This is a genomic window from Pantoea sp. MBLJ3 (genome assembly GCF_000816655.1).
Taxonomy (GTDB): Bacteria; Pseudomonadota; Gammaproteobacteria; order Enterobacterales; family Enterobacteriaceae; genus Pantoea; species Pantoea eucalypti.
In genome coordinates, this window is the sequence record NZ_JSUT01000029.1 from 402,002 (window position 1) to 459,672 (window position 57,671).

Annotated in this window: 49 protein-coding genes and 1 pseudogene (1 of these 50 cut by a window edge); 19 read left to right on the plus strand and 31 right to left on the minus strand. The window is 50.0% G+C overall.

The genetic code is table 11. The features are described 5' to 3' along the window. The first annotated feature begins 656 nt into the window (after positions 1-656). Positions 657-995 (plus strand): GNAT family N-acetyltransferase, encoded by a 339-nt coding sequence (locus tag NP77_RS21085; RefSeq protein ID WP_052250686.1) that lies wholly within the window; start codon positions 657-659, stop codon positions 993-995. 571 nt (positions 996-1,566) lie between these two features. Here NP77_RS21085 and NP77_RS21090 read toward each other — a convergent pair. Further along, positions 1,567-2,841 (minus strand): hypothetical protein, encoded by a 1,275-nt coding sequence (locus NP77_RS21090; RefSeq protein ID WP_052250687.1) that lies wholly within the window; start codon positions 2,839-2,841, stop codon positions 1,567-1,569. Between the two features lie 208 nt (positions 2,842-3,049). On the opposite strand from NP77_RS21090, the gene NP77_RS21095 reads away from it, so the two are divergent. Together NP77_RS21095 and NP77_RS23155 are read left to right on the plus strand one after the other, a co-directional pair. Continuing rightward, positions 3,050-4,204, plus strand: a complete 1,155-nt coding sequence (locus tag NP77_RS21095) for a DNA cytosine methyltransferase (RefSeq protein ID WP_039661585.1) — start codon at positions 3,050-3,052, stop codon at positions 4,202-4,204. After that, positions 4,182-5,186, plus strand: a complete 1,005-nt coding sequence (locus NP77_RS23155; protein WP_039661586.1) for a DUF4928 family protein — start codon at positions 4,182-4,184, stop codon at positions 5,184-5,186. The genes NP77_RS21095 and NP77_RS23155 overlap by 23 nt, the downstream gene beginning before the upstream one ends. Positions 5,187-5,934: 748 nt before the next feature. On the opposite strand, the gene NP77_RS21105 is transcribed toward NP77_RS23155, so the two are convergent. The 5 genes from NP77_RS21105 to NP77_RS21120 all read right to left on the minus strand — a co-directional run bounded on the left by NP77_RS21105 (position 5,935) and on the right by NP77_RS21120 (position 12,150). Continuing rightward, entirely contained in the window at positions 5,935-6,849 is a 915-nt protein-coding gene (locus NP77_RS21105; RefSeq protein WP_039661588.1) for a hypothetical protein, read from the minus strand. Between the two features lie 9 nt (positions 6,850-6,858). Beyond that, positions 6,859-7,929: a DUF3696 domain-containing protein gene (locus NP77_RS21110; protein WP_039661591.1), complete on the minus strand. Its 1,071-nt coding sequence runs from the start codon at positions 7,927-7,929 to the stop codon at positions 6,859-6,861. Continuing rightward, positions 7,926-9,089: a DUF262 domain-containing protein gene (locus NP77_RS21115; RefSeq protein ID WP_039661593.1), complete on the minus strand. Its 1,164-nt coding sequence runs from the start codon at positions 9,087-9,089 to the stop codon at positions 7,926-7,928. The genes NP77_RS21110 and NP77_RS21115 overlap by 4 nt, the downstream gene beginning before the upstream one ends. A gap of 1,267 nt (positions 9,090-10,356) precedes the next feature. Next, a complete protein-coding gene (locus NP77_RS24090; RefSeq protein WP_072040384.1) occupies positions 10,357-10,617 on the minus strand; it encodes a replication protein P in 261 nt (86 codons plus the stop codon). Positions 10,618-11,043: 426 nt separating this feature from the next. After that, on the minus strand, positions 11,044-12,150 hold the full coding sequence (locus tag NP77_RS21120; protein ID WP_039661595.1) for an ImmA/IrrE family metallo-endopeptidase: 1,107 nt from the start codon (positions 12,148-12,150) through the stop codon (positions 11,044-11,046). Positions 12,151-12,330: 180 nt separating this feature from the next. Here NP77_RS21120 and NP77_RS21130 point away from each other — a divergent pair, with 180 nt between their 5' ends. The 3 genes from NP77_RS21130 (at position 12,331) to NP77_RS21140 (ending at position 15,308) form a co-directional block, all read left to right on the plus strand. Then, positions 12,331-14,247, plus strand: a complete 1,917-nt coding sequence (locus NP77_RS21130; protein WP_369700131.1) for a fimbria/pilus outer membrane usher protein — start codon at positions 12,331-12,333, stop codon at positions 14,245-14,247. 12 nt (positions 14,248-14,259) lie between these two features. Then, positions 14,260-14,739, plus strand: a complete 480-nt coding sequence (afaD, locus tag NP77_RS21135) for an AfaD family invasin (RefSeq protein WP_039661600.1) — start codon at positions 14,260-14,262, stop codon at positions 14,737-14,739. Between the two features lie 77 nt (positions 14,740-14,816). After that, positions 14,817-15,308 (plus strand): hypothetical protein, encoded by a 492-nt coding sequence (locus NP77_RS21140; protein ID WP_039661602.1) that lies wholly within the window; start codon positions 14,817-14,819, stop codon positions 15,306-15,308. Positions 15,309-16,085: 777 nt separating this feature from the next. On the opposite strand, the gene NP77_RS21145 is transcribed toward NP77_RS21140, so the two are convergent. Continuing rightward, a complete protein-coding gene (locus tag NP77_RS21145) occupies positions 16,086-17,324 on the minus strand; it encodes a site-specific integrase (protein WP_039661605.1) in 1,239 nt (412 codons plus the stop codon). A 213-nt stretch (positions 17,325-17,537) separates the two neighbouring features. On the opposite strand from NP77_RS21145, the gene NP77_RS21150 reads away from it, so the two are divergent. Beyond that, on the plus strand, positions 17,538-17,753 hold the full coding sequence (locus NP77_RS21150; RefSeq protein ID WP_003848189.1) for a YdgH/BhsA/McbA-like domain containing protein: 216 nt from the start codon (positions 17,538-17,540) through the stop codon (positions 17,751-17,753). A gap of 63 nt (positions 17,754-17,816) precedes the next feature. Here NP77_RS21150 and NP77_RS21155 read toward each other — a convergent pair whose 3' ends face one another. The 4 genes and pseudogenes from NP77_RS21155 to NP77_RS21170 form a co-directional block, all read right to left on the minus strand. Beyond that, positions 17,817-19,019, minus strand: coding sequence for an MFS transporter (locus NP77_RS21155; RefSeq protein WP_003848188.1), 1,203 nt, complete (start codon positions 19,017-19,019; stop codon positions 17,817-17,819). Positions 19,020-19,182: 163 nt separating this feature from the next. Further along, positions 19,183-19,923: a nitroreductase family protein gene (locus tag NP77_RS21160; protein WP_008924582.1), complete on the minus strand. Its 741-nt coding sequence runs from the start codon at positions 19,921-19,923 to the stop codon at positions 19,183-19,185. A gap of 379 nt (positions 19,924-20,302) precedes the next feature. Next, positions 20,303-20,554: pseudogene (locus NP77_RS21165) on the minus strand (DUF4113 domain-containing protein); the annotation flags it as partial. Beyond that, positions 20,520-20,717 (minus strand): hypothetical protein, encoded by a 198-nt coding sequence (locus NP77_RS21170; RefSeq protein WP_039661606.1) that lies wholly within the window; start codon positions 20,715-20,717, stop codon positions 20,520-20,522. The pseudogene NP77_RS21165 and the gene NP77_RS21170, both read right to left, overlap by 35 nt. A gap of 1,211 nt (positions 20,718-21,928) precedes the next feature. On the opposite strand from NP77_RS21170, the gene NP77_RS21175 reads away from it, so the two are divergent. Then, a complete protein-coding gene (locus NP77_RS21175) occupies positions 21,929-22,273 on the plus strand; it encodes a hypothetical protein (RefSeq protein WP_039661607.1) in 345 nt (114 codons plus the stop codon). A gap of 47 nt (positions 22,274-22,320) precedes the next feature. Here NP77_RS21175 and NP77_RS23170 read toward each other — a convergent pair whose 3' ends face one another. Then, the gene (locus NP77_RS23170) at positions 22,321-22,737 is read right to left on the minus strand and encodes a hypothetical protein (protein WP_072040386.1); all 417 of its coding nucleotides are present in this window, start codon (positions 22,735-22,737) and stop codon (positions 22,321-22,323) included. A gap of 29 nt (positions 22,738-22,766) precedes the next feature. Beyond that, on the minus strand, positions 22,767-24,428 hold the full coding sequence (locus NP77_RS21180; protein WP_039661608.1) for a hypothetical protein: 1,662 nt from the start codon (positions 24,426-24,428) through the stop codon (positions 22,767-22,769). Between the two features lie 932 nt (positions 24,429-25,360). On the opposite strand from NP77_RS21180, the gene NP77_RS21190 reads away from it, so the two are divergent. The 5 genes from NP77_RS21190 (at position 25,361) to NP77_RS21205 (ending at position 27,493) form a co-directional block, all read left to right on the plus strand. Then, positions 25,361-25,624 (plus strand): hypothetical protein, encoded by a 264-nt coding sequence (locus tag NP77_RS21190; RefSeq protein WP_152333553.1) that lies wholly within the window; start codon positions 25,361-25,363, stop codon positions 25,622-25,624. A 73-nt stretch (positions 25,625-25,697) separates the two neighbouring features. Then, positions 25,698-25,889 carry a hypothetical protein gene (locus NP77_RS21195; protein ID WP_033761272.1) on the plus strand — a complete coding sequence of 64 codons (192 nt, stop codon included), beginning with the start codon at positions 25,698-25,700 and terminating at the stop codon, positions 25,887-25,889. 35 nt (positions 25,890-25,924) lie between these two features. Further along, positions 25,925-26,218: a hypothetical protein gene (locus NP77_RS23585; RefSeq protein ID WP_110411916.1), complete on the plus strand. Its 294-nt coding sequence runs from the start codon at positions 25,925-25,927 to the stop codon at positions 26,216-26,218. 442 nt (positions 26,219-26,660) lie between these two features. Further along, entirely contained in the window at positions 26,661-27,041 is a 381-nt protein-coding gene (locus tag NP77_RS21200) for a hypothetical protein (RefSeq protein ID WP_008924575.1), read from the plus strand. Between the two features lie 134 nt (positions 27,042-27,175). Beyond that, positions 27,176-27,493, plus strand: a complete 318-nt coding sequence (locus NP77_RS21205; RefSeq protein ID WP_100228827.1) for a hypothetical protein — start codon at positions 27,176-27,178, stop codon at positions 27,491-27,493. A gap of 1,024 nt (positions 27,494-28,517) precedes the next feature. On the opposite strand, the gene NP77_RS21215 is transcribed toward NP77_RS21205, so the two are convergent. Both NP77_RS21215 and NP77_RS21220 read right to left on the minus strand, forming a co-directional pair. Further along, the gene (locus NP77_RS21215) at positions 28,518-29,894 is read right to left on the minus strand and encodes a glycoside hydrolase family 10 protein (RefSeq protein ID WP_003848170.1); all 1,377 of its coding nucleotides are present in this window, start codon (positions 29,892-29,894) and stop codon (positions 28,518-28,520) included. 94 nt (positions 29,895-29,988) lie between these two features. Then, on the minus strand, positions 29,989-31,479 hold the full coding sequence (locus NP77_RS21220; protein WP_181162234.1) for a PLP-dependent aminotransferase family protein: 1,491 nt from the start codon (positions 31,477-31,479) through the stop codon (positions 29,989-29,991). A 110-nt stretch (positions 31,480-31,589) separates the two neighbouring features. Between NP77_RS21220 and gabT the strand changes: the two genes are divergently transcribed. Then, positions 31,590-32,876: a 4-aminobutyrate--2-oxoglutarate transaminase gene (gene gabT, locus NP77_RS21225; protein WP_003848168.1), complete on the plus strand. Its 1,287-nt coding sequence runs from the start codon at positions 31,590-31,592 to the stop codon at positions 32,874-32,876. Between the two features lie 76 nt (positions 32,877-32,952). After that, entirely contained in the window at positions 32,953-34,368 is a 1,416-nt protein-coding gene (gene gabP, locus NP77_RS21230) for a GABA permease (protein WP_003848167.1), read from the plus strand. A gap of 91 nt (positions 34,369-34,459) precedes the next feature. Here gabP and NP77_RS21235 read toward each other — a convergent pair whose 3' ends face one another. Further along, a complete protein-coding gene (locus NP77_RS21235) occupies positions 34,460-34,879 on the minus strand; it encodes a VOC family protein (protein WP_008924571.1) in 420 nt (139 codons plus the stop codon). 21 nt (positions 34,880-34,900) lie between these two features. Then, the gene (locus tag NP77_RS21240) at positions 34,901-35,797 is read right to left on the minus strand and encodes a LysR family transcriptional regulator (protein ID WP_008924570.1); all 897 of its coding nucleotides are present in this window, start codon (positions 35,795-35,797) and stop codon (positions 34,901-34,903) included. 146 nt (positions 35,798-35,943) lie between these two features. On the opposite strand from NP77_RS21240, the gene NP77_RS21245 reads away from it, so the two are divergent. Beyond that, positions 35,944-36,795 carry a Vmh family MBL fold metallo-hydrolase gene (locus tag NP77_RS21245; RefSeq protein WP_008924569.1) on the plus strand — a complete coding sequence of 284 codons (852 nt, stop codon included), beginning with the start codon at positions 35,944-35,946 and terminating at the stop codon, positions 36,793-36,795. Positions 36,796-36,876: 81 nt separating this feature from the next. Here NP77_RS21245 and NP77_RS21250 read toward each other — a convergent pair whose 3' ends face one another. Together NP77_RS21250 and NP77_RS21255 are read right to left on the minus strand one after the other, a co-directional pair. Further along, complete coding sequence (locus NP77_RS21250; RefSeq protein ID WP_008924568.1) at positions 36,877-37,548, minus strand: hypothetical protein; 672 nt, start codon at positions 37,546-37,548, stop codon at positions 36,877-36,879. A gap of 225 nt (positions 37,549-37,773) precedes the next feature. Continuing rightward, positions 37,774-38,676 (minus strand): LysR family transcriptional regulator, encoded by a 903-nt coding sequence (locus NP77_RS21255; protein WP_039661611.1) that lies wholly within the window; start codon positions 38,674-38,676, stop codon positions 37,774-37,776. Positions 38,677-38,773: 97 nt separating this feature from the next. On the opposite strand from NP77_RS21255, the gene NP77_RS21260 reads away from it, so the two are divergent. Further along, complete coding sequence (locus tag NP77_RS21260) at positions 38,774-39,832, plus strand: SDR family oxidoreductase (RefSeq protein ID WP_003848155.1); 1,059 nt, start codon at positions 38,774-38,776, stop codon at positions 39,830-39,832. A gap of 53 nt (positions 39,833-39,885) precedes the next feature. Here the strand turns inward: NP77_RS21260 and rluF are convergent, their stop codons facing one another. From rluF to NP77_RS21280, 4 genes are all read right to left on the minus strand, one after another. Beyond that, the gene (rluF, locus tag NP77_RS21265; RefSeq protein ID WP_039661613.1) at positions 39,886-40,764 is read right to left on the minus strand and encodes a 23S rRNA pseudouridine(2604) synthase RluF; all 879 of its coding nucleotides are present in this window, start codon (positions 40,762-40,764) and stop codon (positions 39,886-39,888) included. A gap of 103 nt (positions 40,765-40,867) precedes the next feature. Then, complete coding sequence (locus tag NP77_RS21270; RefSeq protein ID WP_003848151.1) at positions 40,868-41,338, minus strand: GNAT family N-acetyltransferase; 471 nt, start codon at positions 41,336-41,338, stop codon at positions 40,868-40,870. Between the two features lie 137 nt (positions 41,339-41,475). Beyond that, on the minus strand, positions 41,476-43,449 hold the full coding sequence (locus NP77_RS21275) for an autotransporter domain-containing esterase (protein WP_008924565.1): 1,974 nt from the start codon (positions 43,447-43,449) through the stop codon (positions 41,476-41,478). A gap of 206 nt (positions 43,450-43,655) precedes the next feature. Continuing rightward, positions 43,656-44,546: a MurR/RpiR family transcriptional regulator gene (locus NP77_RS21280; protein ID WP_008924564.1), complete on the minus strand. Its 891-nt coding sequence runs from the start codon at positions 44,544-44,546 to the stop codon at positions 43,656-43,658. Between the two features lie 471 nt (positions 44,547-45,017). Here NP77_RS21280 and NP77_RS21285 point away from each other — a divergent pair, with 471 nt between their 5' ends. Both NP77_RS21285 and NP77_RS21290 read left to right on the plus strand, forming a co-directional pair. Beyond that, complete coding sequence (locus NP77_RS21285; RefSeq protein WP_008924563.1) at positions 45,018-47,138, plus strand: TonB-dependent siderophore receptor; 2,121 nt, start codon at positions 45,018-45,020, stop codon at positions 47,136-47,138. A 34-nt stretch (positions 47,139-47,172) separates the two neighbouring features. Beyond that, positions 47,173-48,267, plus strand: a complete 1,095-nt coding sequence (locus tag NP77_RS21290; protein WP_164913101.1) for an ABC transporter substrate-binding protein — start codon at positions 47,173-47,175, stop codon at positions 48,265-48,267. On the opposite strand, the gene NP77_RS21295 is transcribed toward NP77_RS21290, so the two are convergent. The 8 genes from NP77_RS21295 to NP77_RS21330 all read right to left on the minus strand — a co-directional run. Beyond that, positions 48,256-49,239 carry an XdhC family protein gene (locus tag NP77_RS21295; RefSeq protein ID WP_003848140.1) on the minus strand — a complete coding sequence of 328 codons (984 nt, stop codon included), beginning with the start codon at positions 49,237-49,239 and terminating at the stop codon, positions 48,256-48,258. The two genes, NP77_RS21290 and NP77_RS21295, sit on opposite strands and share 12 nt — an antisense overlap. Continuing rightward, complete coding sequence (locus NP77_RS21300; RefSeq protein ID WP_039661619.1) at positions 49,236-49,802, minus strand: NTP transferase domain-containing protein; 567 nt, start codon at positions 49,800-49,802, stop codon at positions 49,236-49,238. The genes NP77_RS21295 and NP77_RS21300 overlap by 4 nt, the downstream gene beginning before the upstream one ends. A 95-nt stretch (positions 49,803-49,897) precedes the next feature. After that, positions 49,898-52,207 carry a xanthine dehydrogenase family protein molybdopterin-binding subunit gene (locus tag NP77_RS21305; RefSeq protein WP_052250690.1) on the minus strand — a complete coding sequence of 770 codons (2,310 nt, stop codon included), beginning with the start codon at positions 52,205-52,207 and terminating at the stop codon, positions 49,898-49,900. After that, positions 52,204-53,196: a xanthine dehydrogenase family protein subunit M gene (locus NP77_RS21310; RefSeq protein ID WP_003848134.1), complete on the minus strand. Its 993-nt coding sequence runs from the start codon at positions 53,194-53,196 to the stop codon at positions 52,204-52,206. Before NP77_RS21310 ends, NP77_RS21305 begins: the two co-directional genes overlap by 4 nt. Continuing rightward, positions 53,193-53,681, minus strand: coding sequence for a (2Fe-2S)-binding protein (locus NP77_RS21315; protein WP_008924558.1), 489 nt, complete (start codon positions 53,679-53,681; stop codon positions 53,193-53,195). The genes NP77_RS21310 and NP77_RS21315 overlap by 4 nt, the downstream gene beginning before the upstream one ends. Before the next feature lie 674 nt (positions 53,682-54,355). Continuing rightward, entirely contained in the window at positions 54,356-54,919 is a 564-nt protein-coding gene (locus NP77_RS21320) for a hypothetical protein (protein WP_039661620.1), read from the minus strand. Positions 54,920-55,167: 248 nt separating this feature from the next. Next, positions 55,168-56,106 (minus strand): omptin family outer membrane protease, encoded by a 939-nt coding sequence (locus tag NP77_RS21325; RefSeq protein ID WP_003848125.1) that lies wholly within the window; start codon positions 56,104-56,106, stop codon positions 55,168-55,170. Positions 56,107-56,644: 538 nt separating this feature from the next. Then, positions 56,645-57,671, minus strand: the 3' portion of a protein-coding gene (locus NP77_RS21330) for an MFS transporter (protein ID WP_039661621.1). Its footprint extends 224 nt past the window's final position; only the last 1,027 of its 1,251 coding nucleotides appear in the window; its start codon lies beyond the right edge, outside the window; the stop codon is at positions 56,645-56,647.

The following is a 57,671-nucleotide window of genomic DNA, read 5'->3' on the forward strand; positions in this document are numbered from 1 at the left end:
CATTTACCTCGTGCATGACCTTTTAGATTCCTGCCACGCCCCAGATTTACCATCCGGTAAAGTGCATATCGGCACGGTGGGAAATATTATTAGTTAATAAAACTAAACAGACAGATAGATTTTTTAGGCAGAAATACCCCATTATCGGTGGTGTGTGAAGGTTGATTTGAGGTGAGCGGGGTGCTGTTTTTACTCTTTGCCTTTCTGTATATAAGAAATAAAAAACGTTTTACTTGTCAGAGATAACTGTGACCGAGGTCCCGGTGCTTTATGCGCTGGAATCAGCGCTGATGAATTAAAATCAAAGTGATGGCGCTTCTGGAACACCTGCAATCGGCTATTGCCCATTTAGCTGTAAACAGTAAGGAAGAAGCATGATTGGTTAAGCAATCCAGTATCCAGGACCAGTCATAAGAAATGCCGGCAAAACGTTTTAAATACGAAATTTTTTCGTATAGTTGCATTAAAAACATCTCGATTTAAGTGTGCCGTCAGAACGTCCGCTTCTTGCTCATAGCGGACATTGGCCTGACGCCAGTCCGCTTCGAGCAATAAGTGAGTATTAATGCCGAAGGCATTTCTAAAAACATGGTGCAAAACTCATGTTAAGCTGATCTGAGTGGAAGTGAAAAATTTACGACCGGAGAGAGCCTTAAGTGAAAGCATTTACGGTGCGTCGCATTAATGAGAGCGATCTGGACGATTTCAGAAGAGTAAGGCTGGAAGCGTTGCTCCTTCATCCGGACGCTTTTGGCGCGTCTTACGAAGACTGGAGCCAGAAGCCAGCAATATTCTTTGCTGAAAAATTGCGAACCAATCATATTTTCGGCGGATTCGACCTTCACAACACCTTACAGGGCTTGATTGGTTTGAGCTTCAGTACCTCACCAAAGCTGAGTCATGTCGCGACTATCTGGGGAATGTATGTCCATACCGGGATGAGAGGGTCGGGACTATCATCAGGGCTCATGGAGGCTGCGCTGCAAGCTCAGTAAGAACTATAAAGCTTTCCGTCGTCACAACGAATCATGCTGCATATGCACTCTATCGGTCGTACGGTTTCACTAACTGGGCCACTGATACTGCTGCGCTTTACGCTAATGGTATTTTTCATGACGAATATCTTATGAGACGAGACTCGGAAAACGATTCATAAAAAAGCCATGATGATAAATAATTGCTTATCGTGGCGACATAATCGTTCGAGGTTCAAAGGCTACGTCCGCTCCTCGCTCTTAGCGGACATTGATCTTCACAGCAGCACGTTTTCTCTGAGCATCTATCAAACCTGTAAAACTCCCCTCACCCACCTCTGAACACCATAGGATTTGCATTATCTATATCTAAAATCAGAGCTCAGACCTGCCGTGAAACCCGTTGCTTAAGGTGCTCTTTGTCGCTATTTTCACTGGGACGGATCAGTTATAGATAGCGGCAGAAGTGCCGCATTGGTTGATGCCTGTCGTGATAGCCAGGGCATAGGCGTAGTAGACACAAACCTGCCCTTTAGGTTAAACGCGCGAAGCAACATCGTTGTATCTGTCCGCATAATAAACTTCGCGTGATTTATTTTAATCGCTCTTCCGGCGTTCGCCATTTCAGAAGACGTTGCAGTGCAGTTTCACCCTGCATAAATTCTCTGGCAGCTCTGAGGCGTTCTTTCAGTTGCTCCTGAAGTGCAGCCTCACAAACCTCAATGTCTTTTTCAGCATCCCTGAAAAATTGCTCGATACGTATATCTTCTGCCCATTTAGTCATGATGACCTGCAGTTCATTCACACTGGTTTTATATGCCTCTTCCTGCTTACGGATTACCTCACGTTTTTTAGATTCTAATATTTGCTGCTCCATGCGCAGACGATTGGCCTCAGCGCGTTCCTTTATTGTCTGGATTTCCCTTTTCAGAACAGGCAGAGCGTTTTGGGTAGCTTTAATGATTTTCGGTATCTGACTTATCAGGCTGCAGGTTTTAGTTTGAGAGAAAAACTGATGCCAGCCTTCGGACTCATAAGGTGAGTAAAGCTGCAGCCTGAATCGGCCACTCGGTATGTGTCGCCGACTGTAATATCCTAGCTGGGCTGAGTTTTTACCGCGGGACCAGTTAATCATTCTTTCATCCCGCACATAACGCCCTTTCACCTCCTTCACCGGCACCTCTTCCGTCATTTCAACCAGTGAGAAGCCTAAGCTTACGCCTTCTGCACTGATGATGCTGGGACCTGAGGGCCTCCACAGCGCTGGGTAAAGATAATTGCAGGTCCCATGTTCAGCGAAAGTGATATCTCTTCTTCGAAAGCAATCTCCCCGTTCAGCCAGCCTTACCATGAATCCCCGACTCTCAGCTGCTGCAAAAAATTTCAGCATGAAAGCTTCAGCAAAATTAAGGCCCGTATCCGATGTATTCATGTCAAGAAGCTTGCGCTTAGTGGGTTTGTAGTATCCCAGCTCAGTGATAGATGATTTCAGCAAAATCTCTTTGCTGACAAAAAACAGCTTCGCGCCCTGAGCTGGATGTGATGATGACTTCGCCCTGCGCTTTAGAGCGGGTTTATAACTAGCGGATGCCGGCTGCTCGTTCACAACAGGTAATTGCAGCGTCACTTCTTCCTTGCCGTCGAAACTGTCGCGTGTGTGTGCTTTTAGAGAAGGTAAAGGTGGAATGGCTGGCGCGTTACCTTTGGCGACCGCGCGCCAGTATCCGTCTAAGGGACGCGGGATCTGGAGCTCGATACATCTGGCAATGAGATGGGACTCGCTCATTTTGAGATCTGCAGCGATAAACTTCGCTGGTTTTGACCAAACCAACTCATAAAGAAACTGTCTATCGCCTAGGAGCGACATGGCACTACTCCTCATTCTTATCGGTTAACTTAGCCCAAAGTAAAAGCGATTTTCCGCATAGACGTTATGTGTTTGTACCTGCGCTATTGGTTGTCAGGCAATAAAAACGTCCCACTTTTTCGAACAAAAGCACTCAGTAGCACCTGTTTACCAGTGCCTGACAGAGCAGTTTATGGGATGATTGCAGGATGAATATGGGAGAGATTACGTGAACATAATACCTATCCGTCGTGAGTCTGAATGGACCGCTTTGGAATTTTTTGCTGGTATAGGTCTGGCCAGAGCCGGTATGGAGTTGGCGGGGATTAAAACGGTTTGGGCAAATGATTATGATTTGAACAAAAAGGCGATGTATGAAGGTCACTGGGGAGCCGGCGATCTCATATTGGCTGATATTCATTCCCTTAAAAGTGAAGAGTTGCCTACTGCAGATGTAGCCTGGGCATCTTCTCCCTGCACAGATTTGAGCCTGGCTGGTAAACGTGTCGGTTTACGTGGTGGACGTGAGTCGTCCGCTTTCTTCGGTTTTACCGATTTAATTGCAAATATGCATGAGCACAAGCCAGAAGTTATCGTACTGGAGAACGTCACCGGACTCGCTTCTTCTCACAACAGGGAAGATTTAAGAGCTGCAGTAAAAGAATTTAACTCGCTGGGCTATGCAGTGGATGCGATTACTTTAGATGCACGCCGCTTTGTACCTCAATCGCGCCCCCGACTTTTTATCATTGGCGTCAAGCATCCTATTGATGGCGGTGAGCAGGATACATGCCTGAGGCCTGACTGGCTTTCATGGCTACATAAAGATCCTGAGCTTCGCACGTTCATGATGCCATTACCTAAAGCACCAGCCTTGCTTGCTCAGGGATTCACAGAAGAAGTTGAAATGGTGCCAGACGGTGATAGCAGATGGTGGAATGCTGAAAAGGTAGCGTTATTCAGAAATTCTATGGCCCCCGTTCAGCGTGAAAGACTGGAGCAATTTGTCTGCCTTCCTGAGATCACCGCTCGTACAGCGTACAGGCGGACACGCAACGGCATCCCAGTATGGGAAATGAGGCCGGAAGATATCTCAGGATGCCTGCGCACCCCTCGCGGCGGTTCTTCAAAGCAGGCTGTAGTGATTATGGGTAATGGATCACTTAAAATTCGCTGGATGACTGGGCTTGAATATGCTCGTCTGATGGGGGCCGGGTGGTATACTTTGAATAATCTACGAGACTCACATATTCAGTACGGTTTTGGAGATGCAGTTGTTGTTCCAGCTGTAGGCTGGGTATCTAAGCATATGATACTGCCTCACCTGGAAGAAGTAGCTAAATCACACGGAAAAAAAGTGAATGAACATGCACAACTCTTCTGAAGCATTTTTGAAAGCCGCAAAGGACTGGTATGAAAGTCAGCGAGCCGAGAATGGTGCAATGAATACTAATGTGATGAATGCGGGACTTATTGTTTCCCGTATGATGGCTGATGGTTTGCCCATCACAGACGACCAATTGTACAGCAATGGTAAAAGTCAGGTGCGTGGTTTGAGTGGACCAGCTATTGCTAAAATCCTTGAGCAACATGGCGAAACGCGCATATTCACGCGTGAAGGCGGCCGCACATCAAGAGGAACCGTATTTCTTGCTGCAGCTATTAGAGACATTTTAAACGAGACTCAGGTCTTGGAAACTGAGCCCGTTGATGTTGTTGATGCTTCTTCCCAACTTGAAGCATTTTTTACGCAATGTGTGCGGCTCGATTACTTCGACAAGCAAAGAATATCGGTCGATATTGATTATACCAAACCCCTCTCTTCTGTCGTCAGCGACATCCTTAAAGCAGCTGCAGAACGCTCTGATAAGCCTACAGGTGCCGTACTTCAACATCTCGTTGGAGCCAAGCTACAGTTACGCTTTCCGGAAGAAAAGATAGGCTCAGACAGGGCTAACGCTGCTGATATGCATACGGACCGGGAGGGTGATTTTCAGGTTGGCACAACTGCATTTCATGTCACTACAGCCCCGATGGAAAAGCTAATTTCTCGTTGTGTAGAAAACAAACGTGCTGGATATAGGCCGGTAATTTTAACTCTTGAAAGTAAAGTTCAGGCAGCAAAACAAATGGCCGATAACGTGGGTATGTCCGAAAAAATATCTGTGCAATCCGCAGAAATTTTCATTGGTACCAATATTGAAGAAATTGCGACCTATGATGGTGATCGCATTCGTGAAGGTCTGGCAAAGCTGATACGTACCTATAACACCCGCATTGAAAAAATTGAAATCGATAAATCTTTAATGATTGACGAGCCACTCTGGATAACTAATGTGTTAACAAAAAACATGAAAGATTTTTAAAGCTACAATAGAAAACATTGGCTGTCAGAAATAATTTATTATTAGCATTTTGGTGTTCCTGCGTAAAACTGGCCCTGGTAACAGCATCCAGTACCTAAATTGCGTTAATGGCTTCTCAAACGAACACCTAGCTTTCACTGTTGCCTTCGGGATTTCAAGCCTGCGAATTAGGCGTATTCAGAACATTATTGCGCTTTAGCACGTTTATACGAATATGATGTGAACCGCTCAAAGTTCTGAATTCAGCGACCGTGGGCTGGATAAATAGCCTTATGAAAATGGTGTCGAATTATGCATAATTCTGTAGTGGAAGCCAATTCAGTGCTGATTTTTATAGAGCTTTTGGACTGTTTCGCGATGAATGCCTGAATGAGCGCTGCTCATTCGATAGCGTTAAGCAAAGAAATCACTAATGTTTAGCGGCAGGATTATAAGGAGTACTGTCAGCATTAGTAGCTGAATTAGCAGACATCATCTGAAATAGCAGTGAGCTGGAGAAATAGAGAATTAGGAGATTATCAAACCTACATAACTCATTGGCTGCTTTATATAACACCGGGGGTAGTACAATTAATTTTAACTTATATGATTTACTAGTTAACACTAGCATTAATAATTAAAGCTTGCAGCTATAAAAGCCACTTTAACAAGTTAGTTAGTGCATATTTTGGCAATACTCTAACCAACGAATTTCATAATAAAGGATTTACAGTGGCTTTATTTTATAGGTGATCACAAACTACTTAACTCATTTAATTGACAAGTGTTGAACGAAAATCCCTACAATAGGTAAACCTAATGTTATGTCCTTTGTCTTTTCATCAACATCATAGCCAAGGTGAAAATGAATTCTTCCTCCATTAATTTTAGAGAATTTAAAATGCCACTCACAGCAGATTGTTGAACCATTAATAATTATGTTTCGCTCTCTCATCATTCTAGCAGCTTTACGAGTTTTAGTAGATTCAGGTGATAAATCGATTCCTTTTTTTAGTGCCTCTCCCATGAATTCACTTGGATTTTTTCTAAAATCCTCAACAGCAAAATCATTTAAATATGAAAGTGAATCTACAATCCATTTCATAGGAATTGGGTGTAAGTTAAATCCCTCAAGCTTTGTTCTATTAGACCAATGAACGTAAATATCTTTAAATAACAGTGAGGCTATTTTCCTAAATTCATCATTGCTGCAATCATAATAATTGGATAAAATATTCCTTGTGCACTTCAGTACATCTCCCTCGTTATTGAAAGTGTCGATATAAAATGAATTATTCCACCAAACTTCGCTTTCATAGTTAAGCTTAGTTATTAAAGAAACGCCATTGTTGTTCAAAGCAAATGTAGGGAAATCCTCTGGTGAATCGTGTATAACACCATTAGTATAATCGCTTAAGCTATATTTTTTGTAATATTTTTGTTGGGCTAAATGGAATTTTAATGCTATATCTCTTCCTTTACTTTTCGTAGGATAAAAAATATCAACATTGCTAATCCCTCCGAAAGTTTTTGATAATAAGTTTTGCGTAATAAAAACATATCCTAAGTGAGCAGGTATAATATTTCCGAGATTAGAAAACCATTCAATTTCGACATGATTATCTTCTATTTTTTCAAAAAGAGAAGACAAATATTTTTCATCTACAAGAAATTTAAAATCCATTTTCAATCCTCAGCTGGATAGCCTTTTTAGGTTTGTAAACATCTGATCAAAGTATCCCTCTGGCCAATCTTCAATGCTACCATCATCTGAGAGAACAATATCAGTAACAAATGAAGAACCTTCTTTTGTCTTTTCAAAAAACTTCAATAACACATTTTTTTTATCTATTTTATTTTCTTTAACAGCGATTCGTATACCATCTATGAAATGGTCACTGTGGGTTTCAATTATAATTTGGACCCCTGCAGCTGCGGCTTTAGCAACAAGTTCACCAATTGCTGTTTGTCCGCGCGGATGTAAATGGGCTTCTGGATTCTCAATAATTAATAATGGTGCTTGCTCACCATGAGAAGTAATCCAATCATCTGCGAATTCATTTGTCAATTTATCCTTTACTGCAGTTGATGATAATACCAATAATGACATTACTATAGGCAGGGCGTAACTTATACCAAAACCTGTATTAGTACTTCTATAAGTATCTATCTCAACATGTGACATGTCATGCTTATCAACTTTAGAAAAGAGTAACTTTACACCTGGTGAAATCTCGCTCATCCATGAATTAAGTTGAATTTCTAATGTGGTACTACTGCTGCTAGAATGTAACATATCAGCATTAATAGATATATCACTAAATAAAGTGAAGTAATCAACCAAGTATTCACCCATACTTCCCACGGTTATTTTCTTTTCTCCATGATCCATAACAGGTAAAGAAGTAGATGGCCCTAATCTAGCAGCACATATATAGTCAAATTTAATGTCTAAGGATTTATCAATCACTTCATAACTTTCTTTGCCTATACTAAGCGCATGTTGTGCATCATCGGTAAAAACTTCGATTCGTATATCTTGGCTACGCAAGGCATTTTTTGATTTTAATTCTTCATAATCACCAAAACCTTTAAGGAAAGGAGTTTTGTTATCAACAGCTGATAAAAGCATCCTAATCGCCTGAATGAAAGTGCTTTTACCGCTTCCGTTGAGTCCCGATAGCACTGTTAACTGCCCTAAAGAAATCTTTGCATCTGTAAATGATTTTAATGCAGTAATCTGCAATGCTTTTATATTTTTCATAAAATATACCCCTGAATTAAATTAGTAATCTCTGAATATCTATAAGTACTACCCCAACTACTAGCACCGCGCCTACTTATAGCTTCACTAAAGTCCGCATCATATAAAATCTCTTCATAAGACTCTAAAAAGTGATTTTTTTCTTCAAGAATTAAATCAAAATCATCTTCATCAATCTCTGATAATGCGTTAATCCAAACTTCAAATAATGATTTATTGATCGCGGCTTTTTTATTCTGTGATGGCATTGATTTCCTAAATGAATGCATCCCAAATATCTGATAGGATCTTTCAAGCCCCACCTCAAAATCATCAATTAATTTTGACAATGTCAGCTCTGAACATTCGTTTAATTTCATCATGGTATTAGACAAGAAGTCATCTATGTCACCACTATATTTTTTACGCGGGAATAGATTAAAAGCTATAAATCTTAATATCAGTTCCCGCCCTGCCATACGGTTATCTTTCACCGAATTACCAGTAACCTTAATATATTTATTATTGGCCACCATGGTTTTTAAAAGTTTAGTGGAGCGTCCTTGATATAATGCATTTCTAATTTCCTGTTCTGACAGGCGCATACCACCAGTGTTAATCCTTCTAAAAATATTTCTTTTCACATTTTCAGGAGTACCAGGCTCAATTATTGTAAACGAAAGCTCAGTTTCCATTATATTGTTTACAACGCGTGCACTTTTAGGATTTTTTTCTAATTGAAAATATGTTGATTTATCTAAGCTTTCGCTAAGGAATTCTAAGTATTGTAATTTAAATCCCTTACCATCCTCATCTTCACCTAGAACAAAATCTCGGATTGTTGATAGCCTCTGCAGACCATCAACAACCTCCCAAACACCTGCATTATCTTCTGCTACATAAAACATTGGTAACGGAATTCTCAAAATCATTGATTCAATCAACTGACTTTTTCTTTTATGATCCCAGACTTCCTCTCTCTGAAAATCAGGCGAAAGTACAATGGTTTTCGTTTTTATGCGTCGTAAAACAGTATCTAAAGAAATTACTTTTGTTTTAATTGAAATTGAATCAGGATCGAATGGATTATCGACAGAATACTCTTCAGATTCCGGCTCAGTTTCAACTCCTGAAGGTAACCCTTCCATTGCTAAATCTTCAGATGGTTTTGTAATGGTCATATTTACTCCTCATGATTTATTTAGTATTATACCTAGCATGGTTGAATGTTAAAACCTTTAACCTCAGATTTTTCTTTTTTTTCAACTATTCCTATAAAAATCTTTTAGTCAGGCCAAGTGCGTTGAACCAACTCTCATAGCAGTTTCGTGATCCCCTTCACACGCAACTTTAGCCGCTTAGTGGAAATCAACTCTAAGTACTTATAAGTTTTTTTTCCTAGCTACGACTGTATTTTTTTTGATTCTTTATTATCGATGAAAGTCGTAATTTATTAAAAACCCACTATAGTATATTTAAATCAAACTAACCAAATATGTATCTTAGTATTTTTAAAGTATAAATTAATATCTTTTCAACCTAGGCGATGCATAATAACCACACTCACGCTGGACACCATCAAGTAATAGATTGACTATTCAAACAAGCTACAGCATATATGCACCCATGCAACCTAACAAGGAGAAAGTTATATTACGCAATTTATACGCTAAGAATTTAACTAGAAGTGGCACCTCTGATTATTTCCAATTTCACGCTTTCCCTAATAATAATAAGTAAGTAGGAAAAAAATCAAAATCGACTACTGCCTTATGTAATTCATATATGGTGTTCTAACGTATTTCTTCGATGGCATAAATCATTTAGTTCATACCAATTTTTTAGGTTTTTAAAGCCTAATAAATGATAACCGAAAAGTGTGTATGACTTTTTTAGTCACTGATGGATGATTAGATATTTTATTTTAATGTACTTGCTATCGTGATAATACAACATCAGTATTTAAACAATACGTCCTAAATGAAAGGATGTCCTTTAAGTATTGTAGACATAATATCTAAAACATAATGATGTCATATCTGGCATCGCGTTAAGTTTTCGACGGAAATTTCCCTTAACTCTCCTTGGGTGTACATACAACCCCATATTTAGCCCCTTAGCTTCAACCCACTTAATTTTGGATTGTAGTAAACAATACATAATCATAGTCATTTTTTACCTTTCGCATAAGTTTACCAGATACCTTTGTATCTTAAGAGTTCCTTAATCCTTGATGCAATTACCATTGATTAAAGCCTTGATCTGCACGGCACATGCCTGCGCCTTTTCCACGCTCTCGGACACTACCACTTTTTTTCAATCTGAGAAATAGTTGCAGGGAAGCTCTCGCCGACCTCCATCATATCAGTCAAGTTACTCAACTCAGAACAGAATTTTGAACGTAGATCTTATTCTGTTAGGCATCTGGCTATAGAGACTTGTGAAAATCTATTCATGGTTTTTTTCCTGCCATAGGAGAGCCTGTGTTGAAATGTACAATCCAAATCGCGCGCTGTAGCACATGATGAGACCATGAACCGCATTTTCATCCGGCAGGCCTGCAGCGCGATAATCACCGTCCCTGCACCAGCTGATGAACTGTCCTAGTGGTGGCAAACATTCAACCACCGATAAGTTGTTAATTGATTGGATGCAACTGCTTAACGTTGCTCCTGTAGCTCTACCAATTGAAATTGACCCAGATGCCATGATCCATTTTCAGCCGGTCCATGATTTTTACACCAAGCACCTCGCTGGCCTGCAAATGATTCGGGTTTGACAGAATCCCCACAGGACACAATGCAGATAACCGGCGGTCGATGAACGAGTCTATTTTTTACCCCCTAAATTCTTCTGGAATCGCATAACCAACATTCCCCACCATCGTACAGACTCGTCGTTCTCCGGTGCGTTTTATGGCGGACTTTATACGCCTTTTTTCAGGAAACCGCGCCAGTTTCAGCTTCCACTGCGCATGCATGTCCAAAGGAATTGAGCTAGTTCGCTTCGTGATAAAAACGGACATTGTTAAAATCAGTCGTTACTTACCAATGTGGCTGCGCAGGAAAATTGAGGATAATAAAAAAAGCCGCCAGTGATTCTCCCTAGCGGCTTAAGCATGAGCAACTTGCCGATTTACACCAGACGAAGCGAGGCTCTGGATAATGAGGCTACACTATTGCCGCCACTGACTGCCGCCACCCCATAAAGCAGACTACTCAGTTCATCAATTGGCACGTTAAGCTCATCACCCAGCTGTTTAAGATGAACGCCGTTACCCGCCAGAGCTGCCATCATTTTTTCAATAATGAGCGACTTTTCACGCTCAATTCCTCCAGGTTCACCGGTTCGGTATCCCTTTGCGGTTGCATCGCGCATCAGGCTGTTATACTGCCACTCCGTCAGCATGTTCAGATTGCGCATTCTGACAATCAGAGCCATTGCCGAGACTTTCCAGAGCGATTTCAGCTGAACGATTTTGTCGAACGTAGGAAACGCCATTTTAACGGCCATCACGTTTTCCAGAGGCATCAGAAATGCTGACGCAAAAGCATCTGCTTCACGCTCAGCATCCTGTCCTTTGACATCACCGTGACGGTGAAGCACCAAGTGGCCTAACTCATGTGCCGCATCGAAGCGGCTGCGCTCACCTGATTTACGCGTATTGAGAAAAATGTAAGGGACATCATCTTTCCAGAATGAAAATGCATCGATACTTGCCGTTTCCTCTGAGAGCCAGAACACCTTAACGCCATGTTTCTCTAAAAGATGAACAACGTTAGTTATACTCTTCTTACCAATCCCCCAAGCTTCGCGCACCGCCAGTGCGGCGACCTCAGATTCACTTCCACGGAGATTCGGCAGTTCAGGCTGCGGCAGCGTGAAGCGGGTGCTGAAATACTCGCTCAGCATAACCCCCAACGCACCAGCTCCAATTGCCGCATGCTGGTCAGCGGCTTTTGTCGAGCGCAAAGAACGGAATGAAACTGTCAGTGGATCGATAGCTTCAACGTCATCTCCAAAGAAAAAGGACTCTGGATATTTCAGGGCGCTAGCGTACAACTGGACCGTTTCTGGGGTGGGTTCATACAGGCAATAGTCCTTTTCGTACTCAATTACAATACGGCTGGATAGCCCCATTTTCTCTGCCAATTCTTTCAGGGTCAGCTTCCGTCTGATCCGCGCCAGCTTAAGCCGGGACGGATTAAAAAGACGTTTGCCGTCATCGACAGTTTTACTCATTTGCTTTCAACGGAAATTGATATGTCATCATCGAAATCCTCATCAGGGAAAATATCCGTGCCTTCAAACGGCAGAGGACTCAAAATAATACGCTCACTCCAGGCGCTTACGCGGGCAAATCCGTCCTGATTAACCATTCCTACCGGGTAGGACACTTCGCAGCGGAATTCGTGGCTGCAACTGACGCCAGGCATCAACATCGGTGCCTGGCGGCTTCGTAACGTCACCAGCTGGGAGCAGATTAAAGGCAGGCCAGGGCACTGGCAGGTCATGACGACTTATCTGGAGCGCGGTATTAATGACATGCACAGCCGCCTGACGCTGGGAGAACGCTATACCCCCTCTGAAATTTTTGACAGCGTGCCATTCCGCGGCGTCATGCTCGCCTCAGACGATCGGATGGTGCCTTCCAGTCAGTATATGTTCGCGCCGGTGATACGCGGCGTGGCCAGAACGCAGGCTCGCGTAGAAGTGAAGCAGAACGGTTACACAATCTATAACCAGGTTGTCGCCCCGGGCCCCTTCGCACTGACCGATTTCAATCCCACCGGCGCAGGCGGTGATTTTAAGGTAACGGTGTGGGAAGCCGATGGTGCCTCACAGGTTTTCACCGTGCCTTTTCAGACCCCGGCAATCGCCGTTAAAGAAGGTTATCTGCGCTACAACATTATGGCCGGACAGTATCGCCCATCTGACAGGAGAGTGAACAGCGCGCCGGTCATGGAAGCCACTGCCATGTACGGCCTCTCCTATGGATTCACCCTGTATGGAGGTATTCAGGCAGCCCGGCATTACCAGTCATCTACAGCGGGTGCCGGGCTGAGCATGGGTAACTGGGGGGCACTGTCTACTGATGTAACCCTAAGTCGCGGGCAGCTCGCTGGTCAGGGCACGGTAAACGGACAGTCATGGCGCATGCGTTATAGCAAAGAAATAGCCGTAACCAATACCACCCTCTCGCTGATGAATTCCCGGTTCAGCCAGCCGGATTACTTCACACTGGCTGAAACACTGGACAGTTGGAGGGGTGACGGAATCGCAGCAGACATGCGCAGAAAAAGGAGGAAAAGCCGTACCGGTCTCTCCATCAGCCAGGGACTGGGTAAATGGGGTTACCTGAACGCCGGTGCATATCAGGATACATACTGGAACAGCAGCCTGCGCGAAAGCAGTTTAAACGCGGGATACTCTATTCCGTACAGGGATATGACGCTGTCATTAAACTGGTCTGCCAGTCAGAGTGCCCGGCACCATCCAAGGGAACAGATGGTCAGCTTCTGGCTCAGTATCCCGCTGAAAAAATGGACGGGTGGCAACACGCGCGCCTCGTACAGATACACGCATTCAGCGTCTCGCCAGGCCAGTCACTCGGCAGGTTTAAACGGTAATGCGTTTGATCAACGTTTCAGCTGGAATGTTGATCAGCGGTATAACACAGGGCACGAAGATAGCCGGAATAATGGCGATGTGTCTCTGGGGTGGACCGGAACCTACGGCCACATATCAGGTGATTACAGCTATGATCGTAACTATCAGCAGCGCTCACTTGGCTTTGATGGCGGCCTTATTGCTCACCGTCAGGGTATAACATTCACCCAGGAACTTGGCGAAACCAATGCACTCATTGAGGCGAAAGGTGCTTCAGGCGTGAAAGTGTGGGGTTCTGCGGGTATCTGTACTGATTACCGGGGGTATACAGCTCAGCCATACCTCAGCCCTTATCGTGAGAATAATCTCTCATTAGATCCGACAACGCTTCCGCCTGAGGCGGAGATCGCAATTACTGACAGGAAGGTTGTACCTACAGCAGGGGCTGTCATTCCGGTTAAATTCAAAACTAATACAGGCGCGAAGGCGATCATAAAGTTAATAAGAGAAGATGGTTCAAATATACCCTTTGGCGCAATTGTGCATGTCAGTTCACCGGATGGCACAGAGGGTATCGTCGATAATAACGGAACGGTTTTCTTAACAGGGCTAGCCCGCGAAGGGAAACTGATTGTTAAATGGAAAGGCAAGACGAAAAATTGCAGCTATAAATCAGGAAAAGAACTGTCTGTAGCCGGCATTTATTCTGCAACTGCAAGTTGTGAATGACAGGGATCCATCATGTCATATCGGAAAACTATTTATTTGGTTCTGCCCGTACTGAGCACTGCGTTAACTCCTGTCTTAGCACGAGCTGGAAATTTACATCTGGCTATTATCCCGGAAGTTAACCTGTCAGCAGGTAAAATTGCTGACAATACGCCATTAGCCCGGATCCACATTTCGGGCATAAGCAAGAAATGTAACCTGAGCATATGGGACGAAATGGCAGCCAACGAAACCATTCCGGGCCAGTACACATTGATGGATAAAGTAACAGGCAAGAAAGCGATTGAAGTTAAACTGACCGGGGAAAACTGGCAGCCAGATACTGCCAGAGGAAAAGGGGTATTAAAACGCATTCCCGGCTGGAACGCCGATCTTGATTTAGTAACTAACGGATCACAGTATATTAGTCCTAAAACAATTTCAATACAGCTAACTGCGCGGTGCAATGCCACACATCTCGGCCATGAGGAGGATTATCAGGCGCATAATTAAAAAGTTATAACCCGATATCAACACGCTAAGTAAAACTATGAATTCAGTTTACTATAACCATCTCAAACAGGAAAAACATGAAAAACATACGCAATATAATCCTTATTATTGTCGCAACGCTGTCAACTACAGCCATGGCAGATAATCCTAAACAAATTGGTGAAACCCTGACTCAAACCGCAGATATAGTTTTCAGTGAAAATATAAAACTAAGTTTTCAGCTGATCTCGAAGCAAGGTTTAATAGCAGGAAAAACAATGAGTCAGACAAACATTGCATCCTTTAAAATCACAGCAACACCCGCTACCCGTCTGGGCCTGCGCTTTACGCCTAATACGGGGGAGACGGTAAATGCATCGCAGTTCAGACTGATTGGGAAAAATGACCCCAAACATAAAATATATGTCTACTACCCTCCCTTAGATATGATTTACCTGGAAAAAGGCAACTGGCTTGTAACAAAGGATAAAAAGGCAACTTTGAGCGGAGATATAAAAACGCATTCTGACCAAGATATTCCTGCTGACACTTATATATTGAGCATGGATGCCTCAGCATTCATTTCTTAATGTTATCTCATCCGGTACCATCATGACATGAATGGTATCGGATGAGGCATATGAACTGATATGACTGACTCAGCCAGATTTGATTTCTCCGATGAGTGTCTCACCCTGATTATGAATATTGCCTACTCTGACTGTTAAGGAATGCCAGCTGAAGTCCTACTCTCGCAGTGCTGCATCGTGAGTAATCTCCTGCGCACGTTTTGGCTTTTATTTTTGCAATTAGCCCGTTTTCGTCATGTACAAACCGGCGTTGAAGAGGATACAACATAGCTTACAGATCGAGAACGTGCCCCTTCTGCAATTTTTGGGGACCACGAAAGCACCCTGATGGGAAGTTTTCCTGTGACAAGTGTGGGCTTGAATGGAAACCAGAGCAGGATAAACGTGACAAAGATAAACAATAAAACCTCGCCTCTGCGGGGTTTTTTTATTGCCTGAACTCTGGATTCAGGTTCCGGATCGCTATAGCAAGCCATCCATGGTGCTGGCAGCTGGCAGGCCAATCAATGGGTATGGATGATCGGATATATTCGAGCGAAAAATCATGAAAAAGGTTAAGAAAGTAATGAAGCGAAGCTCAAAAATTGATATCCCAACGCTCTTACAGATGCCCTATCTGAATCTGGATGAAGCGGCGCTGCTGCTGCGCGTCGCTCCTCAGACTATACGCAAATGGGTATCAGTAAACGGGCGCACAAAGCGCCCTCATAATCCCGCATTTCCGGTACCGGTTCGCCGAAGCCGTCTGACGTTTCGCACCTGCGACATCCTGCGCTATCACGAGGATAGCGCCAGCACTGAAACTTTCTCCTCCCAGTTAACCCACGCTGTAACACGCTCCCACCATAACGAGTAGGCACGCCGCTGTTCCTCGATATAGCCATAACGGTCGTACACCTGCCAGACACCAGGCAATTTATGTCCCAGCATTATTTCAGCAACGTGCGGTTCAGTCAGATCGGAAAAATTGGTGCGGGCCGTTCGGCGCAGATCATGTAATGTCCAGTGTTCCATTTCAATGCCTAAATGGCGGCGTGATGACTGTCTGATCCTGGGTGGAATATCGATCAGGGACGAACGGGCCTGGGGAGCGTCACGTTTAATGTTTGCCATCGCAAAGCGGCTACGCGGTGACTGGTCGAATAGTTCCTTCAGCATTTCCTCTGCTTCCGGAATGATTGGCCTTACCAGCGCCCTGCGCGTGCGTCTGCCCGTTTTATGATGCGTTGGCGGAACTGACCATAGTTTTTTTTCAAAATCGAAATGAGCCTTTTCAGCATTTGAGAGCTCCCCCACCCGGCAACCAAACAGCAGGCACAACTTAACCAGTAACTGAAACTTAGGTGCCAGCCTGCTGGCCACCATTGCACGGAAAATTGTCACGATTTCGTCACAGGATAGAACACGTTCGCGCGGTGTCAGCGTAATCCCTAAATCTGCCAGACGCAGATCGCTTAGCGGCTTGGTTTTTGTCAGCCGCCTGCGCATCGCCCAGTTATGGGCCTGTTTGGCATTGGTTAACAGCCTAATGGTGATAGAGGGTTTTTTACGTGCCAGTGGTTCCAGAACGTTTAGCCACATGTGGATAGGTGCATCCTCGTGGGGAACACTTCCTAAATGGGGGAAAACATGTATTTCGAATGAACGCAAAACGTCATGATGTTCAGGCTTATTTTCAGCACCGTATTTTTCCAGCCATGTCCTGATCACGCCTTCAACAGTCAGTGCGGAAAAAGCATCATCACGTGCCTTGCGCTTCACTATGCGAGGATTACGGTTTTGTTCGAGCTCGCCACGCAGCCTGATGGCCTCGTCACGCGCCTCTTTTAAACTGGTCGCCGGGTATGTACCGATATCAACGCGTTCTCCTTTCCCGTTCCAGCGGTAACGGTACTGAAATGTGATTTTACCCTTGCAGGATATGCGGGCAGAAAGCCCGTCACGATCAGTCTTAACCTGCACTTTTTCGTATTCTTTGCCCAGCATTGAACGCAGGGCAGCATCTGAAAGCGCCATGATTTTTGTTGTAAAGTGGGGAATTATGTACATCAGTATGTACACGAAAAGGAAGAAAGAAAAGGGAAAAAAGATGAATACTGAGGAACAGTATAAACAATATGCGACCGTTTTTTTTTGCATTTTCCCTGCTGTGGCGGGGATTTACGGACATAGTCAGGAATGAACGGGAACTGTCAGGAACACCTACTGGCATATCTCAGGAATATGACCATGAAAAACGTAAAAGCACTCTCTATCGCCGCTATCGCTGCACTCTCAATGATCTCGTTTGGCAGCTTTGCTGAGACTGTTTCTGTGACCTCATCCACACTGGATGGCGCAGAATCTAAAATCGCTGCTCAGGCTCAGGAACAGGGCGCGCAGTACAAAATTACGGAAGCGAACACCAATAACCGTGTTCACATGACCGCAGAACTGTATAAATAACGGATGGTCGCAAACGGATTTGCCAGGAGAGGCTGCCCAACGGGCAGCCTTTTTTGTGCCCGATCAGGCAAGACGGGTGGCGGGTGAACTGCCGGTACGCCACCATAAAATCAGCGCGGCCAGCGCTATCGCTCCGAGTACCGCAAACGCCGTGCTATAGGAATAACGTGCGGCGATCATGCCGGTCATGGCAGGACTCAACGCAGCACCTACACCCTGCATCAGCATAATGACGCTCTGCCCGGCGTTAACATGCCCCGTGCCGCGCATCAACGTAACAATGTAGCCAGGCACCGCCACACCGAGAATTCCAGCCGCAATACCATCCAGCACCTGAACCGGAATAACAAAAATCGGCTCGGCAAAACCTGCCGCAATTACCGCGCGCAGCGGTAAAATCATCAGCGCAACCATAATGAAAAGACGATAACCCTGCGTTTCAACGCGCTTTGACACCCACAGCGCAACCGGGATCATTACCAGTTGTGAAATCACCACCGTTGCCGCCGCATACAGCCCCGGACTTACTGCCGCCTGGCCCCCAGCCGAAGCAACGCGCATGCTCAGCATTGGCAGCAACGCGGCATTGGCAAGATGAAACAGCAGTAACGTCACGCCAGCTATCATGAGCGCGGGTTTACGTATCAGCATCGATAAGTTGAGCGCAGGCTGTCGCTCTTCCTGTTTTTCATATCCACGCGCCACATCGTTATCGATTTCGTCACCGCGAATCGCCAGCGTTGCGAAGGCTGCGAAAACCGCCATCACGGTCATCAGAATAAAGACCGCCCCCATTCCCCAGTACCACGCTGAGAAACCCGCCAGCAGTGCAGCAATGGTATTACCGCCATGGTTAAAGGCTTCGTTGCGTCCCATCTGATGGTTAAAACCACGCTGACCGGTCAGACCCAGGGTAATTCCCGCAACGGTCGGGCCGATGAAGGCCGCCGCAATACCTGCCACGATTTGTGAGACCATCGCCGTCCATGTCTGATTGCTGTACCACAGCAGCAGCGTGGCAACGGTGATGACAAGGCAGCCCAGCAGCACAATCATTTTTTTATGGCGGGTTGCATCGGCAGCGATGCCCGCAGGGAGGGTGGCAAGTAATCCGGCTATTCCGCCACAGGTCATCACCAGACCAATTTCGTCTGGTCGCCAGTGTCGTTCCGTTAAAAATATCCCCAGAAAGGGCCCCAGACCATCGCGGACATCGGCCAGAAAAAAGCTCATTAAACAGAGCGCATAAAGTGAACGCTGAGACATGTAATTTCCCTGGAAAGTAAGTGTTAAAGACAGTTGCGCTTCGGTTAACAGGGAAATTATGTGTTACAACCTGGAAAGTCACATTTCGTTATAGTAACAAAATGAAAAAGGCCACCCGCAACGGTGTGCGAGTGGCCCTGCGTTTCACTCAACAAAGAGTAAATTATTTATCTGTGCCGAAACCCTGCTTCAGCAGTGCGGGCAGTACAGCCGGGAAATAGATGTTCTTGTAATAACCGCTGACGCTCTCGCTCCAGCTCTCACCGTCATCACGTCCGATGTTTTTCCAGTGCTGAACCATTTCTTCATTATAAGCCGCAATCTGCTGCTCCAGACCCTGAGTCTGGTAGGTCTCATCGTGGCGGAAAGTGGCCAGCGGCAGACGTGGTTTCTGGTGAGCGGGCTGGTCAACGTGACCGATTACCACGCCGGCAACCGGGAAGGTCATCGGTGGAAGATTGAGCAGTGAGATCATTGCCTGCGGATCGCGACGGATACCACCAATCGGCACAATGCCCAGACCTTCTGCACGTGCCGCGGCCATCACTGACCCCAGCGCAATGCCGATATCGGTTGAACCCGATACGATACTCTCAATACTCTGATGAGCGATCTGCTGCTGATCGACAGCGGCCATGCCGACCGCTGATTTATGCATATCCAGTACAAAGGTGATAAACACGGGTGCTTTGGCGATCCACGGTTGACCGCCCGCGATGGCAGCGATCTCGGCACGACGTCCGGCATCACGGGTAATGACAACAGAAACCTGCTGCGAGTTTACTGATGTTGGTGCGCGGTAAGCGGTACTAATTATACGATCCAGTACCGCTTCATCGACAGGTTGCTCAGTGAAACTGCGTTCACTTTTATGACTTGTAAAAATATCAATCAGTTCGCTCATGGTTCCTCCCATATAAGCGCAACTATAACAGCACAGCGCATACATGCTTGGTAATTCGAGGGTTTTTGGGCGGGCTTTTGTAACTGATTTTTATCATGTACATGTCTATGTACACTTTTGAAATCTATGGCGAAGTCACCAGATTTAGATTGTAAACCTTACGGATCATTTGCCGTTTCAATCGTGGCAGTAACGTTTCCCGGCAAAATGATCCCCTTACGCCCCGGTCCGTCGACTGTCTCATGATGCGCGATAATTGGACCAGTGAACCAGGCATGACAGAGGGCGAAAGCCACAAACAGATTGAGCCACCCTGTTTTGGCAGTAATAAACTATTGCGTATCTCCATGCCACTACACGTGAAAATGCGAAATAATCATCACACCACCGGCAGGTCCGAAACCCTTGTGATATATGCCGGTGAAAGCATATCCCGCTTCATTGACCAGGATTTCTGGATACCCTGCCCTGCAAAAAAAAGACTGGCCTTGCCGCTCTGGTTGAGCCCATCAATCACCCGCATCAGAGCTTCGCTATTCGCCTGCGGCTGATATTCGTCAAACAGACTTAGCTGAGCCACCCCCTGGCTGAAGAAGTCACCAAGCATCACGCCCAGTTTCATATGCCGGTGTCGTGTGTGTCTCTATCCACTTATTCGCAGAGTTAAGTGTGTAATGCCAGTTCATCCGGCCAGGCTCTTTTAAAAAGTCGAGCGTGCTGATGGTAAATCGGCCTTCGGCATCGCGCTTAATCGCCTGCCTGAAAGCCATCATGATTTCGTAGTCGCGTGGCATGATAATTCCCCCTTTGATTAATACTGTATGGATAAACAGTAATTGCAGTTGGCAGGTTTGATCAAGGCGAAGCTTACAACAGATTTGTAAAGGGTCTGATGGCGCTGAATTTTTATCTGACGGTCGTTATGAGGCCATCCTAAAGGCATGATATCCGAAGCTGACTTTGCAACCTGAGTCAATCGAAATAAATTGTTGAACGTCTATTTCCTAATAATGGCGTTATGTGTATCCTCCGTGTTATCAGCCAGGGCTGATAGATGGTTTGCCCCAATTGAACAACTTTACGCCCGTGTAACGCGGGTTTTTTTATGCCTTCCGTTAAATTGCCGCTCCAATGATGGCTTACCAACGCAAAACCCACCCCGCAGAATCAATAGATGGCTTGCAGGTTATTTATTCTGTCGCAAATTTTACTACTGCTTTAGTCTGCAAAGAGCGAGAAGCGGACAATTTACCTTACCCATAAATTTTTTCTCTGCGCATTTACAAAATCATTAGAGGTGATTCGGCGGGAGTAATCGTTTTGTATGGCCGCTTTTTGGAAAAGCCGTCATTTGCAGCGAATCCAAAAGTATTCATTCAGCCTGCTGTTGATCGGCTTTGGTATAATCGTTTCAATTAGCCATGTATGACATAAGTCTTTTGAAAGCGCATGCTTGCAGTCTGTAAGAGCAACAAAACTTCACTTCGGAAACGCTCGCTTTTGATTTAGAGCGGACATTCATAGTTCCTGAAAGATTCAGTTAATATGAACCGCATTTTATAATCTCCCGTCATCATGATTACAAAAAATATTGCGACACTTTCCAGAAAGACGGGGCCAGCCTGGAATTAAATTTAATAAATAACCATAAAAATCAACGCTGTAAAAGATTTTTCACTAAGCTTTCCAAAAAATACCGTTAACATTTTGTATGCATTTCTTTCAAAACGTCGCCATATTGTCAACTAATTACTCTTTATATGTAATGTTTTTGTTAATACTATTTACGCGAATATGAGGACTTGACTATGAAATCAGTTATCCAAGAGAAGATACTTACTTTAATTTTTTGCGTTGCGATTACAGCTGTAATTGTTAAGTTCATTTCGAAAAGTGCTTTTTACGTTTCACATCCTTCTTTATCCATTTCATTAATAGTTGCTGTAGCAGTAATTATCTCAAACGTGATAGTAACAAAATTAGTTTCAAGAAGAGGATAAATGACATGCTTAGAGAGCTGACCGAAAATGAAAGTAATATCGTCTCTGGCGGTAATGCTAACTCAGGTTACGAAGGCTCAAACTGCACCAACGCCGCGATTAAAGGGGGTGTTAACGGTGCAATGGGTGGTGCTGTGGCCGGTGCTATCCGTGGCGGTGTCACGGGGATCGGTGGCGGCCCTGGAGGGGTAGTAGCAGGCGCGGGTGCCGGGGCTGCTGAAGGGGCTGTTTATGGCGGAGTTCCAGGTGCTATTGGAGGGTATGTAGGTTGCCAGAATAGCGGCTCTGCTAACAATGGTGGAAACAGTAGCAATCTCGGCGTAGATTCCAGCGATAACAGCGTGAACTGACAGTGCCATTGGTAGCAGGTTACGAAAGACTGAACCCTAACAGTCTACTATTGTATTTTCGATACCTCAGCTTTAGCCCATTTAACCGCATCATCAGCAAAGTATTGATTACCGGTTAAATAATCAACTACAAGCCCTCCTGCAAGTCTTGCAATACAGGATGCCGTCGCTAAGGCAGAGACCCACTCAAGTTCATATCTGCCTGTTGATAAAACAATTGCTAAATCCGGAACGAAGGTAGCATTTAACTCATTAAGTTCACCATCATTATCCACTACATGTACATAATACTCGAAACCTGAAATTGAACCATTAACAGGGCAAGGTAAGAAGCCGCTGAACGTTAAAGGATCAAATTCATCATCCAGTACGCAGGGAAACCCTGCATGAATGATTGAATCCCTAAGAAGAGAAGTAGGAGGGAAGTTTTTTTTAGCTATGTAAATACCGATATCGCGTGACAAGTCTTACTCCTTCTTAGTCAAGTTCTGGCCTATAACAATACATGGAAAACCAGATAATCAGCATCGTTATCCAGCCCCTGTGTGAAGGTGTCCAGCATGCCGCCATCCCTGCCCATCACCAGCTGCAGGTTCTCCCACTTTTTCTGAAAGTCGATTTTCTTACCGTTATAGGTGCCGCCGACCACACCATAAGCGTCATTCAGTCCCCGTACGATGCCATAGGCGTCGGTACGGTGATGGATAGTCTCAAGCTGTTTGTCAATAAAGTTAAACATCTTGCCGCCAGTCCGCCCAAATATCAGGGCATTCTCACGCTGCTTCTGTTCTTCTGTGCAATGATTACGGCGATAGATGGGCAGGATAACGTTTTCATAGTATTCAACCGGCGACTGGCTGAAGAGCTGAGCATTGATAAGCGGGTTGCCACGGAAGCGCTTTATGCCTTCCAGGCCGTTGAGCTCAATTTTGCTGGCATCCCATATACCCATTTTCATGAGGTCATGCGTGACCTGATTAGGTAATTTGATAATGCCGTTTAACCGGTTGTAAGCGGTCATCAGCGCATCACCCGCTGAGCTGCCCTTAAGCTCGCCGATAATCGGCTCAAGCTCGGCAAACAACGCTTTATTGCTCAGACCGAACGCAGCAGTGCCGGCTTTGGCCATAAACTGACGGTACTGGGTGAAATCGACATTGCCCCCGGAGGACTGGATTGCGCGGAAGGCAGCGTCAATGAGTCGGTTAATCCGCTCAGGGCTTTTCAGGCCGCCCGCGGTCTCAGTAAAGCGCAGCATATCCATCTGCTTCGCAACCGTGGCTTCGCGCTGGTGCTCATCCAGAACGCGTGAGGCGAATGTGATACGCGCCAGCACGGGGGCAGCCAGTTTCGCCGCGCGCAGCTGCTCCTCCACAGACTTCATGCCGGATTCGCTGAATACGCCCTGCGCCTCCACCAGATACTTCAGCATGTCAGTAGCCGATGAGCCACGGACCCACGTGGTTTCGGCAAAATGCATTGCTTCCTCTGTGGTCGCCTGACTCATGCCGAACTGTCTGAACTTCTCAGTCATGGTCTGGTACCGGGCAGCCTCGTCAACAAAACCCTTCAGCATGCTGAAGCCCAGATAGCCGGTGGCCAGATTGGTCATACCGGCTGAATATGAGCCTCCACCTGGTGGCCGGCCATTACCACCGCCGTGGCCAGAGCCACCCCATCCACCAGGAGGGACGCCGTTATTCCAGCCATGCCACCAGCGACTGTTTCCTGCAGGAGGAGGCAGCGCAGGTCCTCCGCCATGGTTCCCATATCCACTGCTGCCCCCTGCAGCCGCGGCACCAGCAGCAGCCCGAACGGGCAACGTTATGGCTGCACCGTAGCTGCCCGCCAGCAGTGGCACATTACGGGAGGCCCGGTTGATGCGCTGTGTCTGGTCAGCAATCTCGCGGATGGCACCGGCATACTCACGCGCGCCGCGTGACGCACCAGAGAACATATTATTGAGGGAGCGATTGAGTGCCCGCAGCGCAGATGTCGCCTCGCGTGCCGCACTGGTCAGTGCTTTAATGTTCCTGGTGATGGTGAGGAACTTCTTTTTCAGTTCAATCGCATCACGGCTCACCTGCAGCAGATTGCACGTAATCTGGTCATCCAGCGCCAGCCGCACGGCTACACGGTAAGCCTTAACATCCATAGGAACCTCAATTTACGGGCATAAAAAACCTGCCGGAGCGGGTCGGGTTTTAAGAAAATAACATCAAAATTCGGTGCGACAGGGACTCTATAAGAGCCTCATACCACTCCTTCACTGTTGGATCGAATTGCAAAAACCATAGACTGAAGTAAACCCCTCCAACACCAGCGAGCATATGCAAGCTAAGATTGAACCAGTATGCGTGAGGCCGGTCAGCCCTCTTGATAAGCTCGCATCTGGACGTGCCTTTGAAAGTCTTGGTGTAGACACCAGTTCGGTAATAACTGTTTGCTTGCATAACCATTACAAGCCCAGTGACAAAAATTGCAATTACAGTGAACCAATAGCCGTAATCCATGCCAAATAATTCCTTTTATAACTAAGTCTTTAATTGAACCAGCCAGCTATCTGCGTTTAATTATCATACGCATTTTTCGGCTCTGCATTTCCGTTTTATCTGCCAGAACCAGACACTTTACACCATCGATTCCGGCTCATCATTTGAGCATTCACAAATTCCAGTCACTGCGAAAAGACCTGTTTTTTTATCAGGATTCCTATTCCAAAACTTAAGCGTATATTGCCAATGGGGTATTCCCATATGGCAAGGTTTAAAAATCATAAATGAAAAAAACAATCGTGGCTCTAATCTCTCTGGCTCTCCTGGCACCATCTGTCAGTTTTGCACGCGGTGGTCATTATGCAGGCGGACATGGCTCTTCTCATAAATATGGTAAGTATATAAATGCTCGTACCGGCAACCATTATGAGAAGCGACACTGATTAATAGTATGGAATCCGTACTCAAAGCCCACTCCGCTGGGCTTTTTTGATTATGCTGAAAGAGTGAATATGCAAAAGAAAAGTTAAAGTTTGCAGCCAGTATGCCGATAATCAATAACATGCCTGAGTGACTCTTGTGAATGATGATCATGTCAGTTGATACTATTTACCGGCACTTTAAAAAAGCCTGGGCTGAAACGCCACATGGAACACTTAGTGATGCTCAACTCCGTTTAATAGCTGAAAACTGCCGCCGGGACGAAATAGCTGCAATTCACTTTGTCATAAAACTGTGCAATGCCGATCTTGCTACATGCCCTGACTGGGATGTTGAAATGCAATACCTGCTTCACAAAAACATTCACACATTACAGCGCCTGCTTGCTCAGATTGATTTGATGCGCAAGCAATAAGCGGTGTTCATTCCCAGTGAATGATTAGGCCGGCAGTCGATACCATAAGTATGTAACTCAAGGAGAACGCTCAATGGAACAACCAAACCCTCTCGCAGCCCTATCATTGATCATCTGGTTTCTGATGTTTATCCCTTGCTTCCGCATGGCTCAGAAAGCTGGTTTCGGATGGAAGATGGCGCTGTTGCTTTCCTTCCCAGGTATCCATTTCATCATGCTCTACGTTTTCGCTTACAAGAAGTGGCCAAGTCTTCCACGCGCATGATAGAAGCACCAATTAATCTAAATGAATTTTAAGTAATGAAAAGATTAACGCCAGCTTTAACTTTTATTTCAATGATGATTACTTCTTTGACTGTTATTGGTGCAGAAAAAAGCACTGATAAAGTTGGTGCTTCAGGTAAATGCCTTGGCTACTTATCTATGTTTAATGAGGAAGATCTCAAGGCTAAATCAACCCGAACTCAAGATCTTCTTGATTTATACAGGTCATCTTTGTCTGAGGCCATGCAGACGTCTTCAATCAACGGGGAGCAGGTCATACCTGCTGATATTTACACACTAAGTATAGATGCATCAGCATTTGTTTCTTAATAAAGCCTCTGCCGGTACCATTATGTCCTCAATGGTACCGGACCAATCGTTCATACCAATGTAAACTGCTTAGTCTCATAAGAAAGAAAAACGTTTGCTGCCCCCGTCCGAACTCCTTTTCTGGTTAAATTCTGGCTGGCAAAATCGCACAACTCGGAGCCTGTGGTGGCCTGAGCGTAAGACCTGCAGCAGCTTTTTAATCGCGGGCACGGACAGGTATTTAAACGACATCAGGCCTGATACTGGTCACACTCATGGTGGCGGAAATGATGGACATTTTTAACAGGCAAGGGCGCGGTCGGAATAAGACCGGTTATGACTGATTCAGCTGACAGATGAGCCGGAGTTTTTGCTACCTGATATCAGCCAGAATGCATGGCAGGTGCACATTAAGCTTCATGGTTTTATAATGGTTTTTTAATGCTACGAATGGGGATATTGCATGCTTAAATCCGCGCTTTTTCTCGCTGCCCTGCTCTCTCCTTTTGCCTCTGTCGCCGGGCCCGGTAGTTTTATATTTGAAGTAAATGGTACAAAGGAAACATACTCACCAGGATGTATAAAATCAATAAGTTACGTGCCGAATGATGAGGTTGATTCTGAAAATGTTGATTTCACACTAAGAAATGAGTGTGGAAAAAAACTCTTTGTCAACACAAAGCAGAACATTGGTAAGAAGTTGTCTATTTATTACAAAGGCAATCTGCTTTCCAGCGCTACTATTGTCTCTGTACTCAGGAATACTTTCAGAATATCCAGTAAAGAGATGCCGCGCATAGTTCTGATGCAGCTTCTTTATGACTATGGGGTTAAGCGTAATTAGTGGAAATGTAGGGGAATGAAGTATAGACGAACGCGACAGGATTAACTTAGATTCAGACGTGTAGTAAGTATTACACGAGTGTTGGGCTGTAGTATCCGGGTGGCACTTGCACAATCTATCAAAGGAGAAAAACGGTGAGATGGCTTTTCTTATCCGGAATGTTACTTTCCATGATGGTAATAGCGGATGACCGGTCGTTCGAAACGCCAGAAGTAAAATGCCTGAATGAACACACTATCCCATTCATTAAGTCGGAAATTCCGCCAAAAGAAATCGTTGATGAGGCCTATGTTACCTGTAAGCCAGAACTGGATGAGTGGAAGAAGTCGCAGGAGCCATTACCTGATGAAATGAAGCAGCACATGCGCAAAGAGCTTTATGACTTCTACATTAGGATGATTGGAAAAAGACGAAATTACGAAACAGGTAAATCATCAAAGGCTGCTCACTGAGACACTTTTTAACGTCTGCGCGGCTAAATTTTCGGGGTTATCAGAAGATGAACTTCCCTGGAAAACCAGACTCTGTATAACAGAAGGAGTAATGAAAATAGCCTACAAACCGAGAACATGTCCTTTCTGCAACTATCCGGGCCCCCAAAAAGAGCCGGATCGGAAATGGTCCTGCAGAAAGTGCGGCCTTGAATGGAAGCAGGAGCAGGATAATCGCGATAAAGATAAACAATGAATCCCGCCCTGCGGGGTTTTTTATTATCTGAAGACGGGTTCAGATATTCCCGGTACCGGTACGCCGCAGCCGTCTGACGTTTCGCACATGCGACATCCTGCACTATCACGAAGATTGCGCCCGCATCGAGAGTCACCCTCACCGTAACTCGTATCCACCATAACAAGTCAGTGCGGCGCAGATCATTTAAGTTCCAGTACGTCTGACCACATACTGACTGGCGCATTCTCATGGGGAACACAGCATGGTTGTGGAAAAAGGTGCAGTTCAAATGATCGCAATGCCTGCTGATAATCACTCTTGTTTTCGACGACCTATTTTCCCGCCACGAACTGATCACGTATTCGATGGGCATAGGTGCCGATATCGACACGTTCATCCTGCCCATTCCAGCGATAACGGTATTGAATCATCATTCGGCCTTTACGTGATATCCGGACAGATAATCCGTCGCGATCCGTTTTCACCTGAACTTTTTCATATTCCTTGCCCGGCATTGAACTCAGGGCAGCATCTGAGAGTGCTATAGATTCTTTGGAGGTTGGGAATTATGTACATCATTATGTACACGTAAAAAGAGTAAGTGAAGAGAAACACCTGGAATACTGCGGAATACAAAAACTCATCAATTACCTGTTTTTTATGCGATTCGCCAGCTATCACGTGAATATACGGAATAGCCGGGAATCGAAAGAAAACAGATGGAATAGAAACTGTTATATAGCGCAGGAATAGCAGTCAGTCACAGGGAAAAACTTAACCGCACTGGTCATGCTGATGTGGCCTTTTTCAGCCTCCCCAGCGGCTTTTAAGATAGCTCACTGCCTGCTGAGTCTGTGGCTGATTCAGATAGTTCTCTCTGAACAGAATGGTGCCGTTGATATTTGGGTTCGATTCATTGAGATCGAGCTGTTTTTTCAGCTCTGGCACACCACCCTGAAGCGTCCAGTCAGGCTCAATTTTTGAAGGTTCCCCCACTTTGTAGAGCGCCAGACCAATATAGAGCCGGGTTTTAGTGGGTTTAACCACCTCTGCCCACCAGTTTGCCAGCACGTCGTAACGGGCAGCCTGACGGGAAAATGGCCAGTACAGCTGGGGCGCAATGTAATCCAGCAAACCCTGCTGAACCCAGCGGCGGGTATCCGCAAAGGCTTCGTCATAAGCCGCCGCGCCGCGGGTATCGGAACCGGCGGGATCGTGTGACAGATTGCGCCAGACGCCCGCCGGGCTGACACCAAACTCAACCTCCGGCTTCAGCTGCTTAATGGTGCGAGATACCTGCTCAATCAGCTGCTGCGTATTGTGACGCCGCCAGTCTGCTTTACTGGCAAAACCCTGACCATAACGGCTGAAGGTCTGATTATCGTTGAGCAGCGAACCCGCAGATTCGGAATAGAAGTAGTCATCGAACTGCACACCGTCGATGGGATAGCGCGCGACAACCTCGGCCACAATGCTGGTAATCCAGTCACGCACCTCAGGAATACCCGGATCGAGCACATAGCGATCGCCAGCGGTGCGGATCCAGTCGCGATGCAATACAAAAACACTGGCCGGATTAAGTGACAGTGTGCGGTTCAGTTCGCTCACGGTAGAGGGTTTAGTGTTCACCGATACCCGGTAAGGGTTGAACCAGGCATGGACTTTGATACCGCGCTTATGTGCCTCATCCAGCATAAACTGCAGCGGATCATAGCCAGGATCGTCACCGATTTTGCCGGTCAGCATATCGGACCAGGGCAGGATTTTTGAGGGCCAGAGCGCGGTAGCATCGGGCTTGACCTGGAAAAAGACCGTGTTAATCCCCAGGCTTTTCAGCTTATCCAGCTTGTCGGTCAGTGATTGCTGCTGCAGGCGAATACGCTCTGCCGCCGGACGGCTGCCATTCACCGACGCTACCGGTGGCCAGTCAAGACGCGATACCGTGGCTAACCAGACGCCCCGCAACGGTTCATGCACCTCAGGGCGGTCTGGCTTGCCTGCAGGTAGCGGCTGTTTTGTTACGGGCGGAAAAGGCGTCACCAGCGATTTCGGCGGCTCAGATGCGCAACTGACCAGCAACAACGCCGCAGCGAGCGCGGCGCCTCGCTTAATAGCGGTTCTGGCCTGTGCAGAAAAGAGATTAAAGACGATGATGAACTCCAGTATTGTCTGGTCGGGACGCAAAGAGATGTATTCTCGGTGAGTCTGATTAAATGTCAATGCGTTAGCACAGCGGCAACGGTAAAATCGCCGCCATTAAAATCAGGCCCTGAACCCGCTAGCGCTGTGGAGTGAATTCAATACCGGCAGACGCCAGACAGGCTTTAAGGGTGCCAAACGCATCCTGACACTGCCGCTCATTAACACAGGCGTAGCCCAGCAGTAATCCACGCTCCTCCTGTGGGTGCATATAATATTGCGAAAGCGGCCTCACCTTGACCCCGCGCTTAAGTGCCTCTGCGGCTATCGCCACGTCATCAGCACCGGCTGGCAGCGGCATCACCAGATGCAAACCTGCTTCATGGTTGAATGCCGGTAAAAAAGCAGGCCCCAGATAGCGCTCGATAAGCCGGCAGAGGAACTGTCGGCGCTGACGATAAAGCAGCCGCATGCGGCGGATATGCTCCATGTAATGACCCAGCCGGATAAACTCCGCCAGCGCCCGCTGAATCAACAGATGCCCACCGCGATAGAGCTCCGCCGCCGCAATGCGCAATGGCTGCGCCAGCGGTTTCGGCACCACCAGATAGCCGATACGCAGCGCGGGATAGAGCGTTTTGCTGAACGTACCCATGTAAATAACCGGTGCATCTGCTTCCAGACCCTGCAGTGAAGGGTGTGGCTGTCCCGAAAATCGAAATTCACTGTCGTAATCATCTTCAACAATCCAGCTCTGATGACGGCGTGCCAGAGAGAGCAATGCCTGACGACGGGCCAGACTGAGATGAACGCCCAGTGGATACTGGTGCGACGGGGTCACAAACACCATTTTGGGTGGCGGCCCGCTGTCCGGCACCAGGCCCTGCTCGTCCACGGGCATCGCGCGAATTTTCAGGCCATTCATACGCAACAGATTCCGTGTTCCCCAGTAGCCCGGCTCCTCCATCCAGACCCGATCGCCCGGATCGCAGAGCACCCGCGTCACCAGATCAACCGCCTGATGAACGCCTTCCGTAATCAGAATCTGATCAGCATCGGCTCGCACTGATCGTGCAACCCTCAGATAATCCACCAGCGCATGGCGCAAATCGGGACAGCCACCGCCGCTGCTGTAAACCAGACGGTGAACGTCAGGTTCGCGGTTCAGTCGCGCCTGAATCTGACTGAATAGCTTATGGGGGAATTCAGTGACATCCGGTGCGCCAGGAACAAATGCGCCCCATTGATAAGGTGATGCGGTTGCATGACCGAGTAGCGTGGCGCCCCGCTTTGACAGCGTCGCCGGTCGTTGCGCCTTCACAGCCTGAAGATCGGCAATCGCATCGCTCTGCAGACAGTTTTCCGGCAGCGTCTCGGCAATCCAGGTGCCGCTGCCGGTTCGCGCCGTGACATAACCCTGCGCCATCAGGCTCTCATAGACATGCATAACGGTATTCCGCGACACGCCCAGTTCCCGCGCCAGATCGCGTGTTGGCGGCAAACGGCTTCCGCGCGGGAATACCTCTTCAATGATCGCGGCCTGCATACAATTCAGCAGTCGCTGATGTAATGAGCCCGTTCTTAGAAACTGTAACCGTGCTAATAGATGATCTGCGTACAACAGTCGCAATTGGCTCCACCTTTCCTCTCACAATTGGCTCTGGCAACTCACCGCGCCTCAGGCATAAATAAACGTGTTTGTCGGGAATTGTAAACACGCATATTAACGAGGTGGAATAAATGAGCGAAAAAAATAACCTGATGCAGCAGCGCAAAGCACAGGCTCTTCCCAAAGGTATCGGTACGCTATGCGACTGGTACGTTGCCCGGGCAGAGAACGCCACCTTATGGGATCAGGACGGTAACAGCTGGATCGACTTTGCGGGCGGCATCGCAGTGCTGAACACCGGCCACCGCCATCCACGCATTGAACAGGCGATTGCCGAACAGTTAACAAAGTTTACTCATACGGCCTTCCAGATCACGCCTTATGAAAGTTATGTCGCACTGGCCGAGCGCATTAATCAGCGGGTGCCAATCGCTGGGCCGGCGAAAACCGCCTTCTTCACAACCGGCGCGGAAGCCGTAGAAAATGCGGTGAAAGTGGCGCGTGCCTTTACCCGCCGTCACGGCATCATCACCTTTGGTAACGCGTTCCATGGCCGTACCTTTATGACCATGGCGATGACCGGGAAAGTGGCGCCTTATAAACGCGATTTCGGCCCGATGCCGCCGTCGGTGTTTCATGCACGCTATCCCAGCGCGGTTCAGGGAATCAGCATTGAGGCCGCGCTGACCAGCCTCGACGAAATTTTCACTCAGGACATTGCACCGCATGACGTCGCCGCAATCGTGCTGGAGCCGGTACAGGGCGAAGGTGGTTTCCATGCGGCACCGGCAGAGTTTATGGTGCAGCTGCGCGAACTGGCTGACCGTCACGGCATTCTGCTGATTGCAGATGAAGTGCAGAGCGGATTTGCCCGCACCGGCAAGCTATTTGCCATGGAACACTATCCGGTGAAGGCCGATATCATCACGATGGCCAAAAGCCTGGCTGGCGGGATGCCGCTCTCTGCCATCGCAGGTCGTGCAGAAGTCATGGATGCGCCTGCGCCTGGTGGGCTGGGCGGAACCTATGCCGGAAACCCGCTGGCTATCGCTTCAGCGCACGCGGTTCTGGATGTGATTGAAGAGGAGCAGCTCTGTCAGCGTGCCGTTGAACTCGGTGCCCGGCTTGAAGCTGAGCTGCAGGAGCACCAGCGCAAGCATCCGGATATTGCTGACGTGCGTGCGCTGGGTTCGATGGTAGCCATGGAGTTTTATCAGGCCAGCACCGCGCAGGCCGTTCAGAAGATGGCAATGGAACAGGGCCTGCTGCTGCTGACCTGTGGAGCCAAAGGCAATGTCATCCGCTTCCTTTACCCGCTCACCATTCCGGATGCCCAGTTCAGCCAGGCGCTGACCATTCTCTCCACGGTGATCAATCACTGTGTCGCATCTGCCGGACATCCCGTCGTCCCAGCCTGATTTCGCTGGCGCGTTAACGCAAGTTTATCCCCGTTCGTCCGGTCTCACAGGCCGGACGCCGTCTGGAGACGTTTACATGACGATGACTCAGAATGCGAATGAAGATTCGCTCGCCCAAAACCTGAAACCGCGCCACGTGCGTATGCTCTCAATTGCTGGTGTGATTGGCGCAGGACTGTTTGTTGGCTCCGGCCACGCAATTTCTGAAGCGGGCCCGGCGGTCCTGATCTCTTACGCAGCGGCGGGTGCCCTGGTCGTATTGATCATGCGAATGCTGGCTGAGATGGCTGTTGCCTCGCCCGACTCCGGCTCGTTCTCAACCTATGCAGATAAAGCTCTCGGACGCTGGGCCGGTTTTACCATCGGCTGGCTTTACTGGTGGTTCTGGGTGCTGGTAATTCCGCTGGAGGCCAATGCGGCAGGCACCATTCTGCATGCCTGGTTCCCCGATATCGCCATCTGGCAGTTCACTTTCGCCATTACATTACTGCTAACCATCACCAACCTGCTCAGCGTGAAAAATTATGGCGAGTTCGAATTCTGGTTTGCCCTGATCAAGGTCGTTGCCATCATCCTGTTCCTGGGCGTGGCGGGTGCGGCAGTATTTGGTTTGCTGCCGGACAGTAACACCAGTGGCCTGTCGCATCTTTATGACACACATGGTTTTATGCCGAATGGTATCGGCGCCGTTGTCGCGGCCATTCTGACCACCATGTTCTCATTTATGGGCACAGAAATTGTCACGATAGCGGCTGCCGAGTCGAAGAATCCTGGCAAGCAGATCACCCAGGCAACCAATTCGGTTATCTGGCGTATCGCGCTGTTCTACCTGCTCTCCATTTTCTTTGTGGTGGCGCTGGTACCGTGGAACACGCCAGGACTGGTTGAACAGGGTTCATGGCAGACGGCATTACAGGCGATGAACATTCCGCACGCACGATTGATTGTCGATCTGGTGGTGCTGATGGCGGTGTGCAGCTGTCTCAACTCCGCACTCTATACCTCTTCACGTATGCTTTACTCGCTGTCACGCCGTAAAGATGCGCCTGCCGCTGCTTCACGCACCAATCGCAGTGGCACACCCTGGGTTGCCGTACTGCTCTCTACGGCGGCTGCGTTTCTGGCGGTCATCGCGAATTATCTGGCGCCCAGCGCCGTGTTTGAATTTTTGCTGGCGACATCAGGCGCGATTGCACTGCTGGTCTATCTGGTGATTGCTGCGTCACATCTGGTGTTGCGCAAAAAACGTGAGAAAGCGGGAGAAGTCCTGAGCTACCGCATGTGGCTATTCCCGGGCCTGACCTGGGTCACTATTCTCTTTATTGTGACAGTGCTGATTATTATGTTGTGTGATCCGAAACATCAGTCTGAGCTTCTGGCAACCGGCGGGTTAACGCTGGTGATTATCGCCACCAGCCTGGTTCTGCGTCGTAAAAAAGAGGTTCGCCAGCGAACGAAATACTTTACTCAGCGTTCTTCCGACCCCTCATAATCTCTGGTAATTCTTAAACAGTAAATGATGCCCACCTTTCACAGCAAAGGTGGGCATTTCTGCTTTTATATGCAGAATAAAATCTGAAAGCTTATTCCAGATACTGGCTGAAGCGCAGCAGATACCCATCCGGATCCTGTACCAAAAACTCCCTCTGACAGGCAATCGTCTCGCCAGTGTCATAATGGTTATCCCGCATCTCACGAAACAGTGGCACGGCATGCTGCTGCAAACGCGTTAATACAGCGTCAATGTCGTCCACCTCGATCTGGAAATTAATGCCCCGGCCAAGCGGCCAGTGCAGCCCGGCGGTGTTCCAGCCCTGCGGATGGAACTGCTCAATCATCAATTGTGCTTCTCCATAGCAAAGGTATGCGAAGTCAGGCTGCTGACGCTGAATCCTTACCTCAAAGCCCAGCACCACAGTGTAAAAGTGCATCGAAGCGGCGAAGTCAGTGACGGTGAGTTCTGGCACCATGCGATTCCAGTACATATTGTTGTTATCACTCATAAAGGCATCCGTTTTTGTCTGTTACGATCGCTGTTCATTCTCACCGCCAATACTTCTTTGCAGTTCATCCAGCATCAGCCGCAGGGCGGCAGACTGATGCTCGCGCGACAGATACAGTCCCCAGATGCCAATGCGCCGGGGCTCATAATCGGGCAGTAAGCTCACCAGCTTACCCGCTTCCAGTGCGCGCCGGGCTTCCTGCTCAGGTACCATTGCTATCCCACAATGTGCAATGGCTGCATCACACAACAGTAGTGAGATGCCAGCACTGAAGTTTCCCTTAACAGCAGCCGTGATTTTCTCTCCATCCGCCGCCGTGAAATGCCAGCTTTGTCCGGCGAACTGGCTGTAGTAAAGACAGTTATGCCGCGTCAGATCATCCGGGGTTTGCGGTATGCCATGCTTCTGCAGATATTCCGGTGAGGCGCAGAGCACAGAGCGACATTCCCCGAGGCGGCGCGCGATAGCGCCCGGCTCTGGCGCATCCGTAATACGAATCGCGAGATCGATACGCTCACTGATCAGACTCACGGGCTGATTATTAATGTCCAGCTCAATGCGCAGTGCAGGATAGCGTGCCAGAAAGTCAGGGATCACCGGCCCGACAAGATGCAGCGCCGTGAAGTGGGCGCAGGCGATGCGAAGCGTTCCCGCCGGCACGCCCTGCGTGGTCTCCTGCTGGATCGCTTCTGAGAGCAGGGCCAGCTGACGGGTCTTTTGCAGGGTCGCCTCACCGGCAGGCGTCAGGGTCAGCCGACGCGAAGAGCGATGCAGCAGACGTGTTCCCGCCCACCTTTCCATCTCCTCCAGATATCGGCTGACCATCGGACGAGAGATCCCCAGCGCACGTGAGGCGGCACTCAGGCTACCCAGTTCACAGATTCGGTTGAAAACAGCGGCTGCCGTCACTCTGTCCATCTCGTTCACCTGTTCGGATTATGAAACTCAGCATCTCTGATTGCGGGAATTCTATCAGATGGCGAGAGGCGTAGAATAGCGCCATCGACACTGAACAACGCCCGATGCAGATGCCTGAAGCGGGCCTTTACTTCTGAGGATTCACAATGAAAACCACACTGTTACCTGTGATGTTAATTCTGGCTTCGGCTTCCGCTAACGCCGCCACTCTGCAACTGGAAACCTATAATCCGCAGGAGAAAGGCATTTTCCCTGTCTCTTCCACACTGGTTTCCGGGCCAACCGAAGCAATTCTTTTTGATGCACAGTTCAGCACCCAGGACGGTGAGAAACTGGTGGAGATGATTAAAAAGAGCGGTAAAAAGCTGAAGGAAGTGGTGATCACCTCTGGCGATCCTGATTTTTACTTTGGTCTGGAACCGATTGTTAAGGCCTGGCCGGATGTGAAAGTGGTTGCCGCGCCTGCGGTCGTGAAGCATATCCAGCAGACGCATGATGCCAAACTGAAATACTGGGGTCCTCAGATGAAGCAGGGCGCGCCGGATAAAGTGTTTGTTCCTGAAGTGACTCAACAGACACGCTTTAGCGTCGACGGCGAGGTGCTGGAACTGCGTCATCCTGAGCAGTACGCTGCCTACGTATGGATCCCTTCTGTGCGCACCATTCTGGGCGGTACGGGCCTTGCTTCCGGTATTCATGTCTGGACCGCTGACACCCAGACCGTTAAGAGCCGTGCAGAATGGCGTCATATCCTGACAGAAATGAAGACGCTGAACGCAACGAATGTCATTCCTGGTCACTACCTCGGGGCACGTCCTGAGGGTTCCCAGGCTGTGGATTTCACACTGAATTACCTGAAGAGTTTTGAAACGGCATTGTCACAGCACAAAACCTCAGCTGGCGTGATTGCCGCCATGAATACGGCCTGGCCGAAACTGGCTGAGCCGGCATCACTGGAACTCAGCGCCAAAGTAAATACTGGCGAAATGAAGTGGTAAATCTGTAACGGGTCAGTTAACCGCAGCGTGCGCAGCCGTTTAGCGGTTAACGCCCTGGAATAAAGCAGAGAGGTCCAGGCGCTAATTCTTTGTGAGATAGCGCCTGTCATCACGCGCCTGCAACCGCGCTTCCGCCGGAGTCGGGAAGATATAGTGAAACAGATCGCGGTAAAAACTCAGATGCTTCAGTAATCCTTCCTGAATAGCCCGGCTGATGTCCTTGATCAGGAACGCCTGGGTTGTATTGAAGTTAGCGATACTGAAAAAGGTTTTGTCATAGACGTTCACCACCCCTTCCCATTTCATCACCTTCTCATCCGGAGATATCCCTTCTGAGGCAACAAACATGCCTTTATGGGATTTCACGCCCTGTTTACTGATATAGGTAGTTAACGCGTCATAGCCACGCTTATTGCGCCAGCGACAGAATTCATACGGCACATCGTAATGCGGCAGCACAAAGTCAGGCGTGCGAAAATGTTCATCCCCAATCAATCCATCCAGCGTGACGGTGAAATGCAGAAAATCCTGGAGGAAATCGAACTGGCGGGTTTTGGTCAGAGTAACATTGATGGTGAAGTGACCCGCCTGTACAAACCAGTAATTGGTGAAGCCGGTGACCAGAATACAGAATGCCTGCCAGTCACTGAGTTTTCGATCTCCCGCCAGTCCCCTGAAACGGCTGATCATCATCCGCGATTTTGGGTGCTGATACGCTTTCAGCAGCGGATCGTTCATACCCTTCAGTAACATCAGGCACACTCCTTGATAGATTGCGCTTATCCTGCCACGCCCTGATCAGGGTGAAAAGTGTCGTTGTTCTGAAACAGTCTGAACTGATCGTCACTATGATGTGAGCCCGGTGCTTCTGGTAGCCGGAAGGCTCAACAAATAATCAGTCCATGTCTATCACCATCCCACTCAGGTGACAGGCTATCCTTAGGTTGAGGGCAGAACTTATTCCTTTTCTTAATGCTGTTAACTGATGCTCTGGCCTGCTGTACGTATCAGCTCACTCACTTCCGCCACCAGCTTACGAACCTTATCAGGGATAAAACGGGCGTCAGGGAAAACGGCATAAAGATAGCGGTCGGGAAGCCGCCAGTCCGGTAAAACCCGTACCAGCCTGCCGGAGGCCAGCGCATCTGCGCCAATCAGCAGCTGTAATCCGCCGATCCCCAGTCCCGCCTCAAGGGCCTGCATTAACGCCTCACTGTTGTTAGAACGAAACACGCTTTTCACGGGAACAGACACACCTGTCATCCCGGACACCAGCTGCAGCGGCGCATCAGGCGAAATACCGCTAAAACGTATGTGAGGATGCCGCTGTAAGTCATCGGGCGTTTCCGGCATACCGTTTTGCGCTATCCACTCAGGGGAAGCCACCAGTACGGTTTCAACCGTGATCAGCGAACGGGCCGCCAGCGTGGCAGGCGGTGACTCGCTAAGGCGGATCGCCACATCAACGCCCTCCGCAATGAGGTCTGAAAGACGATCCTCAAGCGCGATATTCAGATGCAGCGCAGGATGCGCCTGCTGAAAGGCGATCAGATGCGGCATCAACCGGTGCCCTAAGCCGCTCGGCAGCTGAATATGCAGTTTGCCGTGAAGCGGCTGCGTGCCAGGCCGCAATTGCTGTTCAAGTTCCTCCATCGCACTGAGCAGTTGCCTGACCTGCTGCAGATAGTGCTGACCCTGCTCCGTGAGCGCCATTTTTCTCGTCGTTCGGTGTAGCAGCACTACGCCCAAGGCCTCCTCAAGTGCAGCGATCTGCTGGCTCACCGCCGACTGCTTCATGCCATTTTGCCGTGCCGCCGCTGAGAAGGATCCCGCTTCCGCTACACGGACGAAGGTCTGAATCGCAGTCAGTTTGTTCTGCATTTATTGATTTTCCTGATAAGTGATATCCGGTTCAGGGGATTTAATCAGAATAACGCGCAGGTGAGAATGCGGCTTCTCTCTTAACAGGGTAATGATCATGAAAATGACGCAGGATAAAAAGGTTGCGCTGGTAGCAGGGGCCAGCGGGATTATCGGCCAGCAACTCAGCCAGGCGCTGGTGGCCGATCAATGGCAGGTGACCGCGCTGACGCATCAGTCAGACCTGGCGATAAGCGGAACCGAGGTTATCGCGGTGGATTTGCGCGACGTGCAGCAGAGCCATGAACGGCTGGCCTCACTGACTGATGTGACCCATATCTTTTACAGCGCATGGCTGAATGCCGCCGACTGGGAGTCGATGGTCGGTCCAAATCTCGCCATGCTGCAAAATCTGGTGCAAACCCTTGAAAATATCGCTCCGCTTGAGCATGTCAGCCTGATGCAGGGATACAAAGTGTATGGCGCCCATCTCGGACGATTTAAGACGCCGGCGCGGGAAAGCGATCCCGGCGTGCCCGGTGCCGAATTCAACGCCGCTCAGTTGAACTGGCTGAGCGCACAACAGCAGGGTAAAGCCTGGCACTGGAGCGCACCACGGCCCGGCGTGGTCGGCAGTGACCGGTCAGGCAACGTCATGAATCTGGCGCTGAGTCTGGCAATCTATGCTTCAATCTGTCGTGCAGCTCAGCTGCCTTTACGCTTCCCGGGTTCGCTGGAAACCTGGAACAGTATGGTGGATTTTACCGATGCGGCATTGCTGGCTGACGCCACGATCTGGGCAGCGCGCAACGCTGACGCACGCAATCAGGCGTTTAATATTAACAACGGCGATCTCTGGCGCTGGAGCGAGCTGTGGCCTGTCATTGCAGAATGGTTTGCGCTGGATATCGCGCCGCCCGTTTCACTCTCTTTCCGCCAGATGTTCAGGGACTATCGTACGCTGTGGCGAGACATCGCTGCAGATAACACACTCGTCGAGGCCGATATTCTGGCGCTGAGTGACGGGACTTTCGCTGATTTTGTCTTTGGCTGGAATTACGACATGTTTGGCGACGGCAGCAAGCTGCGTCGGGCAGGTTTTAACGGTTATCGTGCAACGGATGAGATGTTCTGCGATCTGTTTGCCCACTTCCGGTCATCGCGAATGATTCCGTGATAAAACGGTAAAGCGCAGAGAGCGGGAATATCGCTCTCTGCCTCAGGAAGATTTTAGCGCCCTTTCTTCTTACGTCCCGGCTGCACAAAGCGCTTGCGTGAAGCACCATTCGCATCGGCTTTTTCAGCCGGTTTAGCGGCACGCTTCTGTGGCTTACTCGCGGCGGCAGCTTTCGCCGAGGCTTTGGCTTTCTTCGCCGGTTTGTCTTCTGACGAGGAGTTCTCCAGCAGTTTAAACAGCTCTACGAGTTCGTCGTCGGTGAGATCGCGCCATTCACCCAGCGGTAACCCTTTGAGATTGACGTTCATGATGCGGGTACGCTCAAGCTTCATCACTTCAAAGCCGAAATGCTTACACATACGACGGATCTGGCGATTCAGCCCCTGAACCAGGGTAATGCGGAAGACAAACGGGGCTTCCTTTTTCACTTTGCATTTTTTGGTCACCGTGCCCAGCATCGGCACGCCTGCGCTCATCCCGGCAATAAATTCATCGGTGATCGGCTTGTCGACAGTCACGACATACTCTTTTTCGTGATTGTTACCGGCCCGCAGTATCTTGTTGACCAGATCGCCATGATTGGTGAGGAAAATCAGGCCCTGAGAATCTTTATCGAGTCGGCCAATCGGGAAGACGCGCTTGCTGTGATTGACGAAGTCGCTGATGTTATCGCGCTCGCCTTCTTCCATCGTGGTGATGATCCCGACGGGCTTGTTCAGGGCAATCAGCACCAAATCGTCTTCGTCGCGCGGCTCGATCAGCTGACCATTCACTTTCACCACATCGCCTGCAAATACCTGCGCGCCCACAGAGGCGCGTTTGCCGTTAATGAAAACGTTGCCCTGCTCGATATAACGATCGGCGTCACGACGAGAGCAGATGCCGCTCTCGCTGATGTATTTATTGAGACGAGTTGATGAGTCAGTCAGCATGATTCCTCCAAAAAACGCGGACTATACCTTACCGGCGGGGGGTTGCGAAGCCTTTGTACGGGAAACTTTTGCCACTTTTTGCCCGCCTGGCCGTGGTCCGCATTTACAGGTCAATCGACATCTCCATACAACGCAACGCGCAGCCCGCCAGCTTTGACGGATAAAGACTTTCTCCCAGCGGCCGGAAACCATGCTGCTCATAAAAGCTCACGGCGTTTGGCGTCGACTCAAGCGTTAAGCGGCGATATCCACGCTGCAGCGCCTCCGCTTTGATAGTGTCAATGATCCGGCCCGCCATTCCCTGTCCGGCAAAGCCTGGCAGCGTAAAAATGGCTTCGACACTGGCGGCAGCGAGATCAAGCGATCCTGTCGCCACCGGCACGCCGTCCGGGCCATCAATCACGAAGAAGGGATTCACGCGAATCATCGCAGGAAAGCTGGCGGGCATGCGGTCCGGCGTCCAGGCGGCAAGGACATCGGGAGGATAAACGTGCTGGCAGCCGTGGCGAATAGCCAGATTACGGATATTCCATAACGTGTGCGCCTCTTCGGGCGATGCCTGTCTGACAATCATGATGCCCTCCGGCTCCTGAACAGAGCCGTTACGTTAGCACACCGCGATGCGGGGATCTCCAATCCCTGACAGGTTCAGATGTCGTCAGCCATTACCTCTTTGCGTAATGACAGACGACAGAGTTTAAAGCAGAGCAGTTAAAAGCGGGCGTTAAGTCCGACGTTCCATGTCACCTGATGCGTGTCGCTGTTGCCTGCCACTGCTGAGACGCCCGCAAAGGCATTGACCGATGCGCCAATCGGCACACTCGCCCCGACCGCCATATCGATCCAGTTATCGTCACGCGAGCCGCTGTTGCGGGTAAAGGCGGTGCGTGTCGATTTCAGTCCGGCGGTGACGGCAGAGTCGGTATCACCAAACTGGTGGTTATAGCTGACCTGCGCCCAGGGATTGATTAACAAATCCTTACTGTCGATACGCCAGCCGACGGAGCCGATTTGGGAATGCAGTGTCTGGTCGCCAAAGCGCATAGAAGTACTGCTGTTCCCCTCTTCTTTATACCCATCGACCTGGGTGTAATCCAGCGCATAGCTTGCCATCGGGCCGGTGGAGACATAGCGACCCAGCGGCAAATCCCAGCCGGTCTGTACCCGCATTCCCAGCACTTTGCCATCACTGCTGCCCTTTTCAGTACGTGTCGCGGGTCCCAGCCTGATCTGACGCTCAATATCATCAAAGTTGAGATCGGCATAATGGGCATCCGCATTAATCCATCCGCCATCGAGATAATTGAACTGACTCCAGAGCGCCACCAGATTGCCGCGTAAACGGTAATCAAAGCGCGACGAAGGATCCTGGCGTTGCGAGGTGGCGGAAAGCATCGCGCCGGCCTGCCAGTGATCGGTCAGCTGATAGCCCACACCTACGGTGCCAGTGGCGCTGGTGGCATCGCCATCAAGCAGGCTGTCACCGCGAAAATCTCGCTGTTGCCCGGCATAACCGCCGAACACAGTAAACTCGCCAGCGCTGGCGGGCTGCTGACGCTGCTGCTGCAGATGACCGTCGAGCGTGTTATGCGCATCGCCCACCAGCATCGACGGTGCCTGAGCTAGCGCCGCCACCTGCAGCGGCGCATTCAGCACCGACTTAATATAATCGGCGATCAGCGCATGCACTGCCGGGCTGGGATGCAGCCGGTCGGCGAACAGATATTGCTGTGACTGAGAAAATCCAGGCGTCGAGGAGGTGCAGTCCATTGATGAGACACCTGGCGGGCAAGCCATGCCCGCCGTATTGCTGAGTCCATACAGACGCGGATTATCAATCACCTCATTAAACAGGCCATTGATATCCACCCGCGCGATGTTCCCGCGTGCTGTCAGCAGACCCTGCTCTTCAGCCTGATTGTAACGATCGGTCAGTGTCGCAGCCTCCTGACTCAGTAATTGCCAGGCAGCAATCAGCTGTTGCGCAAGAGCATCCCGGATAAGTGGAATCGAAGAGACCTGTCCTGCCGCCTCGTTTAGCGCGGTTTCAATCGCCTGCTCTCTTGCGGCCCGGTCAGGCGTGGTGGTGGTGCTCAGCGACTGAAACAGCGCCGCCGTCGCGGGTTGCGCAGCCGGGCCAAGTACCTGCAATATCGCCTGCAACAAAGCAGGCGTTGCTCCCACATTCGGCACCGTCGGCACAATCACCGTTCCGGCCCCGGCATTCAGCAACCGGCTGACCTGTGAGGCCGCTGCACTGGCACTGTTATCCACAATCTGCTGTGCAGCCAGCGGCGCCAGGGCTGCTGCCGCCAGATCATTACCACCAATCCAGTGAATGTAGAGACCGTTCGGGTCAGCCCGTCCCCCACGCGCCGCAAGATAGCTATCAAGTTGATCCTGGGTATTAAACAGCGGATTGATCGCCGGCACTGCAACCGCGCCACCCTCGGCATAGTTGTTACCACCCAGGGATGAGGGACGCAGGGTATCGCCCAGCGACTGCGCCAGAATCTCGTCATAAAGCGGATGAGTCGCGCCATCGTAGGTAAAGCGGCCTACGTTGCCGCCATCACTCAGGCTATCGCCAAACACGGTGAGATCGCTCCATGCCGCAGCAGGTAACGGGGACAACAGGCTCAGGGTCGCACAGCAGAAAAGGTATTGCGCGTGAAGGGGTTTCATCAGCAGCTCCGCACAAATCAAAATTTTGAGAAAAAAAGCGTCGTAACCGCACCCACTGGCGCAGCAAGCTGTAAGCGTAGTCGTCTCAGAAAATGGGCGGCAGAAAAGACGCGATCGCGGTCGCAAAGCCGAAAAATTTGGCTTAAAGATGAGCCGGAAAATCCGGTTAACCTGAAAGGCATACCGCTTCGGCTCAGTAGTGATGACTACTTTTTGCTGACGGGTTTCAACCCGCGATTGAGTTCCTGTAAACGCTTCATAGTTTTCACCGTGCGCTGCGGCAGCGTGGAAGCCACCGACAGGATTAGCATCTCCAGGCAAACCATAATCGTGCCGTGCAGGGGAATGCGTCCCTTCTCACCGCCACGGGGCACATTGATCACTACATCCGCTTCTCTCGCAAAAAAGGAGTCGGTGGCATTAGTCAGCAGAATAACCGGGATGTCGAGCCGCTTTGCTTCTCGCACCACGGCCGTGCCTTCGCGGTGTGCAGACTGCTGGGCCATCATCACCAGCACATCGCCGCGCTGAAGCGCCAGCATTTGTTCTGCCAGTGCAATACCGGCGCGATTCAGGGAGAAGGCGGGGAGACCAATACGGTTTAGCAGCCGCACGCTGTAGTCCGCAAGAATCCCCGAGGCATTAATGCCAAAGATAGCGACTTCCCGCGCTTCGCCCAGCAGCGCGACGGCATCCGCTACCGCCACCCGATTATGCGGTTGCGACAGCACCTCACAGGCATAACGATGACCATCCAGCACAAAGTCGATGGCGCTGTTCACATCGCTGGTCACCTCACTGACGGTGGTGATCATCTTATCTTCTGAAGTCAGCGAGGGACCAAACCAGGCCTTAAGCGTCTGTTTGAGGTCGCGCAGACCGCTAAAACCCAGAGCCTGAATAGCGCGGATCACAGTGGCATCAGAGGTGTGATTCGCTACGGCGATCTCAAGCGCGGTGCTCTCCAGTACCGTTTCCCGCTGTTGATCGATATAGCGCGCTACGGCCAGCAGACGCGGAGAAAGCTGTTTTTCGCGGGCACGAAGGCGTTCAGCGACCACATCCACTCTGTTTTTAACGGGTCTGTTCTGTTTCATGCTGCTCCTGCTGCTGACCTTACAAATCTGTAATGCTCACTCCCGGCCTGATCAAGGCGTGACAATTTCAGGCCTCAAAAATGTAGTGAAAGCCTCATTACGCTTTACATTTCACCTGAAAAAGCCAGGGTTTAAACACTACTCCTACATCCCATAACGAATAAATAATCATTATTATCAATGATATAAAATCATATCTGAACTGTTTTTTTATAAAAAGTGACGCGATAAAAATGTAGTAAAAACTCTTCAAATTTTGTTTACTACTACATTACCTGATGTTTGAATGATTCTCAATTACAGATGAGAAGTGTTGTCGTCCGGGCAACGTCATGATGTCTGAACGCTGATGTGCTTCTCCTCTGCTTAAAGCGCTGCATATTGCAGACCACCTCCAGGGAAGCCCTGCATGACCGACAGCCATCAGGGCGTATTAGCTTCAGAAACTGCCAGTAACAGACACGAAAAAAAATGAAAAACAAAGACACACGATATCCGGCCCGACACCCTGCTCTGGTCATGGCGATTTTCGGCAGCATTATGCTGCCACAGGTCAGTGCAGCAACCGACAGCGCACCGGATATGACCGTGACCGCGGATGCCAGTCCAGAGGGAAATTACAGCGCCAGCGAGACCAGCGTTGCCAGCAAAATGCCCACCGCGCGACTCGATGAGGTGCAGTCGGTCAGCGTGGTCACGCAGCAGCAACTGGAGGATTTTCAGGCCAGCTCACTGGCAGATGCGATGCGCTTTGTCAGTGGCGTCTCGGAGGCGAACACGCTGGCAGGCACCGAAGATGGCTTTGTACGGCGCGGTTTTGGCAGCAACGCCGATGGGTCGATTTACCGGGATGGTATCCGCAGCAGCCAGGGTCTCAATTTTGATGCGACGACTGAAAGGGTTGAGGTGCTGAAAGGTTCCTCTTCCCTGCTGTATGGCATTCAGAATCCGGGTGGCGTTATCAATGTGGTCAGTAAAAAGCCGCAGTATAACTGGCACTCCAGCGTCACCGGACGGTATGCCAGTGAGGGTGGCGGTGCTGGCACGGTGGATGTCACCGGTCCGTTGGGCAACGGTTTTGCCTTCCGGCTAATCGCCGAAAAGCAGAATCAGGATTACTGGCGCAACTTTGGCAGTGAAGAGCACACACTACTTGCGCCATCGCTGCAGTGGTTCGGCGAGCAGGCCAGCTTTCTGATCAGCTATGCGGACTATCGCTATGATATTCCCTACGATCGCGGCACCGCGTTTATCGACGGCAAGCCGATTGATATTGGCTACAAAGATCGTCTGGATGATAAAGCTAACCATGCCTGGGGCCATAACAGAACCCTGAATGCCCATTATGACTGGCAGTTTAATGATGAGTGGCGCACCCGGTTAACGCTTGGCTGGAACCAGCGGCAATATGATAATAATGAAGTGCGCGTAACGGCGGTGAATGCCACCAGCGGCGTGGTGACACGTCGGGCCGATGCCAATCGCGGGTTTAACCACAAAACCAAATATGTAAGCTGGGATCTGATGGGCAACCCGGAAATCCTGGGGATGCAGCACGCGCTGGTGGCGGGCACCGACTATGAGATGAACCAGACTTATCGTGCTCATCAGTATCAGGGCAAGGTCAATCGCCAGTTCAATTACTTCAATCCCGACTATGACATGCTGTCGCCGGTCACAGACGCCAGCACAGAGAACACCGCTGCGGCTAATAACCTGAACCGTATCCATAGCCGGTCGCTTTACGCTAAAGACAGCATTTCACTGACACAGGACTGGATTGTGGTACTGGGTGGTCGTTATCAGCATTATGAGCAGCGTGCCTCTCGTGGCTTCAATCCGCAGATTGAAACCCTGAACGATGAGGGCAATAAGTTTCTGCCGCAGGCGGGAGTCATCTACAAACTTACCCCTGACCTCTCTTTCTACACCAGCGTCAGCAAATCTTTCACGCCTTCAACGGATGTGGATGATGAGGGTAACGTCGGCAAACCTGAGCAGGGAACCAGCTGGGAAGTGGGCAGCAAATGGCAGCTGTCGCCGAAACTCCTCGCCACCGTGGCGCTCTACCGTATCGATGAAAGGTCGATGTCGCTGAATATTAATGGCAGCACGCGAGCCATTGATAAAGCCCGTTCGACCGGTGCTGAGTTTGAGCTGAATGGCGAAATTGCGCCTGGCTGGGATTTGAGTGCGAACTACAGCTATGATCAGGCAGAAATTGTCAGTGACCGGGTTAATCCGGATAACAACGGTAACCGTCTGCAGAATGCCCCGCGTCATGCCGGTGCGCTTTACCTGAGTCATGAAATGCAGGTCAGCGGCCTGCCCGGCTCGCTGCGGCTCGGCGGCGGTGCGCGATATGTCGGCAGTCGTGCAGGCGATCCCGACAACAGCTTCACCCTGCCCGACTACGTGGTGGCTGACAGCTTCGTCGCATGGAAAAACCGCCTGTTCGGCGAAAAAACGGAGCTGCGTCTGAACATTAATAACCTGTTTAACCAGCACTATTACACCTCAAGCGGCGGCAATCTGCGCGTCCGTGAAGGCGAAACCCGCAATCTGATGGTACAGGCCCGTGTTGAATTTTAAATCACTTCGTTCTGCATTGCTGATGCTCGGCGTGATGCTGGTCAGCGCGGGCGTACACGCCCGCACGCTGACCGATATTACCGGTCGCCAGGTCACCATTCCTGACCATCCGCAGCGTATTGTGCTGGGTGAAAGCCGGATGCTCTACAGCGTTGCGCTGCTGACACCCGGCAATCCTCTGCAAAATATCGCTGGCTGGCCGCAGGATCTGAAAAAGTATGATCCTCAGACCTGGCAGATTTTTGCCCGCCAGTTCCCGCAGATGGACGCTATTCCGGTACTGGGCCTGGATGGCGTTAATGACATGAATCCCGAACAGGTTATCGCGCTAAAGCCTGACGTGGTCATCCTGCCACAGCTGGCACGCGGCAGTGAAAGCGGCCTGGTACTGGAGAAAATGCTCGCGGCGGCGAATATCCCGGTGGTGAAGATCGATCTGCGGGTTGATTTGCTAAAAAATACTGAGCGCAGCATCACGCTACTGGGCGAAGTACTGAATCAACCCCAGCGTGCGGCTGACTTTAATCGCTTCTACCGCAGCCACATGCAGCGCATTGCGAGTCGTCTGGCGGGTTATCACGGCCCGAAGCCATCCGTGCTGTTGCAGTTGCACCTGGGACGGCGCAGTGAATGTTGTGTCACCTCGGTAAACGGCAATCTGGGTGAGCTTCTGACGTTTGCGGGTGGCAAAAATATAGCCAGTGAGCAGATCAAAGGTGTGTTCGGGCGGCTGAGTGAGGAAACTGTGATCGCTGCTCAGCCGGATTACTACTTTGCTACCGGCACTGGCAGCGCAGATGAAGTGGGTGCGTTAAAACTTGGCCCCGCTGTCACCGCAGCGCAGACCCGACAGAGCCTGCTGGCACTGACAGGTAAGCAGAATGCCCTGAAGCAGCTCACCGCACTGCGCGACGGTCATGCCGGTGCTATCTGGCACAACTTTTACCTCAGTCCCTGGCACGTAGTAGCAACCGAATTCTTTGCGACCACGCTCTACCCGCAGCTGTTTCATGACGTCGATCCTGAACAGACACTACGGCAGCTGTTCCGTGATTTCCTGCCAATCCCCTATTCGGGCAGCTACCTCTACAGACTGGCACCCGAAGTGAAACCGGAATCAGGCCGCTGACAGTCCGCGATTTTTTACCCGAACGATATCTGCCATCACCGACAACGCAATTTCCGCCGGCGTTTTGCTGCCGATGGGCAGACCAATGGGCGCATGGATGCGGTCCAGTTCCGTCCGATCCAGACCGGCGATCTGCTGGAGTCGCGCGCGCCGTTTCTCGCTGTTTTTCACCGAGCCCATAATACCGATATAGAACGCGGGTGTGGCAATCGCTTCCATCATCGTCAGGTCATCAATGCGCGGATCGTGGGTCAGTGCCACAATTGCTACCGCAGCGTGCGCCCCGTTCAGCTCCAGCCAGCGCGCCGGATGCTGTGACACCAGCGTCACGTTGTCCGCGCCGCTGAAGTGGCTCTCCAGCTCTGAGAGCATCTCCGGGCGGTGCTCACAGACCCGCACATGAAAACCCAGGATCTGCCCAAGCCGGATGCACTCATAGGCTACGGTTGAGTAGCCCGCGATCAGCAATTCCGGTATCGCGCCAACAGGCAGCAACATCTGCGCCTCGCTGGCATCCAGCTCAGGCAGCACACGATCGCTGGCGATAACTTCCCATTGTGCGCGTTCACCAGGCCGTATCATTTTCACCATCGGCTGTTGCCCGCTCAATGCGCGTTGCATTGCCTTCAGCAATGCCAGCGTAGCGTCATCAGGCGGCAAATATTCAATGGCGATCTCCAGACTACCGCCGCACGGCAAATTAACGTCAGGCCGAATTCCGCCCTCACCATAGCGCACACGCTGACTGCTGGCTCGGTAAGCACCCGCCGCCAGTTGCGCCAGAAAATCCTCTTCTATGCAGCCGCCCGACAGTGAGCCGCAGTACGCTCCGGCTTCATTGACTGCCATCAGCGTGCCCGGCGCGCGCGGCGAAGAGCCATAGGTACGCAGCACCGTACAGAGCCAGACATTCTGACCTGCCTGGCAACTACTCAATGCCGCATTAATCACGCGTTGATCCAGCGTTATCATGAAAATTCCTTTATTAACTGCAGATCAGCGGGGAGATCGATATCGCACAGGCAACCGCGATCATGAAGTGGCAGCCTGACCGCCTGTGACTTCACCATCGCCTGCGGACCGGCATCGCCCTGCAACACGCTCAGCATGGGATAGCATTGCTGCTGAAAACCGACCGGATGGCCTGGCCTGCCCTCAATCCACGGCCTGACGATAGGCGCATCCGCCAGCGCGGCGCTGACGGCGCGATAGCTTTCCGCCGTGACAAATGGCATATCACCCAGCGCAATCAGCCAGCCGTCGTAGTCGCGGCTGGCGTGAACACCGGCAGCGATCGATTCGCCCAGTCCGCCGCTGTTACACAGCACTAAAGTTGCCTGCCTGCAGAGCGTGTGAATTGCCGATGCGTCGGGGCGCGTGACGAGGAACAGGTCAAGCCCGCTGGCAGCGGCATGCTCCAGTGTATGTTGCAACACCGGTTTGCCTTCCAGATCAGCCAGAAGCTTATGCTCGCCTGCCTGCTGGCGAAAACGGCGACTCAGCCCGGCGGCCAGTACGACCAGCGCTATCCTCACTCTCTTTCTCCGCTCAGCGTGCAAAACGGGCGCAGGCTCCAGCCCACGCCCGTAAAATGACAATTCGACCGGCTGTCAGCCGGTCAGAATCAGGCTCAGATAATTTTGTCGAGCGTAATCGGCAGGTCGCGAACGCGCTTGCCAGTGGCATGGAACACCGCATTACTGATCGCTGCCGCCACGCCGACGATACCCAGTTCACCCACGGGTTTACCGCCCATCGTAGTCGCCTCGAAATCGGGCTCGCCCACATTGATGGTGGTAATGTCAGGAATATCGCCATTGACCGGCACCAGATAATCCGCCAGGTTATTATTGATTACCCGGCCATTACGCGGATCGACAATGCCCTCTTCCATCAGCGCCTGGCCGACACCCATGATCATGCCGCCAATCCACTGACTGCGCGCCAGTTTAGGGTTGTAGAGACGACCGCTGTCGAGTGCCGCGACCATCCGTTTTACCCGAATCGTGCCAAAGTCTTCATCAACCCGCACTTCAACAAAATGCGCGCTCCAGCTGTGGGCAGAGAATTTTTCAGGACGGGTACCATCATTGAGGTTGCGGACCATCTTATCGCGCTCACTTTCTGACATATCATCCGGGAAGGTCCCGCCTTTCACCGTGAGACTCTCCGACGGTGCCAGGCTCGCCAGCTGCGCGAATGAGACGGCCAGGTTGCTGTGCTGAGTATGCTGCACGCCGTCGCCTTTCAGGGTGAGCTGAGAAGCCGGTGTCCCTTTCAGCGGCGACTGAGCCAGCTCGCTTGCCAGCTTCAGTAACTGGTCGCGCATGCGTTTAGCGGTGTCGTCCACTGCGGCAGTCACGTTGCCGGCCAGCTGCGAACCGCCCGCTACGCCTGTACGCGGCAACTCGGTATCTCCCAGTTGCACCTCAATGGTACTGGAGGCCACGCCCAGAATGTCGGCAGCAGTCTGCGCCAGAATGGTATAGGTTCCGGTGCCGATATCCGCACCACCGCACTGCACCACAAATTTGCCCTGCGGCGTCAGGATGATTTTCGCTTCTGCGGGCAGCTTATTGACCGGATAGGTGCCGGAGGCCATACCCCAGCCAATCAGCTCACGCCCCTCACGCATTGAACGCGGCGTCATAATCCGCTGGTCCCAGCCAAAGGCTTCAGCCCCTTTCTGATAGGCTTCTTTCAGTCGGCGTGAACTCCACGGCAGATCGAGCTGATAATCTTTGTCTGCCCAGTTGCGCAGACGCAGTTCCAGCGGATCGATGTTCAGGGCATAAGCCATCTCATCCATCGCCACTTCCAGTCCAAAGGCGCTGGGGTTTTCGCCTGGCGCGCGCATCCATCCCGGTGTAACGGTGTTGATCGGCCTGATCTGATGTTGAGTGGAGACGTTCTCCACCGCATACATACGCGCTGTAACTTTGCTGCAGTTCTCGGCAAATTCGTCGATCAGTGACGTTTCACTGAAGCTGCGCTGGATAATCGCCTGGATTTTGCCGTCAAGCGAGGCACCCAGCTCCAGCTGCTGAGAAGTAGCAGCACGTCCGCCGAGACCCGTAAAGGTCTGCGGACGGGTCAGCGACACCTTGATCGGGCGGTTAAGCGCCCGCGACGCCACACTCGCCAGCGCGACGTGGGTATAGGGCACTGGCTTTGAACCAAATCCGCCGCCGACATAAGGCGAGATGATGTGCACGTCTTCAACCTCAATGCCCAGCCACTCGGCGATCTCCACCTGTGCGCCCGCGACCCACTGGCTTGGCTCCCAGACAGTGATGCGTCCATCCTGCCACTGCGCCACACAGGCGTGCGGTTCCATTGGCATATTGTATTCGCGCGGCGTGGTGTAACGCTGACTCAGACGCACCTCAGCCTGTTGCATCGCTGCCTGCGCATCGCCCATGTTGATATCCTGCTTCGAGACCGGTTTCGGCTCTACGCCCTCATCAGTTGCAAAAATCAGCGCGGGTGAGGTTTCATACTCAATTTCAACCAGCGAGGCGGCATAGGTCGCCTGCTCGAAGGTCTCTGCCACCACCAGACCGATATTCTGCCCGTTGTGAATAATCACATCGTCCTGAATCGGGGTGTAGGTTGACTGCGCCGCGCCCCCATCTGCAATGGCAGTAGGTTTGTTGATCTTCAGGCTGTTCAGATGGGTATAAACCGCCACCACACCCGACGCCTGCTGCGCCTTGTCGGTTGACATGCGGCTGATACGACCGCTGGCAACGGTAGACTGGATCACCACGCCATAAAGCGGATTTTCCGGCTGATGTTCAACCGCATAACGCGCTTCACCGGTGACTTTCACTTTGCCGTCGCCCCGCGTGCGAGCGGCGCCCAGCCCTTCAATCGGGTTGTCTGCAGCTGAGTTCGCCTTCACTGCATCCTGAGGCGCGTGGTCGTTTACGTCACTCATGCGATTTCTCCTGCTGCCATCAGCGCGCGTGCAATGACACGCGGCGCCAGTTTTGCTTTATAGGCGTTATGTGCCAGCGCCTGCGCTTCCTGGGTAATCAGTTCTGCGGCCCGGAACACTGTCTCTTCATTAAACGGCTGGCCTTCCAGTGCCTGCTCCACGGACCTGACGCGCCAGGGTTTGGTCGCCACGCCGCCCAGTGCGATATGCACCTGACGCATCACGCCGTTCTCCAGCGTAAAGCCTGCGGCGGCACTGGCTGCAGCAAACTCATAGGAGCTGCGGTCGCGGACTTTAAGGTAGTGAGAGTGCCGGAGAGAGTCGGTTTGCGGCACTTCAATCGCCACAATAATTTCGTCATCACGCAGATCGTGCTCACGATCAGGCGTGTCACCTGGCAGCAGGAAGAAATCATCCATTGCGATGCGGCGGGTTTCGCCCTGCTGATTCTGCAGGACCACAATGGCGTCAAATGCCACCAATGCGACCGCCAGATCGCCGGGATAAACCGCAATGCAGCTGTCGCTGGCACCCAGAATGGCATGATTGCTGTTAACGCCATCCAGTGCGGCACAGCCAGAACCCGGATTGCGTTTGTTACAGGCAGTAAAGGTCGCCGGATCGCGGTAATAGGCGCAACGGGTACGCTGACGTAAATTGCCGCCCAGCGTCGCCATATTACGAATCTGAGGAGACGCAGCCTGCCACAGGCTGCCGTAGATTGCCGGTGCATTCTGCTCGCAGTCGTGATGATCGGCCAACTGACTCATCGTGACCAGCGCACCGGCCGTAATTTTATCGTCGTCAAACTGCAGATTTTTAAGCTCGCTTAATCCGCTGATACCAATTAACTGGGGTGGCGTGAAGACGCCACACTTCATCAGATCGAGCTGCGTGGTGCCGCCCGCCAGCAACTGACTGCCTGACTGCTGTTTAAGGGATGCGGCGTCCTGAGGCGTCTGCGCGATTTTCCAGCTGAATTCATTCATGCGGACTCCTTCGCCATCTCAGCAGCGGCCTGTTTAATCGCATCGACGATGTGCGGATAAGCCCCGCAACGGCAGAGATTGCCGCTCATATATTCACGGATCTCATCATCTGAACCGGCGTGGCCCTCTTTGATACAGGCGACAGCGGACATAATCTGGCCCGGCGTGCAGTAGCCACACTGGAAGGCATCATTTTCCATAAAGCAGCGCTGAACCGGATGCAATTCACCTTCGGTAGAGGCCAGGCCTTCAATGCTGGTGACTTCAGCGCCATTTGCCTGGACCGCCAGCGTCAGGCAACTCAGCACCCGCTGACCATTAATCAGCACCGTGCAGGCACCGCATTGTCCCTGGTCGCACCCTTTTTTAGTGCCGGTCAGGTTCAGATGCTCGCGCAGTGCATCGAGCAGGGTGACTCGCGGATCGACCTGCATCTGCTGCGACTGGCCATTGACCTGCATTGTTAGCGATATTTGTTCCGACATTGTCTGCTTCCCATTGTTGTGGGCTAAAAGATGGTTTTTATTGGTATTTTTATGACGGGAGTGAAATCGGGGAAATGGTGATAACCCTAATCTTTACACGCGTATCTCTGCTTTTAGGTTTAGCAGCTTTTTGGCGATTCGGGGAAGATCAGGGTAAAAGACAGCGTTATCTGAGGTGAAAAGAAGATCAAAGCGTTATAAAAGTTAAAACATAACGATTTCATCTCTATGATTTTATGGGCTTTAAATTCTAACTTGCTGCTATGTGTCGTTCAGAAGACTTCTGGAACTGCCTTGTTAACTTTCCCAAAAAGTTAAACACTCAGGAATTGCCTGAATCGACAATCCTGTTTAAGCCAGAATCCGCTGACGGAATATGCAACGTTGAGTCTGCTACGAGATGGCCATTTTCTCGGTTCAGTGAGGCAATGAGGTGCCTGAACGCCTGGCACACACATCAGGCTCCTCTTCTGGCCCCCTGGTGGCTTAGAGTATTTGTGGTGGGATAAAATGGGTCATTACCAGTATGAAAAACGAAATGTACACGCGTCATCTCAAGGTTATCCATATTATCTGTTAAGCGTGCAGAAATGCTCTATCCTTTCGGATAGTAATACTACAGGCTGATTACTCACCATTTCGTTGACGTAAAAGAATCACAGACTTTTTTCTGATTAGCTTCCACCGATAAGATGTTGACAACGATTTCTGGCGTCCCAGTTATATTGAGGATTTTTTATAAAATCAGAAGCAATTTTGGCACGATCTGAATTAACCGTGATGACATAATCAGCCGAAATTTCCCGGACACCATATTCAGTATCAATAAAGTAGTGTTTTCCTGGCTGCGGGATAAATGGCACCCATTGAGAGAGTAAATACGTTTCCTGATGCTTAGTTTTTTTTCCTTTTTCGTCATAATCGCTTTTAATCGTGTTGAGCTGCTGAAGAGCCATGAGCCTGCCCGGTTTTACCTTGCCAGTCATAACGTGACCCGCAGAGGGTATTAAATTTGACTCAAGTTGATAGCGCTCAGTTCTGTCATAACAACTGCCTTTCTTCTCATAGACAGAAAGATAAAATGTGCCCACAAATCCTTTTGGATTTATGGCCACTACGGTCGCTGCATCTTTACCTTCGTAATTTTTATAATCGAGGGGAAGAAGCGTAGAACAACCCACCAGGATAATAGCAGGGCATATTAACACTATTCTCTTAAATTTCGTGATGGCATGCATTTATTTTATCTTCCTGACATTCTGATTCTGGACGCCTGCCGCGAATAAAAAACTAAAGGTATTTATAAAAAATTCTATTTATCGCGCAATTAAACGTAATCGCAGACCAAGTGAGTTTAAATTTCACTCAGCCAGCTATTTTTAGCCATAAAAGCCATGCAGGCACTCTCTATCTGATGGCCTTATTATCAGGACGATTAAAAAGCCCGAAAGAGCTTTTTAATCGCTTTATGGCGTGCAGAGACGAATCAGAATCGGTATTGCAGACCCGCGGTGATCGTGTAGTTTTTATTCGAGATACCCGCGGCATCTCCACCAATTGATGCTGAATCACCGGAGAATCGGTCAATGATCTCTGTGCTGCCTTTGCCTTCTTCATATTTGCTGTAAGTAAATTCGGCAAAAATTTTGGCATCAGGTGTCACATAATATCCTGCGTCGACTGATGCGCCGTAGTACCGGGAATCAGTCGCTTTCTCGCGAAAGGTGAGATCGCGCATGTAGTGCTCGTCGTTATCGTGTGCACGGACCCAGTCACTGAATTTAAACAATGCGTTAAATTCGAAGTCGTTAATACGATACTGTCCCGCAAGACCAACGTAAGGCATTGAAAAACGCTGGCTATACCCAATGCCACGTTCACCTCTCGGGAAATCACCCGTCGATGCGCCATTATCGTAATTGTATGAGCCACCAAAGGCGGTCCAGCTGAAGCGGGTTTCCTGATAACCAGCCGTCAGCCCGGCCTTGTAGTTATCGCCTTGCAACACCCAGCCCTTAACATTGAGATCGTATTCGTTGGCGTAATTAACATCCGTGCGGGGATGAGATGAATGGTCTGTCCAGGCTGACTGATTGTCATCAAGCCAGTCATAGTCATCCATATGACCGGAACCGGACGCCAGGGAAGTCCAGCCTCGCGCATTCAGCGTCAGAAATGAGTATGCATCCCAGGATAGTTCGCCTTTCAGAATAGCCACATTCTTTATTTTCCAGTCCAGTTTGCTGACTTTGCGGCCTGTTTCTGTGTCGTAAACCAACTCATGAGATTTGCCACTCAGCATCCCGGCTGACGTCGAGACAGTAAAACTTTCCGGAGAAAAATTCGGTGAAAACCGATCTGAATCTGCGCAGGCTCCGCCTGACAGCGTCGCCATCATCATCACTGCAACGGTACTTTTTTTCATTTTAATCCCATTTCCTTGAAGGTAATCCTTGTACAGCAGCGCCATTCTTCTCATTCAATGACAGCTGCACTTCTATACTCACCTGTGGGGCTGAAGCCCCGAAAAAACGAAATCCTGCGCGATGGTGCATGTGAAGTCGGAGATTTGTTAACAACTCACATTGTCCATCGCAGGTTTGAACAGTTAAGGCAAATTCCTTAATCGGCATGTCATCAGGAAACATTAATTATTTTTGCCATTCCCACTTTTATGGCGGCCTGGGTTATGGCCAAGCTGCGGAAGCCAGGTTCCTCAGGCGTTCATGCCGAAAGATGTCATTCACAATGCTGTCTCCTGACCTCCCGCCAAAAGAGTGATTAATGATCGGCCAGGCGGCTTGATTCTCAGCGTGACCGTTCAGGTTGGGACACTGCTGAAGAGCGAATCTTGATATAAAGCGCAATTAGGATTCCCTGTTTCCATGCTTCTCTTACGGCAGACTATTAAATTGCAGTAGCCTCTGAAAGCCACGTATTCCCGGCGCCCTGCTCGCCTTCTATCAGGCATCCTTAAGGCGCGCGAGCATGCGGTTTCTGTAAGCGTAGATGATTGCGCAGAGTAAAAGGCTGAGCAACGCAGTACAGATAAAAACGCCCGCCCCGGTCATCGCCAGCATTATCCCACCGATCAAGGGTCCGACAGCGATCCCTAGCGTCGACAACATTGAGGCGCCAAGATATGCACCGCGATGCTCTGGTGGTGCCAGCTGATCAAGTAAAATGTTCAGATTTGGCATCAGAATCGCTTCGCCCACACTAAAGACACTGGTCACAGTAAGCCAAAGCCATATCTCCGTTGAGCGTGTACTAAAAAAGCAGATCTGAGATAGCGCGAAAATAAACCCACCGAGAAGAATGCGCTTCGGCAGGGAAACGGTAGCCAGAAACCGCATGATGAACGTCTGGAAGACCAGAACGGTGCAGGCATTTGTCACCAGTATCAGGGTAATCAGCTTAATGGCGGCGTCGCCATTCAGTAACAGGAGATACTGCGGCAGAATAGCTTCGTAATGGATAAAAACAACACTGCATAAAATGCTGCACAGCAGCCCCGCAATATAAATGTTATCCCTCGCGATGATACCGATAACCTGATGCAGTTTAACCGTTACCCCGTCTCCATCCTGCTCCTTCACAAGTTTTCCTGCGGGGATAAACAGCAGCACATAAACGAAAAAAGGAATATAGGTAAGCCCGGTTATTAAAAAGGTGCCCTTTTGCGATGTCAGGCCAAATGCAATTCCGACCAGCGGGCCGAATACCGCTGCGACGTTGATAAGGTAATAGCGCATTTGCAGGGCAAGCGCACGACGACGACGATCCACCAGCAAATCACTCATCAATGCGCGCAGCGGCGGATCAACCCACGCAAAGGAGACGCCGATAATCATCAGGCCAATAATAAACAGCCCCATCCCGGCGGCCTGCGCCAGAAGACTATACCCCAGCGCTGAAAACCCGCAGCCCAGCAGCAGAATAACGCGTCGCCCCAGCCTGTCTGAAATCTGCCCGCCGTACATGCCGAGC

Excerpts from the sequence above, each read along its gene's own strand:
- NP77_RS21090 (WP_052250687.1), bottom strand. The coding sequence starts at position 2,841 with ATGTCGCTCCTAGGCGATAGACAGTTTCTTTATGAGTTGGTTTGGTCA.
- NP77_RS23155 (WP_039661586.1), top strand. The coding sequence starts at position 4,182 with ATGAACATGCACAACTCTTCTGAAGCATTTTTGAAAGCCGCAAAGGAC.
- NP77_RS21105 (WP_039661588.1), bottom strand. The coding sequence starts at position 6,849 with ATGGATTTTAAATTTCTTGTAGATGAAAAATATTTGTCTTCTCTTTTT.
- NP77_RS21110 (WP_039661591.1), bottom strand. The coding sequence starts at position 7,929 with ATGAAAAATATAAAAGCATTGCAGATTACTGCATTAAAATCATTTACA.
- NP77_RS21115 (WP_039661593.1), bottom strand. The coding sequence starts at position 9,089 with ATGACCATTACAAAACCATCTGAAGATTTAGCAATGGAAGGGTTACCT.
- NP77_RS24090 (WP_072040384.1), bottom strand. The coding sequence starts at position 10,617 with ATGGCATCTGGGTCAATTTCAATTGGTAGAGCTACAGGAGCAACGTTA.
- NP77_RS21120 (WP_039661595.1), bottom strand. The coding sequence starts at position 12,150 with ATGAGTAAAACTGTCGATGACGGCAAACGTCTTTTTAATCCGTCCCGG.
- afaD (WP_039661600.1), top strand. The coding sequence starts at position 14,260 with ATGTCATATCGGAAAACTATTTATTTGGTTCTGCCCGTACTGAGCACT.
- NP77_RS21140 (WP_039661602.1), top strand. The coding sequence starts at position 14,817 with ATGAAAAACATACGCAATATAATCCTTATTATTGTCGCAACGCTGTCA.
- NP77_RS21145 (WP_039661605.1), bottom strand. The coding sequence starts at position 17,324 with ATGGCGCTTTCAGATGCTGCCCTGCGTTCAATGCTGGGCAAAGAATAC.
- NP77_RS21150 (WP_003848189.1), top strand. The coding sequence starts at position 17,538 with ATGAAAAACGTAAAAGCACTCTCTATCGCCGCTATCGCTGCACTCTCA.
- NP77_RS21155 (WP_003848188.1), bottom strand. The coding sequence starts at position 19,019 with ATGTCTCAGCGTTCACTTTATGCGCTCTGTTTAATGAGCTTTTTTCTG.
- NP77_RS21160 (WP_008924582.1), bottom strand. The coding sequence starts at position 19,923 with ATGAGCGAACTGATTGATATTTTTACAAGTCATAAAAGTGAACGCAGT.
- NP77_RS21170 (WP_039661606.1), bottom strand. The coding sequence starts at position 20,717 with ATGCCACGCGACTACGAAATCATGATGGCTTTCAGGCAGGCGATTAAG.
- NP77_RS21175 (WP_039661607.1), top strand. The coding sequence starts at position 21,929 with ATGCTTAGAGAGCTGACCGAAAATGAAAGTAATATCGTCTCTGGCGGT.
- NP77_RS21180 (WP_039661608.1), bottom strand. The coding sequence starts at position 24,428 with ATGGATGTTAAGGCTTACCGTGTAGCCGTGCGGCTGGCGCTGGATGAC.
- NP77_RS21190 (WP_152333553.1), top strand. The coding sequence starts at position 25,361 with ATGTCAGTTGATACTATTTACCGGCACTTTAAAAAAGCCTGGGCTGAA.
- NP77_RS21195 (WP_033761272.1), top strand. The coding sequence starts at position 25,698 with ATGGAACAACCAAACCCTCTCGCAGCCCTATCATTGATCATCTGGTTT.
- NP77_RS23585 (WP_110411916.1), top strand. The coding sequence starts at position 25,925 with ATGAAAAGATTAACGCCAGCTTTAACTTTTATTTCAATGATGATTACT.
- NP77_RS21200 (WP_008924575.1), top strand. The coding sequence starts at position 26,661 with ATGCTTAAATCCGCGCTTTTTCTCGCTGCCCTGCTCTCTCCTTTTGCC.
- gabT (WP_003848168.1), top strand. The coding sequence starts at position 31,590 with ATGAGCGAAAAAAATAACCTGATGCAGCAGCGCAAAGCACAGGCTCTT.
- gabP (WP_003848167.1), top strand. The coding sequence starts at position 32,953 with ATGACGATGACTCAGAATGCGAATGAAGATTCGCTCGCCCAAAACCTG.
- NP77_RS21235 (WP_008924571.1), bottom strand. The coding sequence starts at position 34,879 with ATGAGTGATAACAACAATATGTACTGGAATCGCATGGTGCCAGAACTC.
- NP77_RS21240 (WP_008924570.1), bottom strand. The coding sequence starts at position 35,797 with ATGGACAGAGTGACGGCAGCCGCTGTTTTCAACCGAATCTGTGAACTG.
- NP77_RS21245 (WP_008924569.1), top strand. The coding sequence starts at position 35,944 with ATGAAAACCACACTGTTACCTGTGATGTTAATTCTGGCTTCGGCTTCC.
- NP77_RS21250 (WP_008924568.1), bottom strand. The coding sequence starts at position 37,548 with ATGTTACTGAAGGGTATGAACGATCCGCTGCTGAAAGCGTATCAGCAC.
- NP77_RS21255 (WP_039661611.1), bottom strand. The coding sequence starts at position 38,676 with ATGCAGAACAAACTGACTGCGATTCAGACCTTCGTCCGTGTAGCGGAA.
- NP77_RS21260 (WP_003848155.1), top strand. The coding sequence starts at position 38,774 with ATGAAAATGACGCAGGATAAAAAGGTTGCGCTGGTAGCAGGGGCCAGC.
- rluF (WP_039661613.1), bottom strand. The coding sequence starts at position 40,764 with ATGCTGACTGACTCATCAACTCGTCTCAATAAATACATCAGCGAGAGC.
- NP77_RS21270 (WP_003848151.1), bottom strand. The coding sequence starts at position 41,338 with ATGATTGTCAGACAGGCATCGCCCGAAGAGGCGCACACGTTATGGAAT.
- NP77_RS21275 (WP_008924565.1), bottom strand. The coding sequence starts at position 43,449 with ATGAAACCCCTTCACGCGCAATACCTTTTCTGCTGTGCGACCCTGAGC.
- NP77_RS21280 (WP_008924564.1), bottom strand. The coding sequence starts at position 44,546 with ATGAAACAGAACAGACCCGTTAAAAACAGAGTGGATGTGGTCGCTGAA.
- NP77_RS21285 (WP_008924563.1), top strand. The coding sequence starts at position 45,018 with ATGAAAAACAAAGACACACGATATCCGGCCCGACACCCTGCTCTGGTC.
- NP77_RS21290 (WP_164913101.1), top strand. The coding sequence starts at position 47,173 with ATGCTGGTCAGCGCGGGCGTACACGCCCGCACGCTGACCGATATTACC.
- NP77_RS21295 (WP_003848140.1), bottom strand. The coding sequence starts at position 49,239 with ATGATAACGCTGGATCAACGCGTGATTAATGCGGCATTGAGTAGTTGC.
- NP77_RS21305 (WP_052250690.1), bottom strand. The coding sequence starts at position 52,207 with ATGAGTGACGTAAACGACCACGCGCCTCAGGATGCAGTGAAGGCGAAC.
- NP77_RS21310 (WP_003848134.1), bottom strand. The coding sequence starts at position 53,196 with ATGAATGAATTCAGCTGGAAAATCGCGCAGACGCCTCAGGACGCCGCA.
- NP77_RS21315 (WP_008924558.1), bottom strand. The coding sequence starts at position 53,681 with ATGTCGGAACAAATATCGCTAACAATGCAGGTCAATGGCCAGTCGCAG.
- NP77_RS21320 (WP_039661620.1), bottom strand. The coding sequence starts at position 54,919 with ATGCATGCCATCACGAAATTTAAGAGAATAGTGTTAATATGCCCTGCT.
- NP77_RS21325 (WP_003848125.1), bottom strand. The coding sequence starts at position 56,106 with ATGAAAAAAAGTACCGTTGCAGTGATGATGATGGCGACGCTGTCAGGC.